This is a genomic window from Paenibacillus sp. LS-5, from assembly GCF_056121505.1.
The window spans coordinates 1-48,245 of sequence record NZ_JBWAVA010000027.1 but is presented as its reverse complement, the minus strand read 5'-3'; the positions used below and the strand labels follow the sequence as shown (position 1 = coordinate 48,245).

The following is a 48,245-nucleotide window of genomic DNA, read 5'->3' as shown; positions in this document are numbered from 1 at the left end:
GCGAAGTGGCCAAACGCATCAGACTGTAAATCTGCTCACGTACGTGTTCGGTGGTTCGAATCCATCAGCCTCCACCAGTTTTATGAGCCATTAGCTCAGTTGGTAGAGCACCTGACTTTTAATCAGGGTGTCGAAGGTTCGAGTCCTTCATGGCTCATTCCAATCTGAAAGTCATCACCTTTAGGTGGTGGCTTTTTTGTGTTTTCAGAATTTTTGATGATAATGTACTGAGGGGAGTTTAAGTTTTCTGTCTCCGTTTAAGTATATGGTTATATACGTAAGCAGAAATGAGGGAATATCCATGATATATGATGCTATTATTGTAGGAGGCGGGTTTGCGGGTCTTCAGGCAGCCATTCAATTAGGCCGTTACTCTGCTCACCGTGTGCTTGTGGTAGATGCCGGAGATGGAAGGTCCAAATTTTGCAGAAGCTATCACAATATTTTGGGGTGGCCAGATGGGATATCAGGAGAGGAAATACGGGCCAGAGGGCGGAAACAGGCAGAAAGTACAGGGGTAGAATTCAAAACAGATAAAATTGTAAAAGCTGAGAAGCCGGATGGTTATTTTTTATTGCAAGGAGAGCATGGCCAGACCTACCAATGTAAACTGCTGCTATTGGCAACAGGGGTTATGGACCGTTTTCCTGAACTGCCCGGATTGATCCCTACACTTGGTAAAACCGTTTATGTCTGCCCGGATTGTGACGGTTATGAGATTCAGGATCGGCAGACAGTGTTGATAGGCTCGGGGGATGCAGGAGCTCAGATGGCTTTTATTTTACGCGAACGTACTGGAGATCTAACGTATGTCAACCATGAGATGTTTCCGGTATCTAAAGAGAATATGGATCGGATAATTGATGAAGATATTGTATATATAGAACAGCCTGTGGTGAGAGTGGAAACGGTGGATGATGGGAGGATACAAGGTGTAACGTTGACAAATGGAATAACAATTCCGGCAGAACGTGGATTTATTGCCTTTGGTCATAATCCGGTACATTCTGAGCTTGCGGGGAACTTAGGAATTTCCCTTCATAAAAATAAGCATATTGAGGCGAATAGACGCTCCTTGATGACAGATGTGGAGCATGTATGGGTGGCAGGGGATGTGGCGGTACATGCTGAGCAGGCTACAGTAGCCATGGGAGAAGGGGCAATCGCAGGTATCTGGATGCATAAGGAATTACGAAAGTTAAACCCTGTCACTTTGCCACCAGCGAAAAAGCGGCACATCCACGCCAAATGATATTTTTGCTGATCACTACACCGTTTTTGCTGAGGCGCATATTGTCCACAAATGTGATAAAATAGGCGAAAAGAGCAAAAGTGGTGGAGTATGGTGACGATGGATAGTGAGATTTTGCGTCAAAGGTTGGAGCAACTCACCGGAAAGAAAACCGGAATCAAACAGCTTGGGAGGCAGCATTCGGCTTCCCTTTTTGGCATAGGCACAGATGAACAGGAACAGCCAGTGTTTCACGAGGGACATTTATGGGTGCCATTGTACGAGAATGAAGGAAGAATAACGGCAATTTGGCTGGAGCTGGAGGGCCTGACTCCTTTAGAAGTACAATTGGTCAATTATGCTGCTCGGAATTTTGCTATAGCCCTAAAGGCTACAGGACTCAAGGAAGAAGGCGAACTGGAAGCCCGCCAGCTCAGCGTCTGGTTAAATACTCAGTTAGAGCAGGAAAAGAATGATGCGGAAATCCCTGATGAGATGACTTTAAAGGGACGGCTGGTGGGGGAGATGATCCCATTCCTGCTAGTCAGCGAAAATGTTCATAACCCGCAAGTGACCTACCGCTCACTGATGAAGCTACTGCGAAGTTATTTTGAGAATGAAATTTTGCTCATTCCACTTCAGGAGAAAGAATGGTTAATATTAGCCCGTAAGGAACTGCTCACCGGCGGGGATGATAAAGAAGATGAAGAAGAGAGTGCTGAGGATCTGCTGGCTCAGACTTGTATGGGACTGCATGAACTGATTGCCAGCGAGTGGGTGGGAGTTTTCCACCTGGCAGTAGCACCAGCCATTATTCCTGTGAAGGGATTGACTGGGTCAGTAGCTTTGCTGAGGGAAACGATTATTTTGGGCCGTGTTTTTCAGGTTGGAGACTATATTCATCTTCCCTGGGAGCTTCATATGGAACGGCTGGTAAATAGTATTCCGGATGAGCGCCGCCGTCAGCTGCTTGGACAGATCGGTGATTATACCTCTGTGCTGGCTGATAGGGAGATGCTGCTGACGCTGGAGACTTTCTTTGAGATGGACTGCAATGTCAGTGAAACGGCTAAAAAGCTGTATATCCACCGGAATACGCTGCTCTACAGGCTGGATAAGATTAAACAGGAGACCGGAGCCGATGTCCGGAGCTTTGGAGATGCCGCTATTGTGAAGTTAGCTATGTTATTGTATAAAGTGACGAAAAGAAAATAGGTTTTTTGTGAACGTTACAAATAGCCAGCGCGGCATGTCTGGGGTAAGATAAATATACAAGAAAGCGATTTATTTTTTATCCAAATAATAAACTCGAGGGGGAAATACAATGGCAGGCGTTCGTTTAGAGCATATTTTCAAAAAATACCCGGGTTCCGATAAAGCGACAGTAATCGATATCAATCTTGATATTAAAGATAAGGAATTCTTGGTACTGGTTGGACCTTCCGGTTGCGGTAAATCCACAACTTTGCGTATGATTGCCGGTCTGGAAGAAATTTCCGAAGGTAAAATGTACATTGGTGATCGTGTAGTTAATGACGTAGCTCCAAAAGACCGTGATATCGCGATGGTATTCCAATCTTACGCCTTGTACCCGCACATGAGCGTGTATCAAAACATGGCATTTGGTTTGAAACTGCGTAAAGTGAAAAAAGAAGAAATCGACAAGAAAGTTCGCGAAGCTGCGAAAATTCTCGATATCGAACATTTGCTGGATCGCAAACCAAAAGCATTGTCCGGTGGTCAACGCCAACGTGTCGCACTGGGACGCGCTATCGTACGTGATCCGCAAGTCTTCTTGATGGATGAGCCTCTCTCCAACTTGGATGCTAAACTTCGTGGTCAAATGCGTGCGGAAATCACTAAGCTGGTTAAACGTCTTGAAACCACTTGTATCTATGTAACCCATGACCAGACAGAAGCTATGACAATGGGTGATCGTATCGTAGTTATGTACGATGGTATTATCCAACAGGCTGCTTCTCCTGAAGAACTGTATAACGAGCCTACGAACCTGTTCGTAGCCGGATTCATTGGTTCCCCTACAATGAACTTTATCAACGGTACATTGTCTGATGTTGGTGGCGCTGTACGCTTCCGTGCTGAGAACCTTGATGTTGAAGTTCCAGGCGGCAAAGCTACTCTGCTTCGCAACAAAGGCTACATCGGCAAAGAAGTAATAATGGGCGTTCGTCCAGAAGATATTCATGAAGAGCCAGTATTCCTGGAAGCTTCACCGAACACAATCTTCACTTCGATGGTTGATGTTACTGAAAACCTTGGTCATGAAATGCTCCTCTACTTGAGCGGTCTTGGCGCTAACACTGTAATTGCACGTGTAGATGGACGCTCCACTACTCGTGAAGGCAGCAAGCCAAAATTGGCCATTGATATGAACAAAATTCACCTCTTCGATAAAGAATCCGAACTTAACATTTTGCTCGGATAATAATAGTAAGACCTGCTTGAACTAAGCCGCCTGAGAAGGCGGCTTTTTTAATAAATATGTCCGATTTTATGAATGGATTTTTCTCTATAGACCTTGAATTTGGACCGAAGCCTGTGCCCCACCGAGTGGGGCTGTTTATATTTACATACTGCTATTTATAAAAGTCGGATTTTTATTAGCGCTCATGCGGGCGAAACAGCGGCTGTTAAGATTGCATTCATAGACGTTATCCATTAAGATAGCAGGAGAATTACCTGCGGCTGGAATAGGAATTAGGATTAACCAAATGCGGGACGAGCGGATCACACCGCTGGTGACGAAAGGACGGACACACATGGCTAAGAAGGTAAAAGTATCTGAATTGGTGCAGCATTTTCAGTTAGAGGTAGTTTCCGGACATGAGGGTCTGAAAAGACCTATTACCGTGGATGATTTGAATCGTCCGGGACTTGAAATGGCCGGTTATTTTGAATATTATCCGGAGGAACGTGTTCAGCTTCTGGGAAAGACCGAGCTGGCTTTTTTCTCCATGCTACCGGATGAAGAGCGTAAGAGCCGGATTCGCGGGATCTGTAATGATAATACACCGTGTATTGTGATTACGAGAGCGCTTGATGTGCCTCAAGAGCTTATCGACATAAGCAATGAAAAGGGACTGCCGGTGCTGCGCAGTTCGATGGCGACAACCATATTTTCCAGCAGACTGACTAGCTTTTTGGAAGGAAGACTGGCTCCTACTGCCACGATCCATGGTGTTCTGTGTGATGTGTATGGTGTGGGCATGCTAATTACCGGCAGCAGTGGTATCGGTAAAAGTGAGACAGCTCTTGAGCTCGTAAAACGCGGACACCGTTTGATTGCCGATGATGCGGTAGAAATCCGCCAGACCTCGGATAATCAGCTTCATGGTACGGCACCAGAGCTTATCCGCCATCTGTTGGAAATCCGCGGTGTTGGGATCATCAATGTGATGACACTGTTTGGTGCGGGAGCTATTCGTAACCATAAACGGATTACACTTGTGATACGGTTAGAAGCCTGGCAGCAGGACAAGCAGTATGACCGGCTTGGGCTGGACGAAGAAACGACCAGAATTATTGATACGGATGTACCCCTTGTAACAATTCCAGTGCGTCCTGGACGTAACCTTGCGGTTATTATAGAGGTGGCAGCAATGAACTATCGTTTGAAGCAGATGGGCTTTAATGCGGCTCTGCAATTTACGAATAAGCTTACTGCAACCATATCGGAAGACATGGATGATTTGGACTAGGAGTGTGAGAGTATGTTTTTTACATTAGCGATTGATCCGATTGTCTTCTCCATCGGTTCTCTGCCGGTTCACTGGTATGGATTAATACTTGGTGTAGGTGCGTTGGTTGGATTACTTCTGGCGATCCAGGAAGGTAAACGCTTCAACATTTCACAGGAATTCTTCATGGATATGCTGCTTCTTGGATTGCCTTCGGCCATCATTGGTGCCCGTATTTATTATGTAGCGTTCAAATGGGAGGATTATAAGGACAACTTTGCAGATGTCTTCAAAATCTGGAATGGCGGGATCGCTATTTATGGTGCTCTAATCGGTGCGATTATTTGCGGCATCATTTATTTCCGCTATAAAGGGTACCCCTTCTGGCGGATTATTGATATTTGCGCACCCGGACTGCTCGCAGGTCAGATGATCGGACGCTGGGGCAATTTCGTGAACCAGGAAGCGTATGGTGGCGTTGTGGAAGAGTCCTTCCTTCGCAATAAGCTGCATCTTCCTGATTTCATTGTGAACCAGATGTACATAGGAGATGCTTTTCATCACCCGACTTTCTTGTATGAATCCCTCTGGAGTCTGGTGGGTATCCTACTCCTGCTGGTGCTCCGCCGGCAAAAGTTCGTACGTGCAGGTGAAATTTTTCTGACGTATTTCATTTGGTATTCGATCGGTCGCTTCTTCATCGAGGCGCTTCGTACAGACAGTTTGGGGTTTCAAGGAAGTAGCGGGCTTGCATCTTTCCTGAATGGATTGTGGGCACCAATGAAGTGGTTTGGTTTTGAACAAGGATATCTCGATCCAGCTTATGGGAACATCCGCAGCTCGCAGCTGCTGGCACTGCTGACCATACTAGCGGCTATAATTATAATCATTGTCCGACGGGTAACGGGTAAACCCAAGGATCATTACTCTGATCCTATTGTCAGTACTAAGGCCACTGCCGCAGATACGATAGTTCCGGAAAGTGCGGTACACACGCCGCATAGTGCTCCACCGGCTAGACAGCCGGAACCGGACAAGACACCGGATAAAGTATCGGAGGAGTAGTAGAAACTAATGATAGAATGTGTACTATTTGATCTGGACGGAACCATTGTAAATACAAACGAACTGATTATCAACTCATTCATGCATGCACTCAGAGAGAATAATCTTCCCCCCTTAACCCGGGAGCAGATTATTCCCCATATGGGAACCACGCTTCAGCAGCAGATGAGAGTTTTTTCTGGTCTCGATGATACCAGTGTGCTGGAGCTTGCCTACCGAGCCTATAACAATGCCCACCATGACGAGCTGATTGGTTCTTTTCCCCGTGTGAATGAAACGATGGAAGAATTGTCACGGCGCGGCATCAAACTGGGTATTGTAACGACCAAGATCCGTCCAACCACGATCAAGGCGCTGGAGATGTTCGATCTGCTGAAGTATATGGAGACGATTGTTACCGTAAGCGATGTAGTTCAGCCCAAACCACACCCGGAGCCGGTTCTAATGGCTGTCAGCAATCTGGGAGTTGACCCGCAAAAAACACTGATGGTTGGTGACAGTGTGGTTGATATTCAATCAGCCAAGGCAGCAGGTGTTATTGCAGCTGGAGTAGCCTGGTCGCTCAAAGGTGAAGAGACATTACGGAAATATGGACCTGACTACATCATTCATGATATGAAGGATATCTTTGATATTGTGGATCAGGGGTCGATGAAACGGTGAGAAGAGTAACCCGCTACCCCGTGGAAGGGCATAACTCCCTTTGGTACATTTATCGCACGGTTAACCCCTGGAAGGGTGTACGCAATTTTATTTTTATACAGATTGCCCGTTATTGTCCGTACCTACCGCTTAAGAACTGGATATACCGCAGTGTTCTGGGTATGAAGGTTGGCAAGCACACAGCGTTTGGATTGATGGCTATGGTTGATGTGTTTTTCCCGGAGAAGATTACAGTGGGTGAGAATTCCGTGATCGGCTACAACACAACCATTCTTGCACATGAATACCTGATCAAGGAGTACCGCTTGGGCGAAGTTATTATTGGTGAAAATGTGTTGATCGGCGCCAATACTACAATTCTGCCTGGTGTAACTATCGGGGATGGAGCGGTTGTAGCGGCAGGTTCGGTAGTGCATAAGGATGTTGCAGCGGGTTCGTTTGTTGGAGGTAATCCTTTGCGGGTGCTGCGGTCGTCGGCTGAGATGAATACCGCAGAAGTACTCGAGGATAATTAATGGAAAAAATATGGCCCTGCAGTATCAGGTTGCGTGCACTTACGCAGGAACTGCGGGGTTTTGTTGTGAAAATTAGATAAGGCACCTGGGGTGCAAGTTCACAGGAGGAAATAAAATGGGACAAAAGGAAAGAATCCCGCAGCTGGATATATTTCGGGCAGTTGCGATATTTGCGGTGATCGCAATACATGCCACTTCACGCACACTTGCAGAGACTTTGGATACCTCGATGTTCCATCCGTTTTTATTCATTAACAAGTTCAGCCAATTCGCGGTACCTTCATTTATTTTTCTGAGCGGATTTGTGTTGTTCTACAATTATATTGACCGCCCGCTAAGCGGGAAAACGCTGGGGAAATTTTATAGCCGCAGGCTAATATATATTATATTGCCCTATATTGTCTTTTCACTTATGTACTTTATTCTAAAAATGACTGCCGGTCATACCTGGGGGATGCCTGCAGATGAAATGGCCCGTAAACTGGGCAAGTATCTGCTGACGGGGACGGCTTATACGCATCTGTACTACATCATTATTATTATCCAGTTCTATGTGCTGTTCCCGCTGATGTTGTGGTGCCTGCAAAAGGTCCGGCGTCTCGCTGCCTGGGCTCCGGTATTGGGGCTGCTGTTGCAATGGGGATTCGTGCTGCTTAACAAATATATGACTAATCACGGGTACTGGCATCTGTCCAAGGGGAGTTTGGCCATTACTTACTTCTCCTATTTCCTGCTGGGGGCAGCGATTGCCGTCTACTATGGCCCACTTAAAAAATGGCTGGTCCTCTCGCGTGAGGGATGGCGTTCCGGTAAAGGTCCGGGGTGGGTTGCGCTCTGGTTACTATGGGCTGCCGCAGGAGTGATTCATGTAGAGCTGTGGTTCAATAACTATACGAAAAAAACAGTAATTAACAGTCTATGGTATGAAGGTTTCTCCAATCTGCATGCCCTGCTGTCCTGTATTGTGCTTCTGCAGCTGTCGTTCCTGCTATATGGGACAGGCCGCCGTCTGCTGAGCCGTATGCTGATCTCTATCGGTGCCTGTTCCTTTGGGATCTATCTGCTTCATCCGGCACTACTGTTCCTATACAGAAAAATTCCGTTTCACGGAGGTTCGCTTGCGTATATGGCGGCCATTGCCGGGGGGTGGCTTGTAGCCTTGCTGGGTTCGTGGCTCTTGGTTGCTCTCGTCTTCCGCTATGTGAAGCCTGCCTGGATTGTATTCGGTTCTGGACCGAAGATGCCGCAGAAAAATGTATCCATATAGCAGCCATTATTTCAATACTCTAAAATAAAGCGCCGACGTTCGCTTCCTGCGATTTGTCGACGCTTTATTTGGTATATGAAGAAAATGGCGAAGAAAGGTATTATTCTCCGGCTTGCTCCCGCTGAAAATCGGCGATGGCCTGATACTGGCCTTCCAGGCTGCGGAATACCGAAATAAAAATAGGCAGCAGTTGTTTATAGACTTTGGCATGCTCCGGAACTGGATGATGGCGGTGGGTAGAGCCGATCATTTGGAAAACAACATCAAAGGAGTCAATGCGTCCTGTGGCGTAAAGGCCAAGCACGACCGCACCAAGACAGGAGCTTTCGAAGCTTTCGGGAATGATAACCTCCTGATCAAAAATATCAGCCATCATCTGCCGCCATAGAGATGAGCGGGCGAAACCTCCAGTGGCATGAATCTTGACCGGTTGTCCGATCTGCTCCTCCATAGCCAGCAGTACAGTATACATGTTGAAAATGATACCTTCCAGAACAGAACGGATCATGTGCTCTTTATGGTGATTCATTGTTAGGCCAAAAAAGGAACCCCGGGCATCCGGATTCCATAGCGGTGCACGTTCTCCGGTAAGATAAGGGTGGAATAGCAGGCCATTACTGCCCGGTGGCACCTGCTCCGCTATGCGTGTCAACACCTCATAGGGGTCAATGCCGAGACGTTTCGCTGTCTCCACCTCGGAGGCGGCGAATTCATCACGAACCCAGCGGAAAAGCATTCCTCCGTTGTTCACCGGTCCGCCAATGACCCAGTGCTTCTCAGTCAGGGCGTAACAGAAGATCCGACCCTTAGGATCGGTAAGCGGCCGGTCGACAACCGTGCGGATGGCCCCGCTGGTTCCAATCGTGGCTGCAACGACCCCAGGTTTAATGGCACCAACTCCGAGATTGGAGAGGACACCGTCACTGGCTCCAACTATAAAGGGTGTGGAAGGCAACACACCGAGCTTCTCGGCCCAACCTGGCAGCAGACCCTGCATAACCTGAGTAGTGGGTACAGGCTTGGAGAGCTGCTTTGTAGTAATACCGGCAATACGCAGCGCCTCCTCATCCCATTCCAGCTGTTCTAAATTGAACATGCCTGTGGAGGAGGCGATAGAATGGTCAATGACATATTCACCGAAAAGCTTGGCGAAGATGTATTCCTTAATGGAGATGAATTTGTACGTCTGGCGGAATAGCTCCGGCTGCTCCTCTCCCAGCCACATCAGTTTGGTGATCGGAGACATGGGATGAATGGGTGTTCCGGTGCGCAGATACAGTTCATGTCCGTCCAGTTCGTCCCGCAGACGAGTGGCATAAGCAGCGCTGCGGTTATCCGCCCAGGTGATACAGGCGGTTAAGGGACTACCGGTACTGTCAACAGCAATCACACTGTGCATGGCGGAGCTGAACGAAAGAAACAGGACAGACTCCGGGGGGATGGCGCTGTCTTTCATGACCGTCTGGACTGTATGGATTACGGCATGTAATATTTGCTCGGGATCCTGCTCTGCTACTGAAGGCGAAGGCGTGTGGAGCGGATAGCCGAGACTAGCTTGTGCGGCAATTTTCCCATTTTCCTCAAAGAGAACAGCTTTGGTGCTAGTAGTTCCAATATCGACGCCAATCATGTAGGATATGCTCAATCGTCAGACCTTCTTTCTAGTGGAAATGCGGAAATCGGGCCGGACTGAAAGTTTCAGCCGCCCCGTCCCGCTTTTCGGATATTCTGGAGATGTAAGAATTATAAGATATCTTTAGAGCCTTAGACAAAGATGCTCAGAATCATGATGAAAGTTAAACCGACCACTGACAGAATGGTCTCCATCACCGTCCATGATTTCAAGGTCTGCACTACAGACATGCCGAAGAATTCCTTGATCATCCAGAAGCCGGCATCATTCACATGGGAGAGCACCAGAGAGCCGGCACCCGTAGCAAGCACTGCAAGTTCGATGTTTACGCCAGGCGTTACGGCAAGTACTGGCGCGACAATTCCGGCGGCTGTTGTCATGGCTACAGTGGCTGAACCGGTTGCCACACGGATCAAGGCAGCAATTAGCCACGCGAACAAAATAATATTCACATGGGTTTGCGTAGCCAGCGCGGCAATGGCCCCGCCTACGCCGCTGTCGATTAAGACTTGCTTGAATGCTCCGCCGCCTCCAATGATCAGAATAATGGAAGCTGTGGGTGCCAGACATTCACTTGTGAAGCGTGAGATTTCATCTTTCTTGAAGCCGCGTGCAAAACCCAGTGAGAAGAAGGAAAAGACGGCTGCAATGAGCAGGGCAATGATCTCATGCCCAATAAATTTCGCAAAGGGTGTAAAAGCATTAGTGGCCTCAGGATCTATAATATCAGCTACAGACCCCATTAGCATCAATATAACAGGCAGCAGAATGGTTAATAGGGTAATCCCGAATCCCGGGAGTTCCCGGACGCTTTTTGCAGCAAATTGCTCAGCCAGCTCCCGGGGAGGCTCTACACTTATCCGTTTGCCTATAAATTTACCGAATAACGGTCCCGCAATAATTGCCGTAGGCAGACCTACAATAACTGAATATAAAATCGTTTTACCCAAATTTGCACCGTAGGCCCCAATAGCAATCATAGGCGCCGGATGTGGCGGAACCAGCCCATGGACCGTCGATAAGCCGGCTAGAATCGGGATTCCAATTTGCAGGAGAGGCATTTTTGTTTTGCGTGCTACCATAAAGACTACTGGAATAAGCAGGATTAAGCCAACTTCAAAAAATACGGGAATCCCTACAACAAACCCAACCAGCATCATAGCCCAATGAACTCTCTTTTCTCCGAACCGGTCTACCAGCGTATTTGCAATTCGCTCCGCGCCTCCGGATTCGGCCATCATTTTCCCCAGCATCGTACCAAGGCCGATGACGATCGCTATCGTGCCCAGTGTTCCGCCAAGACCTCCGGTTATGGACTTGATCAAAGCCGGATACTCCATCCCTGCGAGCAGGCCAAGGGTTAAGGCAGAAATAAGGAGTGTGACGAAAGGGTTCCATTTATATCTGGCGATAAGCATAACCAGAAAAACAATGACAAGCAACGTCCAGACGAGCAGTGTCGCATTATGACTGAGTCCGAATAAATTTTCCATAGTTAACGGGACCTCCCTTTGTTGGCTTCAAGTCTATATTGAGCGCTTTCAATAAAAATGATTCATCAGTATACTTGTCGACAAGATGATCGAAACAAAGGCAGGCCTTTGCTGAAAAAAGGATGCCCTACGGTAGGCTGCGGATAAGCGTTTCTCCAGAGTCGGCGAAATACTCCTGGACTACCTTATGAATGGTTCCGGGATCTCCAGAACGAAGCCCCTCTATAACCGTCCGGTGTTTATCTGCTACCCAGTTCATCCGTTCTTCTCCAAGGGCAAAGCCCTTTTCGGTAGTAATCAGAATGACAGTCATCACGATATAGCGGATGCTGTTCCACAAATGAAGAATCCGGGTATGATGGGCTTCTGTAACGATAGCCTCGTGAAAGGAAAAGTCCTGAAGTGCAAACTCAACATAATCATTGTGTTTAACAGCCAGCTTCATTTTGTCGATGGCCTGTTCAAGCTGTTGTATCAGCGTATCCTGTATATTAACGGCAAGTCTTTGCTGGGCAAAGCTCTCGATAAGGTACCGTACATCATACAACTCTTCAACGTCCCGGATATTCAGGCCCACAACAACGGCTCCCATTCTTTGCAGACGAATTAAGCCTTCGCCCGACAATGATTTAAGCGCTTCCCGAACAGGAGAACGGCTGGTGCCAAAATCTGCAGCAATCCGGTTCTCGGAGAGCACCTCGCCTGGCTTTATTTTTTCATTAATAATCTGAAGCCTGAGTTCACAGGCAATGGATTCTCCGAGAGAGGCTCCTTGCAGCCAAGTAACAGGATAATGCATGAAAAACGACTCCTCTATGTGATTAGTTGTAAGCTAAAACCTGGGATTTCATTAATTTTAGCATACAATGTCTTCACGGTTCCATCAGTTTAACATGCTTACCTTCCAGCACGGAGATGATGTTGCAAATTGATTCTATTGATCCTCCCGCACAACAGCATGACCGCCAAATTCATTGCGGAGCGCGGCGACCACCTTACCGTGGAAAGTATCTTCCTCGAGGGAACGGTAACGCATCAGAAGTGAGAGGGCAATAACCGGTGTACTGGCTTCAAGGTCAAGAGCGGTTTGTACCGTCCATTTCCCTTCACCTGAGCTTTGCATCACTCCGCGTATCCCAGAGAGCTTCGGATCTTTGGCAAAAGCGCTCTGCGCAAGTTCCATGAGCCAACCGCGGATTACGGAGCCATTCGACCACAGCTGGGCGACCTGTTCATAGTTGAAGTCAAAATTACTTTTCTCCAGCAGCTCAAAGCCCTCGGCAATGGACTGCATCATTCCATACTCAATGCCATTATGAATCATTTTGAGAAAATGACCGCTGCCGCTTTCCCCTGCATATAGGTAACCGCGTTCAACCGCGAGATCACGGAACAGGGGCTCAATAGCCGGGAATACCTCGGGATCACCGCCAACCATAAAGCAGGCTCCATGCTCAGCCCCTTCTGTTCCGCCGGATGTGCCCGCATCAAACAAATAGATGCCTTGTTCTCTAAGCTTCTCTGAACGCGCAATAGACTCCTTATAATGGGAATTACCGCCGTCGATAATAATATCCCCCGCCTCCAGCAACCCGGCCAGAGTATCAATCACTCCACTTACAATCTCTCCGGCAGGGACCATGACCCAGACCATTCGCGGATGCTCAAGGTTCGCTACTACTTCCTCCAGGGATTCAGCGGCAAGCGCACCTCGTTCGGCTAATTCAAGTCCCATTTGCGGGTTGATATCGCTTACCACAAGGTCATGCCCATGGTTCAGCAGGTTCAACGCCAGGTTAAAACCCATCTTGCCTAATCCAATCATACCCACTTTCATTGTTGTCCACTCCTTGGCAGATTATTTTAGACTATCTTGTGTACTTGTATACAACTTTGTTTGTATCATACTACTGCGGTTAATCATTTGTAAAGAGTAAATTTGTAAGCGGTTTATATTGTGGTGAATGAGCTCTGGTTGACACACACATAGGAAGAATGGCTGGCTGCAGCATATAAAAATCTGAACTTACTCTATATGTAAACAATTATGCTATTCTTATATCAAAGCTTCAATTGACGTAAGGGATAGTCCGTGATACGATATTGCCATTGCTTTACTTTACTACCACTGTACCATAGTAAAGTGTTTACACTTACTTATTGATGATATCTGACGAGGTGACCAATGAAGATGTCCAAACCAAAGGGATTCGAGAAGCCGGCCGGCGTACGTGATTATCTCCCGCGTGCAGTGGCCAAACTGCGCAAGATCGAAAATGATGTGCTGCACTGCATGAGCCGCTGGGGATACCGGCAGATGATTACGCCTACTTTGGAATATTACGATACGGTCGGGGTGGCTAGCTCCACTTCGGACCAGAAGCTCTATAAATTACTTAACAACCGCGGGCAGGCACTAGTGCTGCGTTCGGAGATGACTGCACCGGTGGCGCGTGTGGTTTCTTCACTGTTAAAAGACGAGCCGTTGCCTCTCCGCCTGTCCTATCACGCCAATGTATTCCGGGCCATTGAGGAAGAAGCGGGGCGGGAAGCAGAATTCTTCCAGACCGGAGTAGAGCTTGTCGGGGATGATTCACCGGAGGCCGATGCCGAGGTTGTAGCGCTGGCGATTTCCTCGCTGCAGGCGGCGGGGGTAAAGTCCTTCAAAATCGCCATGGGGCATGTCGGCTTCCTAGACGGCCTGTTTCAAGAAGCGGTGGACGGTCTTCCGGAAGCACAGGAGGAACTGAAGAATCATTTGCTAAACCGTGATTATGTGGCCTTCCGAGAGACGCTTCGCCAGCTTTCGCTGACCGAGGCGCAGAAGAGTGAACTGGACGGACTGCTACGGCTGCGGGGTGGCAAGGAAATCTGCAGTCAGGCTCTGGAACTCAGCAACCATCCGCTGGCCCGCACCTCCATTGAGCATCTATGTAAGGTATGGGAGGTACTGGTGTCTTACGGAGTCTCCCAGCATGTGCTGATTGATCTGACGATGATTGGAGACTTCTCCTATTATACGGGGATGACATTCGAAGGCTATGCCTCGGAGCTTGGATTCCCGGTGTGCAGTGGTGGCCGTTATGACAATCTGTTGCAGCAATTCGGGCGGCCTATTCCGTCCACCGGATTCTCCTTGAAGACGAACCGTATTCTGGACGGAGTAACCGGCGTGCCGGAAGAGGAAGAGCTTCCGATTCTGATCCAGTATGACGCGCTCCGGCGCAAGGAAGGCCTGGAGGAAGCAGCACGGCTGCGGGCTGAAGGACATGTTGTGGTGACGCGGCTGGCCAATGAGGCTAGTGATCTGAAGGTAGTGAAGCGCCTGGACCCAAATGTGGTTGAAGCGGAAGGCGAGTCATACGGAGAGATTTATACATTCGTTTCTTTTGTTAGTGAGCATGGCTGAGGGTTAACTTAATATACAGGTGTATAGGCAAAGATATGGAGACGGAGGTCAATGATTATGGCGCAGATATTGAAGGTGGCCATGCCGAAAGGCCGGATCTACAATAAAGCGGCGGAGCTGTTCCGTCAAGCGGGACTGCCGATTCCACCCGATGGTGAAGAGTCGCGCAAGCTGGTGATTTCATTGCCGGAAGCGGGAATGGAATTTATCCTGGCCAAACCGGTGGATGTTCCTACATATGTAGAATACGGTGTAGCGGATATTGGAATTGTCGGCAAAGATGTGCTTCTGGAGGAAAATCGTGATGTCTACGAGCTGCTGGATCTGGGGATCGCGCGCTGCCGGATGTCAATTATCGGTCTGCCGAACTGGCAGCCGGGTATTCAGCAGCGGGTGGCGACGAAATACCCAAATGTGGCTTCACGTTATTTTCGCGAACAGGGGCAGCAGGTAGAAGTGGTGAAGCTGAATGGTTCCATTGAGCTTGCGCCGCTAATCGGCCTTGCTGACCGTATTGTGGATATGGTGGAGACCGGGCAGACGCTGAAGGATAATGGGCTGGTGGAGATGAAGAGCATCTTTGAGATCACAAGCCGCCTTGTGGCCAACCGAGTAAGTTACCGCATGAAGAATGAAGAGATCCAGCAGCTGTGCGACCGCCTCCAGGCGGTTATCACCGGAACGGGAGCAGCAACGGGCGGAGTAGAACGCTAAGGATGTAAAAGGGGGAAGCAGCGGTGAAGGTTCAATCGAGCAAGGATTTTAAGCTTCAGCGTGAAGTAGAGTACGGAACGCCTGAGCAGAATAAGGCCGTGAAGGAAATTGTGGCCGATATTAAAAAAGAGGGCGACGCGGCCCTGCTCCGCTATACGGAGCGGTTTGACGGCGCTGCACTTACTGCAGCACAGCTGCGGGTGACTGCAGAGGAGCTCCAGGCTGCATACGGCAGGGTGGAGGAGTCTTTTGTAACTGCGATCCGGGCTGCCGCCGCCAACATCCGGGCGTTCCATGCGCGGCAGAAACGCAATTCCTGGATGGATCTGCAGCCGGACGGCACGATCCTCGGCCAGATCATCCGCCCGCTGAAGCGGGTGGGCGTATACGTTCCCGGCGGCAAGGCTGCCTATCCGTCCTCGGTGCTGATGAACGTGATTCCGGCTCAGATTGCCGGAGTGCCGGAGATTGTGATGGTCACTCCGCCGTCGACTGGCGGCACGGAGGGCATCGATCCTTACATTCTCGTTGCCGCCGCCGAAGCCGGCGTGAACGAGATCTACCGCGTGGGCGGCGCGCAGGCGATCGCCGCACTAGCCTTCGGCACGGAGTCTATCGTGCCGGTCGATAAGATCTGCGGGCCAGGGAACATCTACGTGGCCCTGGCCAAACGCGAGGTCTACGGCGCTGTCGATATCGACAGCATCGCCGGACCGAGCGAGATCGTCGTGCTCGCCGACGATACTGCTGAGGCCGCCTACGTCGCGGCCGACCTGCTCTCGCAGGCCGAGCATGACGAGATGGCCTCGGCCATCCTGGTTACGCCATCGCAGCGCTTGGCGGACGCTGTTGCTGCCGAAGTAGAACGGCAGCTGCAAGAACTTCCGCGCGAGGCCATCGCGCGCGCTTCTGTAGACAATTACGGCGCGATCATCGTCGTCGAGTCGCTGACAGAGGGAGTCGATGTGGTGAACCGGCTTGCACCCGAGCATCTGGAGATTGTGACGGGGGACCCGATGGGTCTGCTCGGCAGCATCGAGAATGCCGGAGCGATTTTCCTGGGCCCGTACAGCTCGGAGCCGGTCGGGGATTATTTTGCCGGCCCGAATCATATTATTCCGACCAATGGCACAGCACGGTTCTCGTCACCGGTTGATGTGGATGATTTCATTAAAAAATCAAGCCTGATCTATTATAGTAAGGAAGCATTGCTGAAGGACGGGGCTACAATTATCGAGCTAGCCCGCCGCGAGGGGCTGGAAGGCCATGCGCGTGCGATAGAAGTCAGATTGCAGATGGAAGCGAAGGGTGGAGACGGAAATGGAAAATAATAATGAGAACCAGGCCGTGCGCCAAGCGGGGCTAAGCCGTACAACCAATGAAACGGATATCAAGCTCTCTCTGGCCGTGGATGGCAGCGGGGTTTCAGAGCTGGAGACGGACGTGCCGTTTCTGAATCATATGCTGGACTTATTTACGAAGCATGGCCAGTTTGATCTGTCCGTGCAGGCGCGGGGCGACATTGACATTGACGATCACCATACCGTAGAGGACATCGGCATTTGTCTGGGACAGGCGCTTCGTGAGGCGCTGGGTGACAAAAAAGGCATCAAGCGCTACGCCAATGTCTTCATCCCTATGGATGAGGCACTGGCTCAGGTGGTTATCGATATCAGTAACCGTCCGCATTTTGAGTATCGTGCTACGTATCCATCGCAGCAGGTTGGGAGCTTCTCCACAGAGCTGGTGCATGAATTTCTGTGGAAATTTGCCCTGGAGGCGCGGATTACGCTGCATGTGATTGTGCACTATGGCTCTAATACCCATCACATGATCGAGGCGATATTCAAAGCGCTGGGCCGGGCCTTGGATGAAGCGACACTGATTGACCCGCGCGTGAAGGGTGTGCCTTCCACGAAGGGAGTGCTGTAGCATGACCGTTGCTATCGTCGATTACGGCATGGGCAATCTGCATAGTGTCAGCAAGGCGGTGGAACGACTCGGGTATCAAAGTCTGGTGACGGGTGAAGCCGGAGAGATTCTGGCTGCCGATAGCGTCATTCTGCCGGGAGTCGGTGCATTCGGCGATGCAATGGAGCATCTGCGGGAGACCGGGCTGGATACTGTGGTCAAAGAAGCCGCATCTTCGGGTCAGCCGGTGCTGGGGATATGCCTCGGGATGCAGCTGCTGTTCAGCAGCGGCGAAGAGTACGGCACTCATGAAGGGCTTAATCTTCTGCAGGGTTCGGTGGTCCGTTTTGCGCCGCGCGAGGGTTACAAAGTACCGCATATGGGCTGGAACAAGCTAGACTTTTTACAGCCACAGAGTCCTTTGTTCAAGGATCTTGAAGCGGGCCATGTGTATTTTGTCCACTCGTTCCATGCTGTTATGGCTCAGCAGAGCGATCTGCTCGCCATCACAGATTATGGGCATCCGGTTACGGCTATTGTTGGCCGGGAGAATGTATTCGGCATGCAGTTTCATCCGGAGAAAAGCGGAGAGCTGGGAATGAAGCTGCTGGGTAATTTCCTGCAACTGAAGGGTAAGCGGGAATAAGCCCACTCTGTATATTCAAATTATGCAACTCTCTATATAACTATATTGTAGCGAAAGTGGGAGACCTCATGTCTTTTATCGTATATCCGGCGATTGATATCCGGGATGGGAAATGTGTCAGATTGCAACAGGGGGATTACAACCAAGAAACGATATACAACGACAGTCCGTTGAAGGTAGCCAGATCATGGGAAGAGCAGGGAGGGAAATTCATTCATCTCGTGGATTTGGACGGAGCCAAGGCCGGACATCCTGTTAATGATACGATCATCGGGGCGATCGCCAAAAATGCGGGTGTCCCTGTCCAGGTAGGCGGAGGCCTCCGCACGATTGCGGATGTGGAGAAGCTGCTGGGTCTCGGCGTCAGCCGTGTCATTATCGGAACAGCGGCGATTAATGACCATGCCTTCACTGAGGCAGTGCTCGCCAAATACGGCGACAAGGTTGCGATCGGCATCGATGCCCGGGGCGGTTATGTGGCTACACATGGCTGGCTGAACACCTCCGAGGTTCGTGCAGAGGATCTGGCCAAAGAGCTGGCAGCCAAAGGTGCCGAAACGTTCATTTATACCGACATCTCACGTGACGGTATGATGCAGGGTCCGAATATTGAGGGCATCTTGTCCATGGCCGCTAGCAGCGGTAAAACCGTGATCGCCTCGGGCGGTGTCACAAGTCTGGACGACCTCTTGCGCCTTAGCGTACATAGCGGCAGCGGCATCGGCGGTGCGATAGTCGGCAAAGCGTTATATACTGGCAATATAGATCTATCCGAAGCTTTACAGGCTCTGAACGGGAAATAAAAGGTTTTCACTCGAAAGCCAAGGAAAGGGGGGATTTCATGTTAGCCAAACGTATCATTCCCTGTCTGGATGTAAAGGACGGGCGGGTAGTCAAAGGCGTGAACTTTGTGAATCTGCGCGATGCCGGGGATCCGGTAGAGCTGGCGGCATTGTATGACCGGGAAGGTGCCGATGAGCTTGTGTTTCTGGATATTTCCGCCTCTGTGGAGGGCCGGGCCACAATGGTTGAAGTTGTGCGGCAGACCGCAGGGGAAATCGCCATTCCCTTTACAGTGGGTGGAGGAATCTCTACTCCGGAGGATATGAAGCGCATCCTGCGTGCGGGTGCGGACAAAATCGGCATCAATACAGCAGCGGTCAACAATCCGCAGCTTATTCTCGAAGGAGCCCGGCGTTTCGGCGCCCAGTGCATTGTAGTGGCGATGGATGCCAAATATAATGAGGCTTGGGGCGAATGGGAAGTATACACGCACGGCGGGCGCAAGCCTACAGGAATCCGCGCGCTGGCCTGGGCCAAGGAGGCTGAGAAGCTGGGAGCAGGTGAGATTCTGCTGACCAGCATGGATGCAGATGGCACTAAGGACGGCTTCGATCTGAAGCTGACCGCTGCGGTCAGCGACCTGCTTACCATTCCTGTGATTGCTTCCGGGGGAGCGGGGAAGATGGAGCATTTTTATGATGTATTTACGGAAGGCAGGGCCGACGCTGGACTGGCCGCGACGATTTTTCACTATAAAGAAATTGCCATTCATGATTTAAAAGCAGATCTGAAGCAAAAAGGGGTAGAGATCCGATGAGCGAAGCAGAGCAAATAACCGCCCAGAGCCAAAAGGAAGTATTAGAGGGCATCCGCTGGAATGAAGCTGGACTGCTCCCTGCTGTAGTGCAGGACGCGAACAGTCTGGAAGTGCTAATGTTTGCCTATATGAATAAAGAATCACTTCAGCTGTCGCTGGAGAGCGGACAGACCTGGTTCTGGAGCCGTTCACGCAGCGAGCTGTGGCATAAAGGCGGGACCTCCGGTAATACCCAGGCGATTACCTCCATCCATTATGACTGCGACAGCGACACGCTGCTGGTGAAGGTTGTACCGGAGGGACCAGCTTGCCATACAGGCGAAACCTCCTGTTTCTTCCGCGAGCTTCCACTGAGCCATACGTCAGCAGCAGCTACGGATCGGCAAGCGCTGAGCGACAGTGCGCGTTTTGCAGTTCTTGGCGAACTGGAACGGGTAATTGCCGAGCGGGAAGCTGAACGGCCGGAAGGTGCTTATACAACCTACCTGTTCGATAAAGGGGTTGATAAAATCCTGAAAAAGGTGGGCGAAGAGGCCTCAGAAACGATTATCGCCGCCAAAAATAAGGACAATGCCGAGCTGCGGCTTGAAGTCAGTGATTTGATCTACCATCTGCTGGTGCTGCTGCAGGAGCGCAAGCTTCCGCTGGATGAGATTATGGAGGAACTGAGCGCCCGCCATGAACGGCCGCGCCGCGATTAGGAGGGAGCCTTCAGCCATGCGTATTGATTACCATACCCACCATGAACGCTGCGGACATGCGGTTGGAACCCTTGAACAGTACGTACAGCGGGGGATTGAACTGGGGCTGGAGCATCTCGGTTTGTCTGATCACCTGCCGCTTATTCATGTGGACCCGGAGAACTACTACCCAGAGATGGCGATGCCGCTATCCGAGCTGCCCCGCTACGTGGATGAATGCCTGAGCCTGAAAGAGCGTTACCGTGGACGGATTGAGCTGCGTGTAGGACTGGAAGCCGATTATATCGAAGGTTATGATGAGCAGATCCGTGAGCTTTTGGCACCGTATCCCTGGGACTATTTGATCGGTTCAGTACATTTTCTCGGAGAATGGGACATTACGGATTTTCGCCAGACTCACGGTTGGGAAGGCCGGGATGTAATGGAGGTCTACCGCCGTTATTATGATGCTGTAAGGAAGTCGGCGTTATCGGGATTATATGATATTATAGGACATATGGATGTTATCAAACGGTTTGGATACGGTCCGCAGACACCGGAGGGGCAGGCCGAGGTGAGGGCGATGGAGCTGGAGACGCTTAGGGCGATAGGAGGCAGCGGCATGGCGATGGAGCTTAATGCTTCGGGGCTTACCAAGCCCTGCGCAGAGATGTTTCCCGCTGAGCATGTGCTGCAGCAGGCACTCGAGCTGGACATCCCGCTTACCTTAGGCTCTGACGCCCACGACCCGTTGAAGCTGGGAGACGGTTTGCCGGAAGCCCGCAGCTTGCTGTGGCGCACAGGTTTCCGCGAATTGGCTGTGTTTGAGAATCGTGTTCGTACATTGGTTCCGTTTGAACTATAAATTTTGATCCCCAGGAGGGTACTATGCATCATCATCAATTACGTATTTTTTCCGGTTCGTCGAATCCGAAGCTGGCCGCTGATATTGCGGAGCGTCTGGGCGCACCGCTGGGCCAGATTAAGCTGACCCGCTTCAAGAGCGGCGAAATTTATGTGCATTATGAAGAGAGCATCCGGAACTGTGACGTATTTTTGGTGCAATCCCTCGCTCATCCTATTAATGAGCTGTTCGTAGAGCTGCTTGTCATGATCGATGCAGCTAAGCGGGCATCAGCAAGAACGGTTAATATTATTGTACCTTACTACGGTTACGCCAGACAGGAGCGCAAGTCTGCGCCGCGCGAGCCGATATCAGCCAAGATGGTGGCGGATGTGCTTACAACCGCAGGGGCAACCCGCGTAATCACCATTGACCTGCATGCGGCGGCTATTCAGGGGTTTTTCAACATTCCGGTAGATCACTTGACGGCCCTTGATCTGATCAGCGGATATCTGAAGGTTAAAGGCTTGTCCGACCTGGTTGTTGTGTCTCCAGATGCAGGACGTGCCTCCATGGCAGAGAAGCTGGCCAGCCGTCTGGATTCACCATTTGCTATCATGATCAAGAAGCGCCCGGCTCACAACGAATCCGTGATTACGCATGTGATTGGGGATGTAGAAGGACGGACGCCTATCATTATTGAAGATCTGATCGATACGGGGACCACGATTGTAAATGTGGTGGAAGGCCTGAAGGAGCGGGGGGCGAAGAACAGTATCGTGTGTGCCACCCATGGACTCTTTTCAGGAGATGCTCTAAGCCGTATGGTTCATCCCAATATAGAAGAAATTGTCGTTACCGATTCCATTGCGTTGCCGGATGATCATTCCAGCCGGTTCACTGTGCTTTCCGTAGCACCTATGCTGGCTGAAGCCACACGCATTATTATTGAAGGCGGTTCAATTGATAAGCTGTTCAGAGACGCGGGGATTTAATTCCTGCGTTTTTTTGTTTGAAGCTTTTTCCTCCTGGTGAGCTCCTTCCAATCTTGAGAATCCCCCTGTCACATGTGTTATACTGTGTGAAGACAGTCGGGACCAAAAATGGAAACGACGGCACTGAGGTGGGAGCCCGGGCAGGCGTTTGCTGCCGCTCTCCTATTTTTGTGTGGATAAGGAAGCTTACAAAGGGAGGTGCCTTGCTTCCATGATTGATAGAACTTCAGAGAATAATGCGGTGAATGGTAACGTAATTCCCGTCACTCTGGATGCCAATTTTTTCTTTGAAAGAGCCGTACGGTCATTGGACCGCTTTCAATATGATAAGGCATTGAAGAATTTTAGCAAAGCTGTTGAATATGAGCCGGAAAACCCGGTGAATCATTGTAATATGGCGGGTATATTATCGGAGATGGGGAAGTACGAGGCGTCTAATGAAATCTTGACTCATGTTCTGGAGGAAATTGACCCCTCTATGACAGAATGCCACTTCTATATGGCTAATAACTATGCGAATATGGAAAGCTTTGAAGAGGCGGAACGCAGTCTGGTCACCTATCTTCAGGAGGATGCAAGTGGTGAGTTCCTGGCCGAGTCCGAAGAGCTGATGGAACTGCTGCAGTATGAGTTGAACCGTCCCGCTCCGTTAGTCCGGATCCGCAGCCGGGAAGGTGTGGTGGAGCATGACAGAGCCCGGAGTCTTTTGGAGGAAGGGAAATTTCCGCAAGCGGTCAAGCTGCTTGAAGAGATTGTCCAGAACATCCCGGACTTCCTGGCGGCACATAACAATCTGGCTCTTGCCTATTTCTATATGGGCCGCTTCGCCAAAGCCAAGGAATGCCTTGGCGAAGTGCTGAAGCAGGACCCGGGTAACCTGCATGCACTCTGCAATATGGCTATTTTTCTGCAATATGCCGGCGATCAGGACCAACTTGCAGGCTTGGTGCGTATGCTTGAAGCGACTGTGCCTTTTCATCAGGAGCATGTATTCAAGATGGCAACTACGATGGGCATATTGGGCAAGCACAAAACAGCATACGGACATTTTCGCCGTCTGCTGAAGGATGAAGAGGTCGGCGGTGATGCCGGTTTATACCATTATTGCGCGGCCGCGGCCAGCAACAGCGGGCTCCATAATGAGGCTGTACGCTGCTGGCAAATGGCCGCCAGACTGGACCCGGAATCAGCAGTTCCGAAATTTTTCCTGTCCCAGATGCAGCTGGCACAAGCAGAGGATCGGCAACTGTCTCAAGTAAGCTATAATTATCAGCTGCCTTTTCAGGAACAGTTGAAGCAGTGGAAGAACAATACGGACAGCTTCACTGAGGAACTGCAGAATAATCCGTTGCTGCGTGCGTCATTCTTCTGGGCGCTACGTTATGGTGATGCCAATACGAAGCTTCAGGTGACCGAAGCGCTCCACTGGATTGAAGATGATGAAATGTCTGAAGTATTGAAGGCAGTATCGGAGCAAGAACCGCTTCAGGAGGCTGCGCTTCTCAGTCTGCAGCGTCTGATCGGCGGCAGTCCGGAGGAAGGCGGAATCCAGAGGGCTGTGCAGGACCCTGTTGTGTCAGGCCATAAAGGACCGCCGGAGTGGAAAGAGGACTGGCAACGGATCTTGGACCATATGGCTGCTGTGCAGGACCGCAGATTTGATACTGCGCAGAAGAAGGATGCCGAGCTCCTCTGGAAGCAGTTCATAGCCCGCCTCTACCCGGATGTTCCTTTGTTCCGGCATGCGGAGGGCTGGTGTGCAGCTCTGGAGTATTTAACCGCCAAGCTGCATGGTCATCCGGTTACCTACCGTGAGGCTGCCCAGCACTACGGCGTTTCCGTCTCGACGGTAAGCCGGTATGCCCGGCGTATTGATCAAGCATGCGGGTTAACGCAGGATGGGGCGGCAGCAGACGTTTTGCCGCCATTTACGGAAAATATCTGACCCTAAGGAGGACTTGCTAATGTACAAAACAATTGTAATCGGAACAGGTCCGGCAGGATTGACTGCTGCGATTTATCTGGCACGTGCCAACCTCAGCCCCCTTGTTATTGAAGGATTGCAGCCAGGAGGACAATTGACTACAACGACAGAGGTAGAGAACTTTCCAGGTTTTCCAGAAGGTATTTTAGGTCCGGATCTGATGGATAACATGCGTAAGCAGGCTGAACGCTTTGGGGCTCAATTTAAGAACGGCTGGGTGGATGCTGTGGATTTCTCGCAGCGCCCCTTCAAAGTAACCGTTGATGGACTGGGTGTGCTGGAAGCAGAGTCGGTGATTATATCAACCGGTGCTTCCGCAAGGTACCTCGGCATACCGGGAGAGCAGGAGAATGTCGGACGCGGGGTTAGTACTTGTGCAACCTGCGATGGATTCTTCTTCCGCGGCAAAAAGATTGTTGTGGTCGGCGGCGGCGACTCCGCGATGGAGGAAGCCAGCTTTCTCACTCGATTCGCTTCCAGCGTAACCCTGGTCCACCGCCGTCCGGAGCTGCGCGCCTCGAAGATTATGCAGGACCGGGCGCGTGAGAACAGCAAAGTGGCCTGGGCACTGAACCGCACGCCGCTTGAAGTTACCGTTGGGGATACCGGGGTGAAGGGGCTGACGGTCCGCAACAATGATACAGGTCTTGAGGAGCTAGTGGAAGCAGATGGCGTATTTGTTGCTATCGGCCACACACCGAATACGGCATTCCTCGGCGGTCAGATTACTACAGATGCCAACGGCTATATCGTGGTGAATCCAGGAACAACAGAAACTAACATTCCAGGCGTATTCGCTTGTGGGGATGTTCAGGATACGCGTTATCGGCAGGCGATTTCGGCTGCAGGAACCGGCTGTATGGCTGCTATGGATGCTGAGAAGTATCTGGAAGGCACTATGGTGCATGACTGGAGTGAAACGCTGGATAAGTAACGGAGCGGACTAAGCGAATTTTTGGTTGACAATAAATACCTGCTAGCGTAGATTGTATTTAATTAGATAGATACCCACTAGGGGAGCCTGAATGGGCTGAGACGGGGAAATTGAATTCCCGGACCCTTGAACCTGATCTGGATCATACCAGCGTAGGAAAGTGGAGCCGGACCTTTTTTGAGCACAGCCTTATTGGCTGTTCGTGAATAAAGCCGCTCCAGGTGGAGCGGCTTTTTGCTGCGTGCTGATCTTATCTAAAATGGCTCACAGAGCGTTGAGGAGGAGATAAGAATGTCAGATTCATCAAAAAAGGAACAAGTTGATCTTTCGGGATTCCCCGCAAGCCGCAAGGTGTATGTAGAGGGCTCGCGCCCGGATATTCAGGTCCCGATGCGTGAGATCCGTCTCAGCCGTACCGAAGGGATTGCGGGGGAAGAGGATAATGAGCCGCTGCGTGTCTATGATACTAGTGGGATTTACACGGATGCTGCTGCACAGACCGATGTACGTAAGGGCCTGCCGGCGCACCGCTTAAGCTGGATTGCGGAACGTGGGGATTCAGATGAATACGCCGGCAGAGCCGTTCAACCTGGAGATTACGGTTTGGCTGCAGACGGAGCGTCAACGGAAGGGTTCACCGGCTTGCGGCGGAATCCCTTAAGAGCACGTAAGGGCTGTAATGTCACCCAGCTCCACTATGCACGGCTGGGGATGATTACACCAGAAATGGAGTATATCGCGATTCGGGAGAATACACGGCCTGAATTTGTAAGGGATGAGGTCGCTGCCGGCCGAGCGATTATCCCGGCCAATATCAACCATCCCGAGAGTGAACCAATGATCATAGGCCGTAACTTCCTGGTTAAGATCAACGCGAACATCGGGAATTCCGCCGTCTCTTCTTCCATTGAAGAGGAAGTGGAGAAGATGAGATGGGCTACCCGCTGGGGTGCGGATACGATTATGGATCTATCTACCGGTGCGAAAATTCATGCCACCCGCGAATGGATTATCCGCAATTCACCGGTACCGATCGGAACCGTACCCATTTATCAGGCACTGGAGAAAGTAAAAGGAATCGCCGAGGATCTGACCTGGGAGTTGTACCGGGACACGCTGATCGAACAGGCGGAGCAGGGTGTGGATTACTTCACCATTCATGCCGGGGTGCTGAAGCGTTATATTCCGCTTACTGCCGGAAGAATGACCGGAATTGTCTCACGTGGCGGCTCTATTATGGCGGCCTGGTGTCTTGCACATCAACAAGAGAACTTTTTATATACACATTTTGAAGAGATTTGCGAGATTATGAAGACTTATGATGTGGCCTTCTCCCTGGGGGACGGATTGCGTCCGGGCTCCATTGACGATGCCAATGACGAGGCACAGTTCGCTGAACTGGAGACGCTTGGAGAGTTGACAGCCATCGCCTGGAAACACGATGTTCAGGTAATGGTCGAAGGTCCGGGACATGTGCCAATGCACAAGATCAAGGAGAATATGGATAAGCAGCTGGAGCTCTGCCAGGAAGCCCCTTTTTATACACTGGGTCCTTTAACCACGGATATTGCACCAGGTTATGACCATATTACTTCTGCGATTGGTGCGGCGATGATCGGCTGGTTCGGGACAGCGATGCTGTGCTACGTCACGCCTAAGGAACACCTGGGACTGCCTAACAAAAATGATGTACGCGAAGGAGTCGTTACCTACAAAATCGCCGCACATGCTGCAGATCTGGCCAAAGGTCATCCAGGTGCGCAGGATCGGGACAATGCCCTGTCGAAGGCGCGGTTCGAGTTCCGCTGGCGTGACCAGTTCCACCTTTCGCTGGACCCGGAGCGGGCGCTGGAGTACCATGATGAGACTCTTCCAGCCGAGGGTGCCAAAACAGCGCACTTCTGTTCCATGTGCGGGCCCAAATTCTGCAGTATGCGTATTTCGCATGATATCCGTAATTCGTCCAGGCTAAGCAAAATGCTATAACCCAAGCCGGACCACTTAAGGCTGTTCCCGCGCTGCCAGGCGTAAGGGGACAGCTTTTTTTCTGAAGATAAGAGGTTATCCGCTTCACGTTATGAATTATCTTTGTCCTTCTACAACTACTTTAAAATTTAGTGACTGCAATCACTCTTCGGCCCTGTGCCCTATGCTAAGCTGTTGTTGAGAAAGGTTATCAATTGGTAGAAAGCCAAGCTGCAGGAGGAGAGTGCAATGAGCAAACACCTTAACATGGATGAGTCCATATTCGAGCTGGTCAGCCGTTATCCGGAAGCCATAGACATTATGGTTGAGCTGGGGTTCCGCGATATCACCAAGCCTGGCATGCTGCAGACGGCGGGCCGGTTCATGACCTTGTCGAAAGGAATCACAATGAAGAAAATGGATCGCGAAACCGTCCGGCTGGCTTTTCAGAGCCGTGGCTTCGAGATTATTGAATAGAGCGCTAAGATAAACAGATTGAATGGAGAAGGAGAGAGAACGATGAGTGAACTGATTAACAACCGTGAAATGGATATTCCTGAGCAGACACGCCGCCAAGCCATGCTTAAGGAGATTATTAAGGAATTGCATGCCGGTAAAAGTGTAGAGGAAGTCAAGGCGCGTTTTGCAGAAGCGGTAGGTGATGTCACGGTAGAGGAAATTTCTGCGATGGAGCATTCCCTGATGACGGAGGAAGGAATTCCTGTAACGGAGGTACAGCGCCTGTGCTCTGTGCACACGGCCATTTTCAAAGGATCGATCCAGGAGATTCACCGTTCTGCCAAGCCGGAGGAACAGCCGGGACATCCCGTCCACACCTTCAAGCTGGAGAACCGTGAGATTGAGCGGCTGGTGAACTTCCGTATGCAGCTGCATGCCGATAAATTCCAAAGAAACGACAGCGAAGAGATGATCTTCAAGCTGCTGGAGGATCTGAGCCTGCTGCTTGATCTCGACAAGCACTACAGCCGCAAAGAAAATCTGCTGTTCCCTTACCTTGAGAAATACGGTATTTATGGCCCAACCAAAGTGATGTGGGGAGTGGATGATGGGATCCGCGGCATGATCAAACAAGCCAAGGCAGCGCTCAGTGCGTACAACGGGGAAGCGGCAGAGGTTGGAGCTCTGCTTACGAACATTATCCAGGAAGTAAATGAAATGATCTTTAAGGAAGAAAATATTCTGCTGCCGATGGCGCTCGATAAACTGACTGAAGATGAATGGGTCAAAATCGCCCGCGAAAGCGATGAAATTGGCTTCTGCCTGACTGCTCCAGAGCGGGAGTGGATTCCTGAGCGTGCTGCAGAGCCGGAGGGGGCAGTTGCGCAAAGCACAGAAGATGGAAAAGAAGGCTTATCACCTCAAGGCTTTATCCGCTTCGAGACGGGCCTGTTGTCTCTGCATCAGCTGGAAACCGTGCTGAATCATCTGCCCGTCGATCTGACATTTATCGATGAAAATGATGTTGTTCGTTACTTCTCCCATGGCAAAGAACGGATCTTCGCCCGCACTAAGGCTGTTATTGGCCGCACGGTGCAGAACTGCCATCCGCCGCAAAGCGTGCATGTCGTTGAGAAGCTGCTGGAGGATTTCAAGGCAGGCCGCAAAGACGCCGAGGATTTCTGGATTGCCATAAAGGATAAATTTATCTACATTCGTTATTTCGCAGTACGTGACGAAGCGGGCCGTTACATGGGCACCCTTGAATTCACCCAGAACATTGCCCCGATCCGCGCGTTGGAGGGACAGAAACGGATTTTGTCGGAGTAGCTGTCTACATTCGTACTACCCTCCGTCCACCGCCTTGAATTTATGCTGATTGATCCGCCCCTTGCCGCATAGGCAAGAGGCCTTTTTCATAAAAACAGGAATTTTTCAGATTCTCTTAAAGCCGCACTTTTTGTTATAAAAAAATACAAGACTCTTCATATAGCCGGGTGTACCGCCTTTCCTTGACCGCAGGGATACCTTCTATTATAGTGGGTACGTAGGATTAACTATTTTAGCATAGAAAAAGGTGGCTTGTTACATGTCTGAAAGTATCTACGTTGGCGTGGATTTAGGTGGAACCACGATTAAGGTTGGAATCTGCAATGCCGAGGGGAACCTGCTGCATACCTTTGAGGGACCTACGGGGACAGCCGATGGCGTCGATGCTGTCATCGATAATATCGAAAAGTATGTGCGTCAGATTGTGGAAGAATCCCCGTACTCTTGGGATCAGCTTGCCGGTGTAGGAGCGGGCCTGGCCGGGTTTACGAATATTCGTGAAGGAATCATCATTCTTGCGCCTAACATAGGTTTTAGAGATGTGCCGATCCGTGCCATTCTGGAGGGTCGTTTGAACAAGCCCGTCAAAATAGACAATGATGCGAATGTGGCTGCGCTGGGCGAGGCCTGGAGCGGAGCGGGACGTGGTGTAGAGAACTGTGTTTGCTACACGCTGGGCACAGGTGTCGGCGGCGGAATCATTATTAATGGCAAAGTGTATCAAGGATTTGCCGGACTTGCGGGCGAGCTTGGTCATATTTCTGTAGTGCCTGATCTGGAAGCTATCCAATGCGGCTGCGGCAACATGGGTTGTCTGGAGACCGTTTCCTCTGCAACCGGTATTATTCGTATGGCAAATGATGCTGTTAGCCGCGGCGACCGCACTTCCCTGTCCATGGTGGAGAAAATTGCCGCCAAAGAGGTATTTGATGCCGCCAAAGCCGGAGATGAAGTTGCTTTGCGGATTGTGAACCGTGCTGCGTTCTATCTGGGCAAATCCATGGCTGCTGTCGCAGCGGTACTGAATCCAGAGGTGTTCATCGTTGGGGGCGGGGTCTCCAAAGCCGGAGATATTCTGTTTGAAGAGGTTCGACGCGTATTCGCAAAGCTGGCCCCGGCTCCGCTGCAGACCGGAGTGACCATCGTTCCGGCCGAGCTCGGTAATGATGCGGGTATTATTGGCGCTGCAGGTCTTTTGCTGCGTTCTTAAGCAGATGGAATTCTTCATATACTATTTATAGGGAGGGGGCGCTTTGATGACCGAACTGGAACAATCACCGCCCGGTGGTGCCACCCTGATCATTATTACGGGCATGTCAGGTGCAGGCAAGACGATTGCTGTACAGAGTCTGGAGGATCTCGGGTTTTTCTGTGTGGATAATTTGCCGCCGGTGCTGATTCCCAAATTTGCTGAGCTGATTGAGCAATCCAAAGGGAAAATCGCCAAAGTAGCGCTTGTTATCGATTTGCGCGGGAGAGAGTTCTTCACCGCTTTGTCGGAATCATTGTCCTATATCAAAGACGAGTCTACGATCGGTTTTGAGATTCTCTTTCTGGATGCAACGGATTCTGTACTGGTACAACGTTACAAGGAGAGCCGGCGGCATCATCCGCTGGCACCTAAAGGCATGCCGCTAGATGGTATCCGCCTGGAACGTCAGATGCTGGAGGAGTTGAAGAACTCTGCCACCTTATGTCTGGACACCAGCAGCATGAAGCCCGTCCAGCTAAAGGAGAAGATCGTATCACGTTTTTCCCATTTAGGTAAAAGCACACTTTCTGTTAATATCACTTCGTTTGGCTTCAAATACGGAATTCCGATCGACGCAGACCTGGTATTTGATGTCCGTTTTTTGCCGAATCCTCATTATGTGGATCATTTGCGGCCAAAGACGGGTCAAGATAGCGAGGTTTACGATTATGTTATGAAATGGCCAGAGACACAGACGTTTCTGACCAAACTGCTGGATATGCTTCATTTCCTGATACCGCAGTACCGGAAAGAAGGCAAATCCCAGATTATTATCGGTATTGGCTGTACGGGTGGCAAACACCGCTCTGTAGCAATATCCGAATACCTGGGCAAGATGCTGGGGGTTAGCGAGACGGAGTCTGTAGCCGTCAGCCACCGGGACTCTGAACGTGACCGGCATTAAGAGAGAAGGGGTCAATAGTGGCTGAAGAACAAGGACAGCGTCCACGTATCGTCGTTATGGGTGGAGGTACGGGATTGTCTGTTATGCTTCGCGGTTTGAAGGAAAAGCCGCTTGATATTACAGCGATAGTTACTGTTGCGGATGACGGGGGGAGCTCTGGCATACTCCGAAGTGAACTGCAAATGCCACCCCCTGGTGATATCCGCAACGTATTGACAGCAATGGCTGATGTAGAACCGCTCATGGCCCAGATTATGAGATACCGCTTCAGCAGTGGCGAAGGCTTGGCTGGGCATAGCCTGGGCAATCTGATCCTGGCGGCGCTTACGGACATTTCCGGTGATTTTGTCACTGCCGTCCGGGAGCTGAGCCGGTTATTCGCCGTGCGCGGACGCGTGCTACCTGCCGCGGGTGAGGCGGTAGTGCTGCACGCTGAGATGGCTGATGGCTCTATAATCACAGGTGAGTCCAAAATCCCTGAAGCTAGAGGGGTCATCAAAAGAATCTCCCTGGAACCAGCTAATGTAGAGCCGCTGCCGGAGGCACTGGAGGCGATACGTAATGCCGATGCAATTCTATGTGGACCTGGCAGCCTATACACGAGTATCTTGCCAAATTTGCTGGTGCCTAAGCTGGCAGAGGCCGTTGTGGCTTCGGATGCGATCAAAATCTTTGTCTGCAACGTGATGACCCAGCCTGGTGAAACGGACAACTATACAGTTAGTGACCACCTTCAGGCCGTCTATGACCACATAGGACTTCATTTGTTCGATTATGTGATCGTGAACGATGGCGAGATTCCCGAGCAGGTACAGTTGAAGTATGCAGAAAAGGGTGCCCGGCCTGTCCAGCTTGATCTTGATGTGGTGGATGGTAACGGCTACAAAGTGATTGCCGATAAGCTGGTATTATTCAAGACCTATCTGAGGCATGATACAGATAAGCTTAGTCATCATATTTACCAGCTTGTGAAAGACTGGATTTCCAGATAAGTCTATTTTGTAGGAACATGAAAGAGGTGAGCCCCTTGTCTTTTGCGGCCCTTACCAAAAAAGAGCTGACGATGGTGGAGAGCCAGCCTTGCTGCGAGAAAGCGGAGATGTCCGCGCTGATCCGGATGAACGGTTCCGTGCAGCTTTCAAGCAAAAAGGTAGTCCTCGACATTTCGACGGAGAACGCCGCGATTGCAAGGCGGGTATATTCTTTACTTAAGAAATATTACCAAGTCCATATCGAGCTGCTCGTGCGTAAAAAAATGCGTTTGAAGAAGAATAACGTCTATATCGTGCGGATTCCAAACCGTGTTCAAGAAATTCTCAAGGATCTCCGGATCGTGTCCGAAGGCTTCATCTTCACAGATGGAATTGACGAAGAAATTGTCGGCAAGAACTGCTGCAAACGTGCGTACCTTCGCGGGGCATTTATGGCTGGCGGATCGGTTAACAATCCGGAAGGATCGTCTTATCATCTGGAGATTGCTTCGATGTATGAGGAGCACTGCAAGGCACTGGTGGATCTGGCAGGTGAGTTTCACCTTAATGCCCGTTGTATTGAACGCAAAAAAGGCTTCATTTTGTACATCAAGGAAGGCGAGAAGATCATCGAGTTTCTGAGTCTGATCGGCGCACATCAAGCATTGTTCAAGTTCGAGGACGTGCGGATTATGCGTGACATGCGTAATTCCGTGAACCGGATCGTCAACTGCGAGACGGCTAACCTGAACAAAACCATAAGCGCCGCAGTACGGCAGATCGAGAATATCAAGCTTCTGCAGCGGGAGATGGGACTGGATAGTCTGCCGGATAAGCTGCGCGAAGTAGCCGAGATCAGACTGGCACACCCGGACATTAACCTTAAGGAAGTTGGCGAAATGCTGAAGGGCACAGTCAGTAAATCAGGAGTAAATCACCGTTTGCGCAAAATTGACGAGCTGGCTGATAAGGTCCGGGGCGGCTGATTATTTTTTTTCTAGTGTGGTTGCGGTTATAATGATATAATATTATAAAATTAATGTGAAATTTTTGGGCAGATCTCAAATAGGGGGTAAGCGTTTCATGACAAAGCACCCGGTAGTTGTACGGTTGAAGACGGGGCTTCACGCTCGGCCGGCAGCATTGTTCGTGCAAGAAGCAAACAAATTCTCGTCGGAGATTTTCGTGGAAAAAGACGATAAAAAAGTGAACGCTAAAAGCATCATGGGTATTATGAGCCTGGCGATCAGTTCCGGCACGGAGATTTATATCAGCGCGGACGGCGCCGATGCGGACCAAGCTGTAACCGCTTTGACAAGTCTTGTTAGCAAAGAAGAGCTTGAGAACCAGTAATTGTTGCAAGGCCTTACTTTTTAATGGCATGACTAAAAGCCCTCCGGGGCTTTTTTTATTGTCTGTGTATAGATGTGCATTGAAAAGGATAAGGGTATAGATAGGTGTTCTGGCAGTCTTGTATAATTTCTTTCTTATCCAATGAGGTAATATGCAACTTTTGCCAAGCTGCATCGTCTAGAGAGTACCAACAACAATTACAAATAGCGAAAGGGGATAGCAGACATGAATACATGGAGCAAAAAGCTTGGAGTAGTAATGCTGGCAGGGAGTTTGATGATGGGGGGGATGGCTTTGAGCGGAGCATTCCAGGGTCCTGAGAAGGCTTACGCCGCCGATGAAGTGCAGAAAAACGTCGTCAATGTGATCGGTAAAGGAGAACTTTCCATCAAACCGGATGTTGTCTATCTGTCCATCGGGGTCAACACTACTGCGGCAACGGCGGAAGAGGCTCAAAAAACCAATGGAGCCAAAATCGCCAAGATTACCGCACTGCTGAAAACCACTTGGGGCATTGCAGATAAAGACATTCAGAGCACTCAATTCAGCGTACAACCGAACTACAGCTATACTGAAAAAGATGGTCAGCAGATTAAAGGCTACATTGCGCAGCATACGCTGAAGGTAACCTATCGTGATCTGGCCAAGGTTGGACAGTTGCTGGATGCCGTTTCTACTGCAGGAGCGAACAACATTGGTAATGCACAATTTGCTATTGAAGATCCGTCTGCATTCGAAGCGCAGGTGATTGAGAAGGCCATGGCCAATGCCGATGTAAAAGCTGGTGCTATTGCCAAAGCGGCCAAACGCAGTCTGGGCCAGGTCGTTACAGTCACGCAGAATGATGACGGCAACAATCCTGTGGTCTACATGGAGAATGCGGTGATGTCCAAAGCAGCAGCAGATACTGCTGGCGGCACTTCCGTTGAACCGGGGGAAGTAAAGGTTTCAACGCAGCTTAGCGTAATGTATGAGCTGAAATAGTCTGTTTGCTCAAGAGGCACTTTTTCTGCTGGCTACAGTGGGGAACAGTGCCTTTTTTATTTTTGAGGGGAATGGTTGTGGAAATCTCTCATTTTGTTTAAAGAAATGTAATAAGGAGCCCTGAAAAGCCCATCGAAGCTTAAGAAATTGTAAAGGGCTTTGTAACAATGGCTGCTCCTGATGTCTCTATAATGGGAAGAGTGGAAATGAGGCTAGCGGAAGGGGATAATCATATGAAGAACATCAAGAAGAAACAAGCCCATGTGTGGGGCGCAGGGATCATGGCGGCGGGGATTCTGCTAAGCGGAGGGCTTTTGCCGGCAGAGACGAGTCAGGCAGCTTCGGCTACGGTTCAGACCAATCCAGAACACTCGCTAGTAGTGCTGAAGGTGAACGGCAAAATCACGCCGCAGACCGGCATTGTCCGTGAGGGGAAAGTTTGGGTCCCGGTGACGTTTTTGCGGGATTCTCTGGGGATGCAGTTAACCTACGACAAGACAGAACAAGCCTATACGATTGGCAAAGGAACATCTAAGGTTAAGTTGTCTGTTACCGATTACGAGATTTCGATTTCAGTGAATAACTTTTATATTAATGAATATCAAGCCGTGAACATCAACAATCGTCTGTTTGTTCCATTAGACCTGCTGAATGATTTTCTGGGGTATAAAGGTGATTGGAGTGCGTCTACAGGTCGACTGAATGTCATCAGCAAACCGCAAAATGCCATCACTGTTAAGACGGAGAGTATCGACAAGGACCGTGAAGATGCACCAATCAAACTGGATTACCCGCAAATCAGTGGTCTGGCGAATGCCAAGGCCCAGCAAACGATTAATGACACGATAAAGCAGACCTTCACCAAGTTTGCAGCTGACGCGGAGAAGGAGATTGCGAATAAATCCTCGGATGACCGGCCGTATGAATTCGACGGGGGTTATGTGATCACCTACAACCAGGACGGCATACTCAGTCTGATCACGAACCAGTATAGCTATCTTGGGGGTGCTCACGGGATGACTTACAACAATGCGTTCACATTCTCACTGAAGGACGGCAAGCGCCTCCTGATCGGGGATTTGCTGAAAGCCAACCCGAACTATAAAAAGGAGCTTAATGCGAAGCTATCCAAGCTCATTAAGGCAGAGGGCGGTTACCTGGGAGGGTTCACGGGCCTGAATACAGAGAAGAATTTTTATGTGAAGGACGGGAGATTGGCCGTTTTCTTCCAGCTCTACGAATACACAGCCTATGCTTCCGGGTTCCCGGAGTATGAGTTCACCTTCAAGGAGCTTCTTCCAGATGGAAGCAGCCCATTCGCTGGGCTGAAATAAGTATAGTCTACTATAAAAGAGTAGATTAACCCGCTCCGCTAATGCCGTGTAGGGATACCTTTCTGTGACCAGGCACTTCTCGCATTCATAAGCTATAGGAGAAACTAGCTTATGAAGAGGGGGGAAGGAAATGAGTTATCTGTACACAGCCATTGGCGATTCCCTGACAACCGGATTCGGAGCTCTTCCGGGCAACGGTTTTGTACCTGTATACCGCAAAATGGCAGAGAGCCGGCTCCGTGCACCAGTTGGCGTAGCCAACCTTGGCATCAATGGTCTAACTACGGCTGCATTGGGGCAGCGTCTAGGCAGTGCACCCATAATGCGCCAAGCGATCCGGGATGCAGATATTATTACATTGTCCATAGGCGGGAACGACCTGATTAAGGCAGCCAAAGCCGTCTCCTTTCGTCCAGGTGACCTGTCTCCAGCGCTGGAACGGGCACTTCGTGAGTGCAAAAGAAATTTCAGCGGGATTATGGGTTCTCTCTGGCAGCTCAAGAACGGCAGCCGCCGCCCCTTTATCATCCGGATGGTTGGACTTTATAATCCTTATCCTCAGTTCACGGAAGCTACAGACTGGGTAAGGCAGTTTAACGGCTATGTAGCGGGCTATAGCAGCAGTGTATGCGGGTTTGCCTCCATCTATCATGAGTTCGCCGGCAATGAGCATGGATTGCTGTCACTGGACCATGTGCATCCAAACGGCAGAGGCTACCGTATAATTGCCGGGAAGCTGGATGCCTTAGGTTACGGCCGGCTGCGATAACAAACTGCTACTATATAATGCAAAAGAGGCTGCTCAGACCATAATGGTCCAGGCAGCCTCTTTGTATGTTCTTCTGAATTATACGCCGGTAGGCAGCGTCTTCTCGATAACTTTATCGACGATACCATATTCAGCTGCATCAGCAGCACTCATGAAGTAGTCGCGGTCTGTATCCTTTTCGATACGCTCCAGCGGTTGGCCAGTACGTTCGGACAAGATACGGTTCAGTTTGTCGCGAAGCTTAAGGATACGGCGGGCACGGATTTCGATGTCTGTAGCCTGACCCTGCGCTCCACCCAGCGGCTGGTGGATCATAATTTCACTGTTCGGCAGTGCAAATCGTTTGCCTTTGGCACCGGCATTCAGCAGGAAAGCCCCCATGGAAGCGGCCATGCCCACACAGATGGTGGAGACATCCGGCTTAATATATTGCATTGTATCAAATATAGCCATTCCGGCTGTGATGGAACCGCCAGGGCTGTTCACATACAGGTGAATATCCTTATCCGGATCCTCGGCAGCCAGGAAGAGCATTTGTGCGATGATGGAATTGGCTACCACGTCATTAACCTCCGTTCCGAGGAAAATGATGCGGTCCTTCAGCAGGCGGGAATAGATGTCATAAGCGCGCTCACCGCGGTTGCTCTGTTCTACTACCATAGGAATATAACTCACGTGGAAAACCTCCTTGAATTGGTTCTTCGAATGTGTTCATTTTTACTGTTACCGTATTAACCACATGATAAACAAATTCAAACAAAAAGTCAAAGAAAGTCAAACTTAGTTAATAAAAAAAGAGCCAACAAGTGGCTCTTTGGTTAAGTAGTATAGGTACAGCTGCTAAATTATGTACAAAGATGAAATTAATGGCGCGCCCGCCAAGAATCGAACTTGGATCTCAGGCTTCGGAGGCCTACGTCATATCCATTGGACCACGGGCGCAACAGAAATTATTATAATCCATTTAGGCTGTAAATGCAACGGCTAATCATTTTGCTGCAAAATATCTTTGTTTTCTTCTCCATTGTCAGCCGCAAGCGTGCGTGGATATTCAGCAGCCTGGGCTTTTATCTTAGGGTCACGGGACTTTCAGCACTTTCCATTACCCACCAGATGTATAAGATGAAAAGAGGTTGAGAATTATACTCACGGAAGACTTGCACTCCGCGTAATATTTGGGTAGAATATGGGTGGGACTTAAAAAGTTAACCCGGGACATTTTAAGACCATGAACAAGGGAATAAGAGGAAGACGAAGTTGCAGGAGTGAAAGCATGCGTAATTTATTAGAAATCCAAAAGCAGCTTCTGCCTGATCTCATGGAAACCCTTAAGAGACGTTACACGATTCTACATCAGATCATGCTGTCCGATATTATTGGGCGCAGAACGCTTGCCGCTTCGCTCGATATGACTGAGCGGGTGCTGCGCGCCGAGACGGATCTTCTGAAATCGCAAGGGCTCATTGAGATCGAGAGCGTAGGCATGCGCGTAAGCGATGCGGGGCGCAGACTGCTTGACCTGCTGGAGCCAATCGCCAAGAGCCTGTTTGGCCTGGATGATCTGGAAGAGAAAATTCGTACAACGTATGGTCTGAACAAAGTTATTGTGGTCCCTGGTGATTGCGAAACCTCGCCATTCACGAAACGTGAGCTCGGACGCGCGGGCGCCAAAGCATTGCTAGGTGTATTGCGGTCGGATGATACCATTGCCGTTACGGGTGGTTCAACGCTTGCTGAAATGGCTGATCAGCTCACACCTCCGTTATCTCCTTCCTATAAGAACGCTTGGGTTGTACCAGCGCGCGGGGGATTGGGTGAGAGCATGGAGATTCAGGCCAACACGATTGCTTCAAAGATGGCCAAACGGATGGGGGCTAATTACCGCCTTCTGCATGTGCCTGATTTACTTAGTGAAGATGCTTACCAGTCCCTGGGGCTCGATGCGAACATTGGGGAGATTGTACAAATTATCCGCAGGTCGCGAATTATTGTGCATGGTATTGGGGATGCCATTGAAATGACCCGCCGCCGTAAGCTGGATGAGGCTACAGTCTCAGAAATCCAGGGAGAAGGAGCGGTTGCCGAATCGTTCGGCTATTATTTCAATGAAGAAGGTCAGGTTGTTCATACTATGCTGACTATGGGGCTCCGCCTAGAGGATATTATCCGCACGGAAGTCGTTGTCGGTATCGCCGGAGGCAAACGAAAGTCCAAAGCCATCCATGCGATGCTTCGTTTCGGGCAGGAGGATATACTCGTTACCGATGAGGCGGCGGCTATCGAAATTGGTAAAGAAATTGACAATCAGGTCCAGGCAGTCCTATAAATTCCATAATATGGGAAGCAAGCAAAGGGTTTATGCATTATACTTAACATTGTTGTCTTGACGAGCCTCACGGCCTGTCTTGAATAAATAAAACGAAATCTAGGAGGAACTATTCAATGAGTGTAAAAGTTGGTATTAACGGTTTTGGACGTATTGGACGCCTTGCATTCCGCCGTATTCAAAATGTAGAAGGTATCGAAGTGGTAGCAATCAATGACTTGACTGACGCTAAGATGCTTGCTCATTTGCTTAAATATGATACAACTCAAGGTAAATTCCAAGGGGACGTTGAAGTACATGACGGCTTCTTCAAAGTAAACGGCAAAGAAGTTAAGGTTCTTGCGAACCGCAATCCTGAAGAACTTCCTTGGGGCGACCTGGGCGTAGATATCGTTCTGGAGTGCACAGGTTTCTTCACAACTAAAGAAGCAGCTGAAAAGCACCTGAAAGGCGGAGCTAAAAAAGTAGTAATCTCTGCTCCAGCTACTGGCGACATGAAGACCGTTGTTTACAACGTTAACCATGACATCCTTGATGGTACTGAAACTGTAATCTCCGGTGCATCTTGCACAACTAACTGCCTGGCTCCTATGGCAAAAGTTCTGAACGACAAGTTCGGAATCGTTGAAGGCCTGATGACTACTATCCACGCTTACACTGGCGACCAGAACACACTTGATGCTCCACACGCTAAAGGCGACTTCAGACGCGCCCGCGCTGCTGCTGAGAACATCATCCCTAACACTACCGGTGCTGCAAAAGCAATCGGTCTGGTAATCCCAGCACTGAAAGGCAAACTGGACGGCGCTGCACAACGTGTGCCTGTTGCTACTGGTTCCCTGACTGAGCTCGTTACTGTTCTTGAAAAGAATGTTACTGTTGAAGAACTGAATGCAGCTATGAAAGCCGCTTCCGATCCAGACACTTATGGCTACACTGAAGATGAAATCGTATCTTCCGATATCAAAGGTATGACTTTCGGTTCCCTGTTCGATGCTACACAGACTAAGGTTCTAACTGTCGGCGACAAACAACTGGTTAAAACCGTTGCTTGGTACGACAACGAAATGTCCTACACTGCACAGCTCGTTCGCACTTTGGAACACTTCGCTAAGCTGGCTAAATAATACCGATTTCCCATAAGCAGTATCTATAGAGCGGAAACAGAAGTTCCTTGTTTCCGCTCTTTCTAAATGAATTCGTGGTTGTACCAATTTTGGGTGTGGAGGAAATTTAATCATGAACAAAAAAAGTGTCCGTGATGTAGAAGTAAAAGGCAAGCGCGTATTCGTACGTGTAGATTTCAACGTGCCAGTGGAAGACGGCAAGATCACTGATGATACCCGTATCCGCGAAACCCTTCCAACGATTAAATACCTGATTGAGAACGGTGCAAAGGTCATTCTGGCCAGCCACATGGGCCGTCCTAAAGGCCAATTTGTTGATTCCATGCGTTTGACAACGGCTGCTGTACGTCTGTCAGAGCTGCTTGGCAAACCAGTAGCAAAAGCTGACGAAGCTATCGGCGATGCAGTAAAAGCAAAGATCGCTGAACTGAACGATGGTGATGTGCTTGTGCTTGAAAATGTCCGTTTCTATCCGGGCGAAGAAAAGAACGATCCTGAACTGGCTAAGCAGTTCGCAGAACTGGCTGATCTGTTCGTCAACGACGCATTCGGTGCAGCTCACCGTGCGCATGCTTCCACTGAAGGTATCGCCCACTTCCTGCCGGCCGTATCCGGTCTTTTGATGGAGAAAGAACTGTCCGTACTGGGTAAAGCTCTGTCGAACCCTGAACGTCCTTTCACCGCCATCATCGGTGGTTCTAAAGTTAAAGACAAAATCGACGTTATCGATAACCTTCTGACTCTGGCTGACAATGTTCTGATCGGCGGCGGCCTTTCTTACACGTTCACCAAAGCTCAAGGTTACGAAATTGGGAATTCCCTGGTCGACAACGATAAAATCGATGCGGCACTTGGATTCATCGAGAAAGCCAAAAAGCTGGGTAAAAACTTCGTGCTTCCGGTTGACGTTGTAGTCGCTGACAAGTTCGGTGCAGATGCCAACACCAAGGTTGTAGATGTAACGGATATTCCTGCAGGCTGGGAAGGTCTGGATATCGGTCCGAAGACCCGTGAAATTTATGCCGATATTATCAAAAACTCCAAGCTGGTGGTTTGGAACGGACCTATGGGCGTATTCGAAATTGACATCTTTGCTGAAGGTACAATTGCCGTAGCTAAGGCTTGCGCAACTACCGAAGGCTACACTGTTATCGGTGGTGGTGATTCCGCAGCGGCTGCTGAGAAATTCCACCTGGCTGATCAGATGGACCACATCTCCACTGGCGGCGGCGCATCACTCGAGTTCATGGAAGGCAAGGCTCTTCCTGGTGTAGAAGCACTGAACGACAAGTAAGACGTAGAAGGTAGAAGGAGGCAATCCATTACTATGAGCAGAACACCTATTATCGCCGGTAACTGGAAGATGTTCAAAACAGTTTCCGAAGCGGAAGGCTTTTTCGCTGAAGTCAAAGGCCAGGCAGAAGTGAAAGGCGTAGAAACTGTAATCTGCGCACCATTCACGAATCTGCCGGCACTGGTTGCAGCGGCCAAGGGTACCAGCATCAAGATTGGCGCACAGAACCTGCACTTTGAAGACAACGGAGCCTACACAGGCGAAATCAGCGGCGTAATGCTGAAAGACCTTGGCGTAGATTATGTAATCATCGGTCACTCTGAACGCCGTGCATACTTTGGCGAAACAGACGAAATCGTGAACAAGAAGATGCATGCGGCATTCCGCCACGGCATCACTCCAATTGTCTGTGTAGGCGAAAAGCTTGAAGAGCGCGAAGCTAACCAGACAAAAGACGTATGCAAAGTTCAGACCGAAGGCGCTTTTGCCGGCCTTAGTGCGGAACAGGCTGCAAGTGTAGTTATTGCTTATGAGCCAATCTGGGCTATCGGCACAGGCAAATCGTCTACTTCCCAGGATGCTAATGAAGTTATCGCCTACATCCGTACACTTGTAAAAGACCTGTACGATGAAGCGACTGCTGAAGCCGTGCGTATTCAATACGGCGGTAGTGTGAAGCCTGAGAATGTTACGGAGTATATGAGTCAAAGTGACATCGACGGCGCGCTCGTCGGCGGTGCCAGTCTGCAGCCTGCTTCGTTCGTTTCATTGGTTGAGGGGGCGAAGTAAGGATGTCAGCACCAAAACCGGTTGCTTTGATCATCATGGATGGTTTCGGTCTGCGCAACACGACTGAAGGCAATGCTGTTGCCCAAGCCAACAAGCCGAACTATGACCGCTACCTGAAACAGTATCCGAACACCACGCTTACCGCTTGCGGCGAAGCTGTGGGACTGCCGGAAGGACAGATGGGTAACTCCGAAGTGGGTCACCTTAACATCGGTGCCGGCCGGATTGTATATCAGGACCTGACCCGTATCGACAAGTCGATCCGTGACGGGGAATTTTTTGAGAACGAAACACTGGTTGCAGCTGTAAGAAGCGCTAAGTCAACTGGCAAGAAGCTTCACCTGTATGCGCTTGTATCCGACGGTGGGGTGCATAGCCATATCAAACATTTGTTTGCTATGCTCGATCTGGCCAAAAAAGAAGATATGCACGAAGTGTATATCCATGCTTTCATGGATGGCCGCGATGTACCTCCTGACAGTGGACAAAAGTTCATTCAGGATCTGATCGCGAAGATTGAGGAAGTAGGCGTAGGCAAGATTGCTACGGTATCCGGACGGTATTTCGCGATGGACCGTGACAAACGCTGGGAACGTGTAGAGAAGGCATACCGCGCTATGGTCTATGGCGAAGGCCCTAAGTACACTGATGCTCTGCAGGCAATCACTGGATCTTACCAGAATTCTGTGTATGACGAATTTGTTGAACCTAGTGTAATTGTAGACAGCGAAGGCAAACCGACAGCGACTGTAGAGAGCGGCGATTCCGTCGTGTTCCTCAACTTCCGCCCGGACCGTGCCATTCAGCTGTCCCAGGTATTCACGAATTCAGATTTCCGCGGTTTCGACCGGGGTCCATTGTTCCCGCAGAACCTGCATTTTGTATGTTTGACTACTTTCAGCGAAACGGTTCAAGGTTATGTGGCGTATTCGCCGAAGAACCTGGACAATACGCTGGGTGAAGTGCTCGTACAGCAGAATAAGAAGCAGCTGCGTATCGCGGAAACTGAGAAGTATCCGCACGTAACCTTCTTCTTCAGCGGTGGACGCGACGAAGAGCTTCCTGGCGAAACCCGTATTCTGATCAACTCCCCAAAAGTGGCAACCTATGATCTTAAGCCTGAGATGAGCGCATACGAAGTGGCGGCGGCCTGCGTAGCGGAGATCGAAGCAGACAGACAAGATGCCATTATCCTGAACTTTGCCAATCCTGACATGGTAGGACACTCCGGCATGCTGGAGCCAACCATCAAGGCAGTAGAGGTAACGGATGAATGTGTGGGTAAGGTTGTGGATGCAGTCGTAGCCAAAGGTGGCGTTGCAATCATCATTGCCGACCACGGTAATGCGGATATGGTGTTTGACGAGAATGGTCGTCCGTTCACGGCACATACCACCAACCCGGTTCCTTTCATTGTAACCACCGAAAATGTTGTACTGCGCGAATCCGGTATTCTCGCAGATGTGGCACCGACTATTCTGGACCTGATGGGACTTCCGCAGCCTGCGGAAATGACCGGACAGTCCATGATTGCCAGCCGCAAATAAGTAATACCCCCTAAGTAATTAACGAATACCAAAACCATATTTAAAAGGAGATTAACTTATATGACTATTATTTCTGACGTATATGCACGCGAAGTCCTTGACTCCCGCGGTAACCCGACTGTAGAGGTTGATGTTTATCTGGAATCCGGCGCTAAAGGCCGCGCTATCGTTCCTTCCGGCGCTTCCACTGGCGCTCATGAAGCTGTAGAGCTTCGTGATGGCGACAAATCCCGTTACATGGGTAAAGGTGTTCTGAAAGCTGTTGAGAACGTAAATGAAATTATCGCTCCAGAAGTAATCGGTATGGACGCTCTTGACCAAGTGGGCATCGACAAACTGATGATCACTTTGGACGGAACTCCTAACAAAGGCAAGCTAGGCGCTAACGCAATCCTGGCAGTATCTATGGCCGTAGCTCGCGCAGCTGCAACAGCTTTGGATATTCCTTTGTACGTATACCTGGGCGGATTCAACGCTAAAACTCTTCCAGTACCAATGATGAACATCATCAACGGTGGTGAACATGCTGACAACAACATCGACGTACAAGAGTTCATGGTTCTTCCTGTAGGTGCTCCAAGCTTCAAAGAAGCTCTTCGTACAGGTGCAGAAATCTTCCACAACCTGAAATCCGTACTACAGTCCAAAGGCCTGAACACTGCTGTAGGTGACGAAGGTGGTTTCGCACCGAACCTTGGTTCGAACGAAGAAGCAATCACTACAATCATCGAAGCTATCGAAAAAGCCGGCTACAAACCAGGTGTTGACGTATTCCTGGGTATGGACGTTGCTTCCACCGAGTTCTACAAAGACGGTAAATACACACTTGCTGGCGAAGGTAAATCTTACACTTCCGCTGAGTATGTTGACCTTCTTGCTTCATGGGTTGAGAAGTATCCTATCATCACCATCGAAGACGGTATGTCCGAAGACGACTGGGAAGGTTGGAAATTGCTTACTGAAAAATTGGGCGATAAAGTCCAATTGGTTGGTGACGACTTGTTCGTTACTAACACTGAGCGTCTTGCTACAGGTATCGAAAAAGGTATCGGTAACTCCATCCTGGTTAAGGTTAACCAAATTGGTACATTGACTGAAACCTTCGATGCTATCGAAATGGCTAAACGTGCTGGTTACACAGCAGTTATCTCTCACCGTTCCGGTGAATCCGAAGATAGCACAATCGCTGACATCGCAGTTGCAACTAACGCAGGTCAGATCAAAACAGGTGCTCCTTCCCGTACAGACCGTGTTGCTAAATACAACCAATTGCTTCGCATTGAAGACGAACTGGGCGAATTGGCTCAATACAACGGCCTGAAATCCTTCTACAATCTCAAAAGATAATTTCTTTTGAGAAAAATAAATACAGAGCCTGCCGAACCCGGCAGGCTTTTTTTGCCTATCTACTCTCAATCAGTTGTATTCGAATCTCTCCTATGATAAAATAAAAATGCTGTTTATGAATTCGTGAAATTTAAATTAGCATAGATAGTGATGCTTGGACGTAGGAGGTGGAAGTGAATGGATATCTTTTTGAAAGTAGTGCTCCTGATTTTTTCCGTCGGTCTGATTGCGGTCGTTCTTCTGCAAAAGGGGAAAAGCGCAGGTCTTTCCGGTGCCATCTCCGGCGGTGCTGAGCATCTCTTTGGTAAGACCAAAGCGCGTGGTATGGAGCTAGTACTGCAACGCGTAACGGTTGGACTGGCAGCAGGATTCTTCATTATGTCGATCCTTGTGGCTGTTCTGGTTGACTAGATTGCTAACAACAAGCTTTCGCTCTGTTCTTATGGAGCGGAGGCTTTTTTGTATGGAGCTTAGATTATATTTGTCTAAAGGGGCCCCGCAAAGTACCTGAGTAAGCTTCAATGCCCAGGTTTTACTTTGCGGGGTTGTTTTGAAAGATACGGTTTTTCGATGATGGAATTTTCTATTGCTTGAACCATCGGTTGATCATAAAAGGGATGCCGGGGATTGATTTCGTGTATACTAGGGTATGAGTATATAAAGGTAAAATTTACTGGGATACGCACAGGCAATACAGGACAAGACATACATATGCCAGCAGCACACGAATGCTGCGGAGGGCCGAGGTGACTAATTTGATAACACAGGAACAATTATTGGATTTCATGCGGGAGACCGCTTATAAACCGCTCACTTATGATGAACTGGTGAGTCATTTCGCTATTGAGGAGAGCGAGGCGTTCAAAGCATTCGAAGATTTACTGCTCTCATTGGAGCAAGACGGAAGAATGATCCTGACCCGCAATGCCCGCTATGGGGTACCGGAGCGTATGGATATGGTGCGAGGACGTGTGCAGGCACACGCGAAGGGGTTTGCTTTTCTCATCCCGGATGACCGCGATCATCCCGATATCTATATCAATGCCAATGATCTGAAGGGTGCGATGAACGGTGATATCGTGCTGGTTCGCATTACATCGCGTAGTCCGTCTGGCGGGCGGATGGAAGGTGAAGTCGTACGGATCGTCAAAAGAGGGGTGCTGCAGACCGTAGGTGTGTTCCAGAGTCTGGAAACCTATGGCTTTGTGCTGCCGGATGACAAGCGGATTAACCGGGATATTTTTATTCCGAAGCAGTCCTTCAAAGGGGCGGTTGACGGTGAAAAGGTCGTAGTCCGCATTGTGAATTACCCGGAAGGCCGAGCAGCGGCTGAGGGAGAAATTATTGAGATTCTCGGGCATAAGGATGACCCGGGAGTGGATATTCTGTCAGTGATCCGCAAGCACCAGCTGCCGGAGGCTTTCCCGGGTGAAGTGATGCATGAAGCGGAGCAGGCCCCGGATTCGATTACGGAGGATGAGATCGTTCAGCAGGGACGCCGGGATCTGCGCGGGCTGAACATCGTTACCATCGATGGTGCGGACGCCAAAGATTTGGATGATGCAGTAAACGTATCTCGTCTGGAGAATGGACATTACAAGCTGGGCGTGCATATCGCTGACGTTGGTTATTACGTACGCGAAGGCTCTGAGCTGGATAAAGAAGCGTATGACCGCGGCTGCAGCGTGTATCTGGTCGACCGGGTAATTCCAATGCTGCCTCATCGTCTGTCGAACGGGATCTGCAGTTTGAATCCCAAGGTGGATCGGCTGACGATGTCCTGTGAGATGGAATTCGACGAGCATATGAAGGTCGTGAAGCATGATGTCTTTACAAGCGTAATCCGCACCAAAGAAAGAATGACGTATTCTGATGTCCGCAAAATCGTCGAGGACGAAGACCCCGAGCTGCTGGAGCGCTATGCTCCGCTGATTGACGACTTCCGACTGATGAAAGAGCTGGCGATGAAGCTGCGCGATGCCCGGATGCGCCGCGGTGCAGTTGATTTCGATTTTGAAGAGAGCAAGATTATTGTCGATGAGAGCGGCAAGGCCATAGATATCGTAAAACGCGAGCGTTCCGTGGCCGAACAGATTATCGAGGAATTCATGCTGGCGGCCAACGAGACTGTGGCTGAGCATTTCCACTGGCTGAAGGTGCCGTTCCTCTACCGGATTCACGAAGACCCGGACCCGGAGAAGCTTCAGAACTTCATGGCCTTCGCAGCGAACTTTGGCTATCATGTCAAAGGCCGGGGCAATTCGGTACACCCCCGCGCCCTGCAGGATCTGCTGGAGCAGATTCAAGGGACGAAGGAGCAGACCGTCATCAGTACCATGATGCTGCGCTCTATGAAGCAGGCGAAATATGATGCGGAGAGCACCGGCCACTTTGGGCTGGCAGCAGAATTCTACTCCCACTTCACGTCGCCGATCCGTCGTTATCCGGACCTTGTCATTCACCGTGTCATGCGTGAGGTCATCGAGAATGGCGGGGCGCTTACAGAGAAACGTCATGAATACCTAGCCAGTCGGATGCCGGATATTGCCCAGCAGTCCTCAGAACGCGAGCGTGTAGCCGTTGAAGCTGAGCGTGATACAGAACAGCTGAAGAAAGCGGAGTACATGCAGGACAAGGTCGGCGAGGAGTTCGATGCCATGATCAGCAGTGTTACCAGCTTCGGTATGTTCATCGAGCTGGAGAATACCGTCGAAGGCCTGATCCGCCTTAGCGCGCTCAGCGATGATTACTACCACTTCGACGAAGCCCATATGGCGCTCATCGGCGAGCGGACCTCCAAGGTGTTCCGCATCGGTGACGAGGTGAAGATCCGTGTCGCCAAGGTTAATATGGATGACCATACGATCGATTTCGAGCTGGTCGACATGAAGCCACGCGCGGCAGGTGAGCACCGCAGCTATGGTGGCGGCCGCGGAGGCAAAGGCGGCCGTGGGAACGGTGGCGGCGGCTTCGCCAAGCCGCCTGGTGGCAAAGCCGGCGGCGGCAAGGGCCGCACCGGCGGTAAAGGCAAGCCCGGCAGCGCTGGCGGCGCGGGCAAGGGCAAAACCGGCGGCGCAGCACACGCCGGCAAGGGCAAGCCCGGCGCGGTAGCACGCGCCGGAGAAGAGCCGCGCGCAGCGGCAGAGGCCAGCGGCGGTGCGCCGGCTGGCGGACGCGGCAAGCGCGGCGGCGGCCCTGCAGAGGCCGCGCGCC

General features: G+C 50.2%; 44 protein-coding genes, 2 tRNA genes and 1 riboswitch. Of the genes, 40 read left to right on the top strand and 6 right to left on the bottom strand.

The window, feature by feature from the left end; all coding sequences use genetic code 11:
- Nucleotides 1–84: 84 nt before the first annotated feature.
- From AC0MA3_RS25260 to AC0MA3_RS25220, 9 genes are all read left to right on the top strand, one after another.
- A tRNA-Lys gene (locus tag AC0MA3_RS25260) sits at nt 85–157 on the top strand.
- Between the two features lie 144 nt (nt 158–301).
- Nucleotides 302–1,252, top strand: a complete 951-nt coding sequence (locus AC0MA3_RS25255) for an NAD(P)/FAD-dependent oxidoreductase (protein ID WP_474658202.1) — start codon at nt 302–304, stop codon at nt 1,250–1,252.
- 99 nt (nt 1,253–1,351) lie between these two features.
- Nucleotides 1,352–2,446 (top strand): PucR family transcriptional regulator, encoded by a 1,095-nt coding sequence (locus AC0MA3_RS25250; protein WP_474658201.1) that lies wholly within the window; start codon nt 1,352–1,354, stop codon nt 2,444–2,446.
- A gap of 109 nt (nt 2,447–2,555) precedes the next feature.
- Nucleotides 2,556–3,677, top strand: coding sequence for an ABC transporter ATP-binding protein (locus tag AC0MA3_RS25245; RefSeq protein ID WP_379163360.1), 1,122 nt, complete (start codon nt 2,556–2,558; stop codon nt 3,675–3,677).
- A gap of 334 nt (nt 3,678–4,011) precedes the next feature.
- Nucleotides 4,012–4,950 carry an HPr(Ser) kinase/phosphatase gene (gene hprK / locus AC0MA3_RS25240; RefSeq protein WP_379163363.1) on the top strand — a complete coding sequence of 313 codons (939 nt, stop codon included), beginning with the start codon at nt 4,012–4,014 and terminating at the stop codon, nt 4,948–4,950.
- 12 nt (nt 4,951–4,962) lie between these two features.
- Nucleotides 4,963–5,994 (top strand): prolipoprotein diacylglyceryl transferase, encoded by a 1,032-nt coding sequence (gene lgt, locus AC0MA3_RS25235; protein ID WP_379163366.1) that lies wholly within the window; start codon nt 4,963–4,965, stop codon nt 5,992–5,994.
- A 9-nt stretch (nt 5,995–6,003) separates the two neighbouring features.
- Entirely contained in the window at nt 6,004–6,657 is a 654-nt protein-coding gene (gene ppaX / locus AC0MA3_RS25230; RefSeq protein WP_474658200.1) for a pyrophosphatase PpaX, read from the top strand.
- Nucleotides 6,654–7,172, top strand: a complete 519-nt coding sequence (locus tag AC0MA3_RS25225) for an acyltransferase (RefSeq protein ID WP_379163372.1) — start codon at nt 6,654–6,656, stop codon at nt 7,170–7,172. The genes ppaX and AC0MA3_RS25225 overlap by 4 nt, the downstream gene beginning before the upstream one ends.
- A gap of 115 nt (nt 7,173–7,287) precedes the next feature.
- Nucleotides 7,288–8,439 (top strand): acyltransferase, encoded by a 1,152-nt coding sequence (locus AC0MA3_RS25220; protein WP_474658199.1) that lies wholly within the window; start codon nt 7,288–7,290, stop codon nt 8,437–8,439.
- Between the two features lie 100 nt (nt 8,440–8,539).
- Here the strand turns inward: AC0MA3_RS25220 and gntK are convergent, their stop codons facing one another.
- The 4 genes from gntK to gnd form a co-directional block, all read right to left on the bottom strand.
- Nucleotides 8,540–10,069 (bottom strand): gluconokinase, encoded by a 1,530-nt coding sequence (gene gntK / locus AC0MA3_RS25215; RefSeq protein ID WP_379163541.1) that lies wholly within the window; start codon nt 10,067–10,069, stop codon nt 8,540–8,542.
- Nucleotides 10,070–10,203: 134 nt separating this feature from the next.
- A complete protein-coding gene (locus AC0MA3_RS25210) occupies nt 10,204–11,565 on the bottom strand; it encodes a GntT/GntP/DsdX family permease (RefSeq protein WP_474658198.1) in 1,362 nt (453 codons plus the stop codon).
- A 127-nt stretch (nt 11,566–11,692) separates the two neighbouring features.
- On the bottom strand, nt 11,693–12,364 hold the full coding sequence (locus AC0MA3_RS25205; protein ID WP_379163381.1) for a GntR family transcriptional regulator: 672 nt from the start codon (nt 12,362–12,364) through the stop codon (nt 11,693–11,695).
- A gap of 135 nt (nt 12,365–12,499) precedes the next feature.
- Complete coding sequence (gene gnd, locus AC0MA3_RS25200) at nt 12,500–13,402, bottom strand: phosphogluconate dehydrogenase (NAD(+)-dependent, decarboxylating) (RefSeq protein WP_474658197.1); 903 nt, start codon at nt 13,400–13,402, stop codon at nt 12,500–12,502.
- Nucleotides 13,403–13,756: 354 nt separating this feature from the next.
- Between gnd and AC0MA3_RS25195 the strand changes: the two genes are divergently transcribed.
- The 23 genes from AC0MA3_RS25195 (at nt 13,757) to AC0MA3_RS25085 (ending at nt 36,602) form a co-directional block, all read left to right on the top strand.
- Entirely contained in the window at nt 13,757–14,974 is a 1,218-nt protein-coding gene (locus tag AC0MA3_RS25195) for an ATP phosphoribosyltransferase regulatory subunit (protein WP_379163387.1), read from the top strand.
- A 57-nt stretch (nt 14,975–15,031) separates the two neighbouring features.
- Nucleotides 15,032–15,688, top strand: a complete 657-nt coding sequence (hisG, locus tag AC0MA3_RS25190; RefSeq protein WP_379163390.1) for an ATP phosphoribosyltransferase — start codon at nt 15,032–15,034, stop codon at nt 15,686–15,688.
- A 23-nt stretch (nt 15,689–15,711) separates the two neighbouring features.
- The gene (gene hisD / locus AC0MA3_RS25185; protein WP_379163393.1) at nt 15,712–17,019 is read left to right on the top strand and encodes a histidinol dehydrogenase; all 1,308 of its coding nucleotides are present in this window, start codon (nt 15,712–15,714) and stop codon (nt 17,017–17,019) included.
- Nucleotides 17,009–17,620: an imidazoleglycerol-phosphate dehydratase HisB gene (gene hisB / locus AC0MA3_RS25180; RefSeq protein ID WP_379163396.1), complete on the top strand. Its 612-nt coding sequence runs from the start codon at nt 17,009–17,011 to the stop codon at nt 17,618–17,620. Before hisD ends, hisB begins: the two co-directional genes overlap by 11 nt.
- Before the next feature lies 1 nt (nt 17,621).
- On the top strand, nt 17,622–18,245 hold the full coding sequence (hisH, locus tag AC0MA3_RS25175; protein ID WP_474658196.1) for an imidazole glycerol phosphate synthase subunit HisH: 624 nt from the start codon (nt 17,622–17,624) through the stop codon (nt 18,243–18,245).
- Between the two features lie 68 nt (nt 18,246–18,313).
- Nucleotides 18,314–19,048, top strand: coding sequence for a 1-(5-phosphoribosyl)-5-[(5-phosphoribosylamino)methylideneamino]imidazole-4-carboxamide isomerase (hisA, locus tag AC0MA3_RS25170; RefSeq protein ID WP_379163402.1), 735 nt, complete (start codon nt 18,314–18,316; stop codon nt 19,046–19,048).
- Between the two features lie 38 nt (nt 19,049–19,086).
- Nucleotides 19,087–19,845, top strand: coding sequence for an imidazole glycerol phosphate synthase subunit HisF (gene hisF / locus AC0MA3_RS25165; RefSeq protein ID WP_474658195.1), 759 nt, complete (start codon nt 19,087–19,089; stop codon nt 19,843–19,845).
- Entirely contained in the window at nt 19,842–20,546 is a 705-nt protein-coding gene (gene hisIE, locus AC0MA3_RS25160; protein ID WP_474658194.1) for a bifunctional phosphoribosyl-AMP cyclohydrolase/phosphoribosyl-ATP diphosphatase HisIE, read from the top strand. The genes hisF and hisIE overlap by 4 nt, the downstream gene beginning before the upstream one ends.
- Before the next feature lie 16 nt (nt 20,547–20,562).
- Nucleotides 20,563–21,390, top strand: coding sequence for a histidinol-phosphatase HisJ (gene hisJ / locus AC0MA3_RS25155; protein ID WP_474658193.1), 828 nt, complete (start codon nt 20,563–20,565; stop codon nt 21,388–21,390).
- Nucleotides 21,391–21,413: 23 nt separating this feature from the next.
- Complete coding sequence (locus tag AC0MA3_RS25150; protein ID WP_379163411.1) at nt 21,414–22,364, top strand: ribose-phosphate diphosphokinase; 951 nt, start codon at nt 21,414–21,416, stop codon at nt 22,362–22,364.
- A gap of 211 nt (nt 22,365–22,575) precedes the next feature.
- Nucleotides 22,576–24,309 carry a tetratricopeptide repeat protein gene (locus AC0MA3_RS25145; protein WP_474658192.1) on the top strand — a complete coding sequence of 578 codons (1,734 nt, stop codon included), beginning with the start codon at nt 22,576–22,578 and terminating at the stop codon, nt 24,307–24,309.
- Between the two features lie 19 nt (nt 24,310–24,328).
- A complete protein-coding gene (gene trxB, locus AC0MA3_RS25140; RefSeq protein ID WP_379163417.1) occupies nt 24,329–25,282 on the top strand; it encodes a thioredoxin-disulfide reductase in 954 nt (317 codons plus the stop codon).
- Between the two features lie 69 nt (nt 25,283–25,351).
- Nucleotides 25,352–25,458: riboswitch (TPP riboswitch) on the top strand.
- 115 nt (nt 25,459–25,573) lie between these two features.
- The gene (gene thiC / locus AC0MA3_RS25135; RefSeq protein ID WP_474658191.1) at nt 25,574–27,268 is read left to right on the top strand and encodes a phosphomethylpyrimidine synthase ThiC; all 1,695 of its coding nucleotides are present in this window, start codon (nt 25,574–25,576) and stop codon (nt 27,266–27,268) included.
- Between the two features lie 228 nt (nt 27,269–27,496).
- Nucleotides 27,497–27,724 carry a DUF1858 domain-containing protein gene (locus AC0MA3_RS25130; RefSeq protein ID WP_474658190.1) on the top strand — a complete coding sequence of 76 codons (228 nt, stop codon included), beginning with the start codon at nt 27,497–27,499 and terminating at the stop codon, nt 27,722–27,724.
- 42 nt (nt 27,725–27,766) lie between these two features.
- Entirely contained in the window at nt 27,767–29,035 is a 1,269-nt protein-coding gene (locus tag AC0MA3_RS25125) for a DUF438 domain-containing protein (RefSeq protein ID WP_474658189.1), read from the top strand.
- Nucleotides 29,036–29,294: 259 nt separating this feature from the next.
- Nucleotides 29,295–30,245 carry an ROK family glucokinase gene (locus AC0MA3_RS25120; RefSeq protein ID WP_379163426.1) on the top strand — a complete coding sequence of 317 codons (951 nt, stop codon included), beginning with the start codon at nt 29,295–29,297 and terminating at the stop codon, nt 30,243–30,245.
- 46 nt (nt 30,246–30,291) lie between these two features.
- Nucleotides 30,292–31,191 carry an RNase adapter RapZ gene (rapZ, locus tag AC0MA3_RS25115; RefSeq protein WP_379163429.1) on the top strand — a complete coding sequence of 300 codons (900 nt, stop codon included), beginning with the start codon at nt 30,292–30,294 and terminating at the stop codon, nt 31,189–31,191.
- A 56-nt stretch (nt 31,192–31,247) separates the two neighbouring features.
- Nucleotides 31,248–32,183, top strand: a complete 936-nt coding sequence (locus AC0MA3_RS25110; protein ID WP_379163544.1) for a gluconeogenesis factor YvcK family protein — start codon at nt 31,248–31,250, stop codon at nt 32,181–32,183.
- A 35-nt stretch (nt 32,184–32,218) separates the two neighbouring features.
- The gene (gene whiA, locus AC0MA3_RS25105; protein WP_379163547.1) at nt 32,219–33,148 is read left to right on the top strand and encodes a DNA-binding protein WhiA; all 930 of its coding nucleotides are present in this window, start codon (nt 32,219–32,221) and stop codon (nt 33,146–33,148) included.
- 97 nt (nt 33,149–33,245) lie between these two features.
- On the top strand, nt 33,246–33,515 hold the full coding sequence (locus tag AC0MA3_RS25100) for an HPr family phosphocarrier protein (RefSeq protein ID WP_019914358.1): 270 nt from the start codon (nt 33,246–33,248) through the stop codon (nt 33,513–33,515).
- A gap of 225 nt (nt 33,516–33,740) precedes the next feature.
- Nucleotides 33,741–34,499: an SIMPL domain-containing protein gene (locus AC0MA3_RS25095; protein WP_379163432.1), complete on the top strand. Its 759-nt coding sequence runs from the start codon at nt 33,741–33,743 to the stop codon at nt 34,497–34,499.
- A 233-nt stretch (nt 34,500–34,732) separates the two neighbouring features.
- On the top strand, nt 34,733–35,833 hold the full coding sequence (locus AC0MA3_RS25090) for a PdaC/SigV domain-containing protein (protein ID WP_474658188.1): 1,101 nt from the start codon (nt 34,733–34,735) through the stop codon (nt 35,831–35,833).
- Nucleotides 35,834–35,963: 130 nt separating this feature from the next.
- Complete coding sequence (locus tag AC0MA3_RS25085) at nt 35,964–36,602, top strand: GDSL-type esterase/lipase family protein (protein ID WP_474658187.1); 639 nt, start codon at nt 35,964–35,966, stop codon at nt 36,600–36,602.
- Nucleotides 36,603–36,680: 78 nt separating this feature from the next.
- Here the strand turns inward: AC0MA3_RS25085 and clpP are convergent, their stop codons facing one another.
- Both clpP and AC0MA3_RS25075 read right to left on the bottom strand, forming a co-directional pair.
- Complete coding sequence (gene clpP / locus AC0MA3_RS25080; protein ID WP_379163442.1) at nt 36,681–37,277, bottom strand: ATP-dependent Clp endopeptidase proteolytic subunit ClpP; 597 nt, start codon at nt 37,275–37,277, stop codon at nt 36,681–36,683.
- A 192-nt stretch (nt 37,278–37,469) separates the two neighbouring features.
- Nucleotides 37,470–37,544, bottom strand: a tRNA-Arg gene (locus AC0MA3_RS25075).
- A gap of 331 nt (nt 37,545–37,875) precedes the next feature.
- Here AC0MA3_RS25075 and AC0MA3_RS25070 point away from each other — a divergent pair.
- The 8 genes from AC0MA3_RS25070 to rnr all read left to right on the top strand — a co-directional run.
- A complete protein-coding gene (locus AC0MA3_RS25070) occupies nt 37,876–38,928 on the top strand; it encodes a sugar-binding transcriptional regulator (protein ID WP_379163445.1) in 1,053 nt (350 codons plus the stop codon).
- 116 nt (nt 38,929–39,044) lie between these two features.
- The gene (gene gap, locus AC0MA3_RS25065; RefSeq protein ID WP_379163448.1) at nt 39,045–40,055 is read left to right on the top strand and encodes a type I glyceraldehyde-3-phosphate dehydrogenase; all 1,011 of its coding nucleotides are present in this window, start codon (nt 39,045–39,047) and stop codon (nt 40,053–40,055) included.
- A gap of 112 nt (nt 40,056–40,167) precedes the next feature.
- Nucleotides 40,168–41,349: a phosphoglycerate kinase gene (locus AC0MA3_RS25060; RefSeq protein WP_474658186.1), complete on the top strand. Its 1,182-nt coding sequence runs from the start codon at nt 40,168–40,170 to the stop codon at nt 41,347–41,349.
- A 33-nt stretch (nt 41,350–41,382) separates the two neighbouring features.
- A complete protein-coding gene (tpiA, locus tag AC0MA3_RS25055) occupies nt 41,383–42,138 on the top strand; it encodes a triose-phosphate isomerase (RefSeq protein WP_074103415.1) in 756 nt (251 codons plus the stop codon).
- A gap of 2 nt (nt 42,139–42,140) precedes the next feature.
- Nucleotides 42,141–43,685 carry a 2,3-bisphosphoglycerate-independent phosphoglycerate mutase gene (gene gpmI / locus AC0MA3_RS25050; protein ID WP_474658185.1) on the top strand — a complete coding sequence of 515 codons (1,545 nt, stop codon included), beginning with the start codon at nt 42,141–42,143 and terminating at the stop codon, nt 43,683–43,685.
- A 60-nt stretch (nt 43,686–43,745) separates the two neighbouring features.
- Nucleotides 43,746–45,032, top strand: a complete 1,287-nt coding sequence (gene eno / locus AC0MA3_RS25045; RefSeq protein WP_379163457.1) for a phosphopyruvate hydratase — start codon at nt 43,746–43,748, stop codon at nt 45,030–45,032.
- Between the two features lie 177 nt (nt 45,033–45,209).
- Nucleotides 45,210–45,443, top strand: a complete 234-nt coding sequence (gene secG / locus AC0MA3_RS25040; RefSeq protein WP_074088735.1) for a preprotein translocase subunit SecG — start codon at nt 45,210–45,212, stop codon at nt 45,441–45,443.
- A gap of 344 nt (nt 45,444–45,787) precedes the next feature.
- Nucleotides 45,788–48,245, top strand: a 2,458-nt coding sequence (gene rnr, locus AC0MA3_RS25035) for a ribonuclease R (protein ID WP_474658203.1), incomplete at its 3' end; no start/stop codon positions are given.

What these genes read in the sequence shown, in the direction of transcription:
- AC0MA3_RS25255 (WP_474658202.1), top strand. Translation starts at nt 302, where the DNA reads ATGATATATGATGCTATTATTGTAGGAGGCGGGTTTGCGGGTCTTCAG.
- AC0MA3_RS25250 (WP_474658201.1), top strand. Translation starts at nt 1,352, where the DNA reads ATGGATAGTGAGATTTTGCGTCAAAGGTTGGAGCAACTCACCGGAAAG.
- AC0MA3_RS25245 (WP_379163360.1), top strand. Translation starts at nt 2,556, where the DNA reads ATGGCAGGCGTTCGTTTAGAGCATATTTTCAAAAAATACCCGGGTTCC.
- hprK (WP_379163363.1), top strand. Translation starts at nt 4,012, where the DNA reads ATGGCTAAGAAGGTAAAAGTATCTGAATTGGTGCAGCATTTTCAGTTA.
- lgt (WP_379163366.1), top strand. Translation starts at nt 4,963, where the DNA reads ATGTTTTTTACATTAGCGATTGATCCGATTGTCTTCTCCATCGGTTCT.
- ppaX (WP_474658200.1), top strand. Translation starts at nt 6,004, where the DNA reads ATGATAGAATGTGTACTATTTGATCTGGACGGAACCATTGTAAATACA.
- AC0MA3_RS25220 (WP_474658199.1), top strand. Translation starts at nt 7,288, where the DNA reads ATGGGACAAAAGGAAAGAATCCCGCAGCTGGATATATTTCGGGCAGTT.
- gntK (WP_379163541.1), bottom strand. Translation starts at nt 10,069, where the DNA reads ATGATTGGCGTCGATATTGGAACTACTAGCACCAAAGCTGTTCTCTTT.
- AC0MA3_RS25210 (WP_474658198.1), bottom strand. Translation starts at nt 11,565, where the DNA reads ATGGAAAATTTATTCGGACTCAGTCATAATGCGACACTGCTCGTCTGG.
- AC0MA3_RS25205 (WP_379163381.1), bottom strand. Translation starts at nt 12,364, where the DNA reads ATGCATTATCCTGTTACTTGGCTGCAAGGAGCCTCTCTCGGAGAATCC.
- gnd (WP_474658197.1), bottom strand. Translation starts at nt 13,402, where the DNA reads ATGAAAGTGGGTATGATTGGATTAGGCAAGATGGGTTTTAACCTGGCG.
- AC0MA3_RS25195 (WP_379163387.1), top strand. Translation starts at nt 13,757, where the DNA reads ATGTCCAAACCAAAGGGATTCGAGAAGCCGGCCGGCGTACGTGATTAT.
- hisG (WP_379163390.1), top strand. Translation starts at nt 15,032, where the DNA reads ATGGCGCAGATATTGAAGGTGGCCATGCCGAAAGGCCGGATCTACAAT.
- hisB (WP_379163396.1), top strand. Translation starts at nt 17,009, where the DNA reads ATGGAAAATAATAATGAGAACCAGGCCGTGCGCCAAGCGGGGCTAAGC.
- hisH (WP_474658196.1), top strand. Translation starts at nt 17,622, where the DNA reads ATGACCGTTGCTATCGTCGATTACGGCATGGGCAATCTGCATAGTGTC.
- hisA (WP_379163402.1), top strand. Translation starts at nt 18,314, where the DNA reads ATGTCTTTTATCGTATATCCGGCGATTGATATCCGGGATGGGAAATGT.
- hisF (WP_474658195.1), top strand. Translation starts at nt 19,087, where the DNA reads ATGTTAGCCAAACGTATCATTCCCTGTCTGGATGTAAAGGACGGGCGG.
- hisIE (WP_474658194.1), top strand. Translation starts at nt 19,842, where the DNA reads ATGAGCGAAGCAGAGCAAATAACCGCCCAGAGCCAAAAGGAAGTATTA.
- hisJ (WP_474658193.1), top strand. Translation starts at nt 20,563, where the DNA reads ATGCGTATTGATTACCATACCCACCATGAACGCTGCGGACATGCGGTT.
- AC0MA3_RS25150 (WP_379163411.1), top strand. Translation starts at nt 21,414, where the DNA reads ATGCATCATCATCAATTACGTATTTTTTCCGGTTCGTCGAATCCGAAG.
- AC0MA3_RS25145 (WP_474658192.1), top strand. Translation starts at nt 22,576, where the DNA reads ATGATTGATAGAACTTCAGAGAATAATGCGGTGAATGGTAACGTAATT.
- trxB (WP_379163417.1), top strand. Translation starts at nt 24,329, where the DNA reads ATGTACAAAACAATTGTAATCGGAACAGGTCCGGCAGGATTGACTGCT.
- thiC (WP_474658191.1), top strand. Translation starts at nt 25,574, where the DNA reads ATGTCAGATTCATCAAAAAAGGAACAAGTTGATCTTTCGGGATTCCCC.
- AC0MA3_RS25130 (WP_474658190.1), top strand. Translation starts at nt 27,497, where the DNA reads ATGAGCAAACACCTTAACATGGATGAGTCCATATTCGAGCTGGTCAGC.
- AC0MA3_RS25125 (WP_474658189.1), top strand. Translation starts at nt 27,767, where the DNA reads ATGAGTGAACTGATTAACAACCGTGAAATGGATATTCCTGAGCAGACA.
- AC0MA3_RS25120 (WP_379163426.1), top strand. Translation starts at nt 29,295, where the DNA reads ATGTCTGAAAGTATCTACGTTGGCGTGGATTTAGGTGGAACCACGATT.
- rapZ (WP_379163429.1), top strand. Translation starts at nt 30,292, where the DNA reads ATGACCGAACTGGAACAATCACCGCCCGGTGGTGCCACCCTGATCATT.
- AC0MA3_RS25110 (WP_379163544.1), top strand. Translation starts at nt 31,248, where the DNA reads ATGGGTGGAGGTACGGGATTGTCTGTTATGCTTCGCGGTTTGAAGGAA.
- AC0MA3_RS25100 (WP_019914358.1), top strand. Translation starts at nt 33,246, where the DNA reads ATGACAAAGCACCCGGTAGTTGTACGGTTGAAGACGGGGCTTCACGCT.
- AC0MA3_RS25095 (WP_379163432.1), top strand. Translation starts at nt 33,741, where the DNA reads ATGAATACATGGAGCAAAAAGCTTGGAGTAGTAATGCTGGCAGGGAGT.
- AC0MA3_RS25090 (WP_474658188.1), top strand. Translation starts at nt 34,733, where the DNA reads ATGAAGAACATCAAGAAGAAACAAGCCCATGTGTGGGGCGCAGGGATC.
- AC0MA3_RS25085 (WP_474658187.1), top strand. Translation starts at nt 35,964, where the DNA reads ATGAGTTATCTGTACACAGCCATTGGCGATTCCCTGACAACCGGATTC.
- AC0MA3_RS25070 (WP_379163445.1), top strand. Translation starts at nt 37,876, where the DNA reads ATGCGTAATTTATTAGAAATCCAAAAGCAGCTTCTGCCTGATCTCATG.
- gap (WP_379163448.1), top strand. Translation starts at nt 39,045, where the DNA reads ATGAGTGTAAAAGTTGGTATTAACGGTTTTGGACGTATTGGACGCCTT.
- AC0MA3_RS25060 (WP_474658186.1), top strand. Translation starts at nt 40,168, where the DNA reads ATGAACAAAAAAAGTGTCCGTGATGTAGAAGTAAAAGGCAAGCGCGTA.
- tpiA (WP_074103415.1), top strand. Translation starts at nt 41,383, where the DNA reads ATGAGCAGAACACCTATTATCGCCGGTAACTGGAAGATGTTCAAAACA.
- gpmI (WP_474658185.1), top strand. Translation starts at nt 42,141, where the DNA reads ATGTCAGCACCAAAACCGGTTGCTTTGATCATCATGGATGGTTTCGGT.
- eno (WP_379163457.1), top strand. Translation starts at nt 43,746, where the DNA reads ATGACTATTATTTCTGACGTATATGCACGCGAAGTCCTTGACTCCCGC.
- secG (WP_074088735.1), top strand. Translation starts at nt 45,210, where the DNA reads ATGGATATCTTTTTGAAAGTAGTGCTCCTGATTTTTTCCGTCGGTCTG.